The sequence below is a fragment of the Halothiobacillus sp. genome (assembly GCF_028710545.1).
Lineage (GTDB): Bacteria > Pseudomonadota > Gammaproteobacteria > Halothiobacillales > Halothiobacillaceae > Halothiobacillus.
The window spans coordinates 1-57,671 of record NZ_JAQTTX010000003.1; the positions used below are offsets into that span (position 1 = coordinate 1).

Genomic DNA, 57,671 nt, shown 5'->3' on the forward strand with positions numbered 1-57,671 from the left:
GATTCCCTGAATACGCTGCGCCTGTTGTCGGAGCCGTGGTTCTTTTCAGTGGCAGGCAACCACGAACGCATGATCAGCCATCATCGTCAGGCACTCACGCGCAGACAACTCACCGCGGATGAGCGGCGGAAAATGGCGTCGATCGGCGCACAATGGTTGCTGGATGCCTATGATTCTCTCAATGAAGATAAATGGGCCGATCTGATTACCGAAATCATGAATCTGATCAGCCAGATGCCGCTGATGATTCAGGTCGGCAATGGCCCCGATGCAGTTGGCGTTATCCATGCCGAACTGCCCGACTGGGACTGGTACCGCAGCGTCACGCGGCTGGAGCGGATCAAGAAAGTAAAATTCTGGGACCAACCCCGCGATGAGCCGAGCATCGAATCGATTCTTTGGGGGTCTTCGCAGATTGAATCACTCATGAACGGCGAACAGAACGATCGCCGCATCAGTGGTATCGCCTGGGTGATTCAGGGTCATAGTGTCCTAACCACACCCAAGCGCGCCGGCAACCGGCTATGGATTGACACCGGCGCTTACGAAAATCAGCCGTCACGTGGTTTGACGATTGCCGAACTCGGGTCGGTGCTCACGGTAACTACCCATTTCAGGGATTTGCGCATTCGCACGGAGCGATTCAATCTGACGCCACAACCACGTTTCCATTCCGTTTTGATGAGCTAACCGCATTGAAAATGACACTGAACACCGAACTGAATGCCCTGACCACCCAAGAACTCGAACAGCTGATTCAGGCGATTGCTGCCGAATTGACCGAGCGCAGCGCCAAACCAGCCAAACCGCTGGATGAAGAAGAGATCGTGCAAGTGCTCTCTTTTGAACTCAAGCGACACCGCAAACAGAAGGACGAGGTGTTCAATCCTTTTGCGTGATGGCGGCGGGCGCGTCCGGTCCGGTCAATTCCTGATTCGTCAACTCCTGAGCAGTTAACTCTTGGGCCGTGAGTGGCCGGGTTTCCGTCGTCAACGGAGTCAGGCTCGGCAAATCTTCCTTATCGCTACGCACGGCACCGAGTTCTCGGAATTTGCGCGCCGTGGGTAGCACCCGCCCCTCGAGCGACCCCACCGACTGGTTGAACGCGCCCACGGCCTGATCCAGATGTTTCCCCACTTTCTGCCAATGCTGGGCCAGTGTGCCCATGCGCTCGTACAGGTCGCGCCCCAGTTCAGCCATTTCCTGCGCATTTTTCGCCAGCGCTTCCTGCCGCCAACCGTAGGACACGGCCTTCAGGAGCGCGATCAAGGTGGTCGGGCTCGCGGGAATCACCCGTTTCTCCGCGCCGAACTCGATCAGCGTCGGGTCCTGCATCAGGGCGGCGGAGAAAAACACCTCGCCCGGCACAAACAGCACCACAAACTCCGGCGTGGGGCTGAACTGATCGAAGTATTCCTTTTTGCTCAGCTGACTGATGTGGGTGCGCACCTGACGGGCGTGATCCTGCAAAGCTGCGGCACGCGCCTCGTCCGAGGGAGCTTCCATCGCCTGCAAATAGGCATTCAGCGGAGCCTTCGCATCCACCACGACCTGACGTCCGCCCGGCAGATGCACGATCATGTCGGGCCGCAAACGGCCCGCGGTATCGGATTGGCTGACCTGTTCCTCGAAATCACAGTGTTCCAGCATGCCGGCCAGCTCGACCACCCGCTTGAGCTGAACCTCGCCCCAGCGCCCGCGCGTCTGCGGTTGGCGCAAGGCCCGGACGAGATCGGCGGTTTCGCGGTGCAGTTTGGGCAGGTGGATTTGCAGTAAATCGGTGATCTGCTGGTTCATCGCGCCATAGGCATTGGTGCGCGCCTGCTCCAGCGAATTGAGCTTCACATCGAATTGCTCCAGTCGTTCGCGGATGGGCTGGGTCAACTGAACGATCGCTTCCTGGCGTTTGCTCAAATCTTGCGCGGCGCCAGCCTGAAAACGGGAAAGATTCTCCTCGGCCAGCTTCAGGAAGGATTCGTTATTGGCACGCAGTGCATCGGCGGAAAGGGCCTGAAAGGCCTGCTGCAACTGGACTTGGGCCTGATCGATCAGGGCCAGCTTCTCTGCCGCGGCACGGCGCTCCTGAGCCAATCGCTCCTGCAACTCGGCCTGCTCGGCAGCCTGGGTTTGCACTTGTCGTAACAGCTCGCCGATCCGTTGCTCGGATTGCTGGCGTTCGTTTGCCCGCTCGGCCAGCACGCCGGACAATTGTTCGCTCAGCGCGCTCAACGTCGCCTGAGTACGTGCCAGTTCGGTCGAGGCCGCCGCCAGATCACGCTGTGCTTGCCGGGCTGCCAGTTCCTGTTCGGTGGCCTCGTGCCGGGACTCGGCCAAAGCCACGTTCAAGCGATCGATTTCTTCCGCGGCCGATTGGCGATTCTGCCTGGCCCGCTGCGCCAAGACCAGCCAAACAAAAAGCAATGCGACCAAAAGCAATGCCGTCGAAGCCAGCCCCGCCCAGGCCCAAACTGGCGGCAAACTGGGCAATTGCGCGAAGAATGAACTCATGAATGACCCCGGTCCTTTTGGCGACTAAAAGCGATGCGCATCGGACTCATGCGGCGGTCAGTGACGGAAATGACGTATGCCGGTAAACACCATGGCAATACCGTGTTCGTTGGCCGCGTCGATCACTTCCTGATCGCGCATCGATCCGCCCGGCTGAATCACCGCTCGGATGCCCACGGCCGCCGCCGCGTCAATCCCGTCACGGAACGGGAAGAAGGCATCGGAGGCCATCACGGAACCGGCGACCGGCAGGCCGGCATCTTCGGCCTTGATCGCCGCGATACGGGCGGAATACACGCGGCTCATCTGACCGGCACCCACGCCGATCGTCTGCTCGCCACTGGCGTAAATGATGGCATTGGATTTCACGAACTGGGCCACCCGCCAGGCAAAGAGCAGATCGCGCAACTCTTCAGGGGTCGGCTGACGCTTGGAGACAACCGTCAGATCCCGCGCCGTGATCCGCGCCGCGTCGTTGTCCTGCACCAACAGGCCACCATGCACGCGCTTGAAATCCAGCCGGGCCGGGCTGACTGATGGCCATTGGCCGACAGTCAGCACCCGTACATTGGGTTTGGCGGCGAACTCGGTTTGCGCTTCCGGTGAAACTTCCGGTGCGATGACCACTTCGACGAACTGCCGCTCGACGATGGTGCGCGCGGTGTGACCGTCCAAAGGGCGGTTGAAGGCAATGATGCCGCCGAAGGCGGAGGTCGGGTCGGTCGCATAGGCGCGGTCGTAGGCCACGGTCAGGTCTTCCGCCACGGCCACGCCGCAGGGGTTCGCGTGCTTGACGATCACACAGGCCGGTTCGGCAAACTGCTTCACGCATTCAAGCGCCGCGTCGGAGTCGGCAATATTGTTGTACGACAATGCCTTACCCTGAATCATGTGCGCGGCGGCGATGCTGCCGACCGGTGGCGTATGTTCCACGTAAAATGCCGCTTCCTGATGCGGGTTTTCGCCGTAACGCAAATCCTGCGCTTTGTTCAATTGCAGGTTGAAGGTCGGCGCGAAGGCATTGCCGCTGACCATCTTGCCGAAATAGTCGGCGATCATGCCGTCGTAATGCGCGGTGTGTTCAAAGGCGCGCACGGCCAACTCGAAGCGGGTCTGCGCCTCGATTCCGCCCGCCTCGATTTCGCCCAGCACGCGATTGTAATCGGCCGGATCGACGATAATCGCGACATCTTGATGATTTTTCGCCGCCGCACGCACCATGGCCGGGCCACCGATGTCGATGTTTTCCACGGCATCATCGAATGAGCAGTTCGGCTTGGCGACGGTTTCGGCGAACGGGTAGAGATTCACCACCACGATGTCGATCGGCTCGATGCCATGCTCGGCCATCACGGCATCGTCCACACCGCGACGAGCCAGAATGCCGCCATGAATCTTCGGATTCAGTGTCTTGACTCGTCCCGCCATCATTTCGGGGAAACCGGTCACATCGGCCACCTCGGTCACGGGCAGGCCCGCCTCGCGCAACATGCTGGCCGTGCCGCCGGTTGAAATCAGCGCCACGCCATGTTTGTTCAGGCGCTCGGCAAATGCCAGCAGGCCGGTTTTGTCCGAAACGCTCAACAAGGCGCGGCGAGGAGTGGTGCGGTTATTTTTCATGAGGCGGGGTCCTGAATTTCGGCTGATTCGCTGATTGATGAAAATGAAGTGGGCGGCATTTTACACCAGCCCACGCATTCCCCCCATTCAATAAAGAACCTTTGAATAATTCAGAGGTTCTGCGCGGCACAAGGATGTGCCGCCATTTTCAATCACTTATGTGATTGAAAATGAAGCAAAGCAAAAGTCACGGCGTTATATTGGGCACGATCTGGCCAAACAGGGCGCTGTAGTCTTCATCGGCATGGCCTGCGGCCACACCATCTGCCAATATCCGCGCGAGACTATCGAGCATCCGCGCGTCGATCTGCCGGGTTCCGGCCACCTCGGTGAACAGACGGATATCCTTGAGCAGGTGCTTGAGCGGGAAATTCGCGGCGGCAAAATCGCGGGTTCTCATTCGATCCAGTTTTTTATCAAATGTGGGCGCGTATAAGGCGCTTTCCCGCAGTGTGGACATGAACGCATCGACATCAACGCCCTCGCGCTCGACCAACCCAAGGCTCATGGAGAAGGCCGCGGTCAGCGATCCGATGAGCTGGTTCATCGCCAACTTGACGGCTGCCCCCTGGCCTATGCCGCCGAAATGCGTGGGCTTGCCAAGCGCCTGGAGCACCGGATCGGCCACAGCCACATCGGCCGGATCGCCTCCAACCAGAATTTGCAACGTGCCGGTCTCGGCCTGAGGCGTGGAACCCAGAACGGGGGACTCCAGATAATGACCGCCGAGCTGCTTGATGGATTCGGCCAGCGCGCGGGATTGTTCGGGGCCGATGGTCGCGCCATTGATGATGAGCTTGTTCTTGAACAGGTCCCAAGGGTTTTCCGCCAGCAACACCGATTCGCAGGCGGCAAAATCCGATAGCATGACCCACACGATATCGGAGGGTTCCACCGCCGCGGCGACTGATTCGCTCATCGTCACCCCGGTCGGCGGCGAGGAGAGCGGACTGCGGTTGTATCCGCGTACCGTCATGCCTGCCTTGACCAGTCGTTCGGCGATCGCCCGCCCCATCAAACCCAGACCCAACACAGCAATATTCATAGCAACCCCCATTCAAAACCGGGTAACAACCCATACAATACGAACCATGATGATGCCTGAAAGCGTCAAGTCAAAAAAATCAACAGAACAAGACCACCCGGAGGGCGTACATGTGAAGCGCACAGAATCAAACTGGCCCCTGTGGCTCAATTCTGCGCGCCGGCGGCCCAGCCAGACCAGTCCCGCCCTGTTTCACACCGAAACCCGTGCCGAAATCGAACGAGACTATGACCGCGTGCTGTTTTCCACGCCGGTGCGGCGCATGGCGGACAAGACGCAGGTCTTCCCGCTGGATCATTCCGATAGCGTCCGCACCCGGCTGACGCATTCGCACGAGGTCGCCAATCTCGCCCGTTCTGTGGGGCTGGATCTGGTGTTCAACCGCAATCTGGCTGCCGGCTTGCCGCAAGCGCTGCGCGATGTGCCTGCGCTGCTTGCCACGATCGGGCTGGCGCATGATTTGGGGAACCCGCCCTTCGGTCATCAGGGCGAGGAAGCCATTGCTCGCTGGTTCGCCCGACATGAAGCAACAGTGCTTGACCCGCAAACAGGCTTGAGCGAAGCCATGCGGCAGGACTTTTTGCGCTTTGAAGGCAATGCGCAGACCCTGCGGCTGCTCACCAAACTGCAACTGATCAATGACGACTACGGCCTGAACCTGACCATGGCGACCCTTGCCGCCTTGATCAAATACCCCGTGGGCAGCGACGCTGTAGACAAAAACTTCGTCGTGCGCAAAAAGCACGGTTTTTTTCAATCGGAACAGGCGCTGGTGGCTGAGGTGCAGTCACATTGCGGTCTGTCCGACGGGCAGCGCCACCCGCTGACCTGGATTCTCGAAGCCTGCGACGACATTGCCTATTCGGTGCTGGACGCCGAGGACGCGGTGAAAAAGGGCCTGCTCTCGTTTTCCGACATCATCGCCTTTTTGCGCCATGCCGCCGATGGCGACCCGGTGGTGACTCGTGTCTGCGATGCCGCACAGGAGGAGCATCGGCGTTATCGCCAGACCGATCTCTCGCCCGCGGAGCTGAACGACATTTCCATGCAGACCTTCCGCATCCGTGCCATCGGCGCACTCATGCAGGCCGTCGCCGATACGTTTCTGGCCCAGTTGCCCGCCATGAGTGCGGGCACATTCAATCAGGAACTGATCGCCGCTTCACCGGCCCATGCGCTACTGCGTACGCTTAAGGCCTGCAACTGGCAACATGCCTACCGCCACAAGACCGTGTTGAAAGTCGAGCTGACCGGATTTGAAGTCATCCATGGCCTGATGGACGCCTTCTGGTATGCGATTACCGATCGGGTCGATCCGCTCGATCCCGCCAGCGCACGGTGCACGCCGTTGGCGAGTTATCTGTACCAGTTGATTTCGGAAAATTACCGCCGCGTATTCGAATCATCGAACAATCCCATGCCCCTGCGTTACCGCGAAGCCCAGTTACTCACCGATATGGTTTCCGGCATGACCGATAGTTTTGCCGTACGCTCCTGGCAGCAAATTCAGGAAGCAGGGTTCAGACCAAACGTTCCTTAGGGAACCCCTGCACGAATCCATCCATGGCTTCGTGCAGGCACGCACAAGCCGGTACACGCCCGTCTTGTGCTCCGCATTCAATGACTTGCGTCATTGTACGGCAGGGCGTCACTGCCCTGCACGGGAAGCTCTGCATTTGTGCAGAGCTTCCCTTACTGAAATCCACCGTCCACTCATCAGGAGTCTGATGTTGAGCAAATCAACCACACCCGAACAAAGCCATTTCTTTGCCTACCTTGCCCGCATGAAGTACATCACGCGCTGGGGATTGATGCGCAACACGCGTACCGAAAATATTCAGGAACACAGCCTGCAAGTGGCGATGATCGCGCACGCGCTGGCCGTGATTGGCAACGAACTGTACGGCGAGACCAACGACATCGGTCGCATCGTGACCGTGGCGCTCTACCATGATGCTTCCGAAATCATCACCGGCGACCTGCCCACGCCGGTCAAATACTTCCGGCAGGATATTCTCGATTCGTACAAGGCGCTCGAAGCCCACGCCGAGCGCAAGCTCACCGGCCTGTTGCCCGAACGCCTGCGCGCGGCGTTCGCGTCCACCATCGAAAGCGAGCGAATTGAGCCGGAAGTCGCGCGGGTCGTCAAAGCAGCCGATTCGATGTCGGCTTATCTCAAATGTCTGGAAGAAGGCTTTGCGGGGAACCAGGAGTTCAAGAAGGCCGAAAGCTACCTGCTAGCCAAGCTCGAAGAGATGCAGGAAACCATGCCTGCAGTCAGGTACTTTTGCACACATTTCGTCGAAGGATTTGCCCTGACGCTGGATGATTTAAGTCACGATTAATGGTCAGAAAAGCTCAGAAATCGGCACGGCGACGACGTGCCTGATTGAACGCCATGGCGCCGCGCAGATAGTGAATAGCCGCCGCTACAATCAATCCGCCCATCGACAGCAGAAACAGGCTCGCCTGCACATAGCCGAGCATCGCGATTGCCGCGCCGATCAGCCCCGTGTGTTGACCCAGCACGCGCGCCACCCGCGTTTCGGCGACACCCAGCGCCGACAAGGCACCCAATTCCAGAGCCAGTATAGCGACCACGATCATCAGGGCACTCGCATAGGCCGGGAACAGTACCGACAGACCGCTCAGCAGCACAGCGAATGCCAGAACGGCCAGCCCGAACCGCTTTTGATTTCGCCCCGGGCTGGATTGCGGCAGGTAATCGTTCAGCCGAAGCCAGAGCATGAGCCCCGCGGCGAACGTCCAGACCCCGATGAACTCGCTGGACACCGAAACCAGCCGGATATCCCAGGTAAAGGCATCGCGATCCATGTCGAACCAACCCGTCAGCCCCAGCAGGGCGACGGTCAAGCCGGTTCCGATGGTGATCAGCGACAGGCCGCTCAGAATGCCCTCCCGTATCGTGCGTTGCGGCGAAGAACCCCGCGCGGCCCGATAACGAGAAGACAAGGGGGCGGCGACGATGCCCAGCAACACCATCACAATGGCCAGCAATACATTGCTGCCGTCGGACGTCCAGAGCACCGATACCAACATCAGCAACAACGCTGCAAACAACAGCCCGATGGCGGGTTTGTGCCGCGCGGTATTTCCGCTCTGTTCGCCCTTTTCGCTATTGAGTCCGTACAACGCCGCCAGAATCAGCGCCAGCGCGAACCAACCGACCAGATCGATCTGCAGGCCGACGCTCATGCTGATTTATCCTCACGGTGGTCCGAACCCGGCACCGATCCGCTGGCCTGACGTGTCGAGCAGATTTCCCGCCACAGCAGAGAGAACGCGGTGGTGGCGGCTTGCGCGGAGAAAAAGACGGCGAGCGACGTGAGGATCAAGTCGGGTACCGATACGGCATTGACCAGCGCACTGGCCGCAGCCACTACGATGAACCCCGACAAAGTCGCCGCCATCAACAGGCCGCGGCCACGACGCCGTGCATCGCCGCGCAGAAAGCCGCTCAACCCCAATGCTACCGCGAGTAACACCGTATAGGCTGCGATCACCGGGTCCATGTTGTCTCCTGGCAGCGCGGAAAAGCGCCACTGATCAATCGTTATGCCTTGCTTTTATTCCGGGCTTTTATTCCAGGCCTTCGAGGTAGGTTTTTGCATCCAGCGCCGCCATGCAGCCGGTGCCCGCCGAGGTAATCGCCTGACGGTACACGTGATCCATGACATCGCCCGCAGCAAAAACGCCGGGCACCGACGTGGCCGTCGCATTGCCCTGTGTGCCGCTTTTGACCTGAATATAGCCGCCGGCCAGTTCGAGCTGGCCTTCGAAAATCCCGGTATTCGGCGCATGTCCGATGGCAATGAACACGCCGGTGAGCGCAAGATCGCTTGTCTTTTCGGTTTGCACCTGCTTGATGCGCAAACCGGTCACGCCGGTGTTATCGCCCAAGACTTCCTCGACGGCACTGTGCCAGTGGATTTCAACCTTGCCTTCATCGACTTTTTTCATCAAACGGTCGATCAGAATGTTTTCGGCCTTGAATTTGTCGCGGCGATGGATCACGTGCACTTTGGATGCAATGTTAGCCAAATACAGTGCTTCCTCAACCGCCGTGTTGCCGCCACCGACCACGGCCACGGTCTGATTGCGATAGAAAAAACCGTCACAGGTCGCGCAAGCCGAAACGCCCTTGCCTTTGAATTTGGATTCGGACTCCAACCCCAGATACTTCGCACTCGCTCCGGTGGCAATGATCAGCGCATCGCAGGTGTAGGTGCCGGAATCGCCCTTGAGTGTGAACGGCCGTTGCTTGAGATCGGTGCTCTGGATGTGATCGAAGATGATTTCGGTATCGAATTTTTCGGCATGCGCCTTCATTCGATCCATCAGCGCCGGGCCGGTCAAGTCACCCGGATCGCCGGGCCAGTTTTCGATTTCGGTCGTTGTGGTGAGTTGCCCGCCCATTTCCATGCCGGTGATCAACACGGGATTCAAATTGGCACGAGCGGCGTAGACCGCCGCCGCATAGCCGGCCGGGCCCGACCCCAGAATCAGCAAACGGGCATGGCGGGTATTGGTTTCAGACATGATCGACTCCTCATCAACATCACAAAAGGCGCAAATGCGCTTAAAACTTGCCTACAATCATACGTTGCAAAATCAAAGGCCGCCACGCGCGGTCTCAACATTCAACATTCAACATTCAACATTCAAGACTCGATCTAAGGACAGCGGTATGACATATCAAGGTGAACCCCATTACGCCCACGGTAGCGCCGAGCGGATGGGCGTGCTGTTACTCAACCTCGGCACACCGGACGAACCGACCACGCCCGCGCTGCGCCGCTACCTGAAGCAATTCTTATCCGATCCGCGGGTCATCGAGTTGCCCAAACTCCTGTGGTGGCCGATTCTGAACCTGATCATCCTGAATACTCGCCCGAAAAAGTCAGCCGCCGCTTATCGGGAAGTGTGGGATCACTACGAGGACGGGTCGCCTTTACTCACCATTTCCCGACAACAACAACGTGGCTTGCAGGAGCGCTTGTCGCAACAGATGGCAGGCCCCGTCTCGGTTGCTCTGGGCATGCGCTACGGCAATCCTTCGGTCGCCACTGCACTGGCCGAGCTGCGCGATGCCGGTGCGCGTCGGATATTGGTTTTGCCCATGTACCCGCAATACGCCGCCGCCACGACCGCTTCAACCTTCGATGCCGTTTTCGATGAACTGAAAACCTGGCGCTGGGTGCCTGAGCTGCGCTTCGTGAATCATTATCATCGCGAACCGGCCTACCTCGATGCACTGGCCGCCAGCGTTCGTGAACATTTTGCCGAACACGGTCAGCCACAAAAGTTGGTCATGAGCTTTCATGGGGTGCCCAAGCGCTATCTTCTGGCGGGCGACCCCTATCACTGCGAATGCCACGTGACCGGCCGGCTGTTGGCCGATCGTTTGGGTCTGACACCGGATCAATACATGGTGACGTTCCAATCCCGCTTTGGTCGTGAGGAATGGCTCAAACCTTACACTGACGAGACACTAAAAGGATTACCCGCCAAAGGCATCAAGCACATTGCTGTCATCTGCCCCGGATTTTCCGCCGATTGCCTGGAAACCATCGAAGAGATCGGTCAGGAAAACCGCGAATACTTCATGGAAGCGGGTGGCGAAACCTACCACTACATTCCTGCCTTAAACGATCGAGACGATCATCTCGATGCCCTGACGCATTTGATTCGTCGCCACACCCAAGGCTGGATCGAGCATAGCGGCTTCGATGCCGAGGCCGACGCACAGGAACGTGATCGGGTACGCGCCAACGCCCTCGCCATGGGCGCCGAACGATGAGTGTTGCGTCCGGCAAGCCCATTGCGATTGGCGTGCTGATCATTGGCGACGAAATCCTCTCCGGCCGCCGCAAAGACACGCATCTGGCCGCCGTCATCGAGCGGCTGGCACCGTGCGGCCGTCAACCCGATTGGGCGCAGATGATCGGCGACGACGCGGATCGCATCGAAAGCACCCTGCGTGAAAGCCGACAGGCGGGCGGCATCGTCTTCTGTTTCGGCGGTATCGGTGCCACGCCGGACGATCTCACCCGCGCCAGTGCCGCCCGAGCATTCGAGCGGCCACTCACGCGCCATCCCGAAGCCGAGCGCCGCATCATTGCCCAGTTCGGTGAAGCGGCCTTCCCGCATCGCGTGCACATGGCGGATTTCCCGGATCAGGTCGATCTGATCCCGAACCCCGTCAATAACGTGGCCGGTTTTTATCTGGAAAACCATTTTTTCATGCCCGGCTTTCCACAAATGGCTCACCCGATGCTCGACTGGATTCTGGCCCATCCGCTGGCTTCACTCGGCACGCTGGATTATCGCGAACAGTCGCTCTGGACCATCGGCGTATCGGAAAATGATCTCTTACCCACCATGACCGGGCTCTGCGCCGAATTCCCCGATCTCAAATTTTTCAGCCTGCCGATCGGGCAGGGCGAACGACGCCTGATCGAGCTTGGCTTCAAGGGCGAGTCCGCCCGCGTGACACTGGCCATGGAGGCCCTGCAACATCAACTTGAGGCGCGTGGCGTGCCCTACCAGCACAAAAGGCCAGATTGATCTTGCCCGACAGATTTTGATCAGCACCGCTATTTTGAGGAACAGACCCATGCTATTAGTCACGTTCGAAAAAGATCAGGATCACCGCGTTGGTCTACTCGACCGTAACACGGGATGGGTGCTGGATTTAAGCCAGGCTGCGCCCGATCTGCCGCGCAACATGACCGATTTCATCGCAGCGGGTAGCGAGGCGCTCGTGGCGGCGCGTCGGGCAATGGAAGCGAACGATTCGGCGCGTATTGCACCCGATGAGGTTTGTCTGTTGGCCCCCATACCTCGACCGCGACGCAACATTTTCTGCATCGGCAAGAATTATCGGGATCATCTCAATGAGATCAAATCCTTATCAGCAGGCGGATCGGCAGAGCCCGAATACCCCATCGTGTTCACCAAGGCACCATCGACGGTTATCGGCCAGGGGCAGGCGATCCCCTCTTTTCTCGACCCGACCGGCACAACGGATTACGAAGGAGAATTGGCTGTTGTGATCGGCAAGGGTGGGCGGGGTATTTCTCGCACAGAGGCTATGGATCATGTATACGGCTACACCGTGCTCAACGATGTTACCTCGCGGTCCTTGCAGCAACGCCATGCGCAATGGTTTCTCGGCAAGAGCCTCGATGGTTTCTGCCCGATGGGGCCAGCCATCCTCACTGCCGACGCCGTACCCGATGTGGCGCGCCTGCGTGTGCAGACGTGGGTTAATGGCGAACTGCGTCAGGATGGTTGTGTGGGCGATTTGATCTTCGACATCCCAAGTTTGATCGAAACACTGTCCGCAGGCATCACCCTCGAACCGGGCGACATCATCGCCACGGGAACACCAGCCGGTGTGGGCGCTGGTTTTTCACCACCGAAATTCCTGAAACCCGGCGACATCGTGACGACGTGTATCGAGCCGATTGGCAGGCTGGAAAATCCCGTCGGATAATTGCCCAATAAAACAGGTTCTACCAGCAGATTGTCCTCTGCCATGAAGCAAACACCGACAACCTCGTGACTGTGTTCCCAAGGGTGAATAAGCACGGGTTGCACAAGCCATAAATGCGTTGCAGAATCGGGGCAACACTGCCTTTACGTCTTGATTACGGAAGGATAAGCCCATGTCGAAGTCAGCAACGCAAGCGGTTATTTTCGATATCGGCGGCGTACTGCTCGATGGCAATACGCCGATGCCCGGCGCGGTAGCGGCACTCGCCCGCTTACGCGAGGCCGACATTCCTTTCCTGCTTTTGACCAACACCACGCGTCGCAGTCATGCGGATTTGCTTGCCAATCTGCACGAGGCGGGGCTGAACGTGTCGGCGCAGCAATTGCTCACGCCCGCACGTGCCGCCGCCGAATGGCTGCAATCCCACCAGACGCATGGCGTTTTGCTGATTCACCCCGGATTACTACCGGATTTTGCCGGGGTCGATACCACGCTGATCGGGCAGAAAACGGACACCACCGCCCCCCGAGCCGTCATCATCGGCGACGCAGGCGAAGGCTTTAACTACACCACACTCAACGCCGCCTTTCGGGAACTCATGGCCGGAGCCACGCTGATCTCGCTGTCCGACAGTCGCTATTTTCGTGAAGCCGACGGCCTGTCACTCGATGCCGGTCCCTTCGTTCGGCTGCTGGAAAACGCGGCGGGCGTCACCGCCATCACCATGGGCAAACCGGGCGCGTCTTTCTTCCGGCAGGCCATAGCCGCACTCGGCTTTTGCGCAGAAAACATCACCCTGATCGGTGACGATGTGCACAGCGATATTCAGGGCGCCCACGCCGTCGGCATGCAGACGATTCTCGTTCAAACCGGCAAGTACCAGGCCGGTGATGAAGAACAAGCCCCGGAAACCACCGTGCTCGCCAAGGATGTTCTGGCGAGCGTGCATTTACTGCACAGGCGCTGAAAACATTAGTTCGCGCGCGTCACCTTGCCGGTTTGCGGTTCGAAAACAAAACGTTGGTGGCTGAACGACTGCGCCAGTTTAGCGGCATCGCCTGTTAGATTCTGACTGACGGCAGTTTGATCGATCAGCAGATAATCGACCTGGGTTTGTGCCGCATTCACGCGGAAAACCATAATCCCGTGGTGGGATGTATCGGCAAATACAATCGGCTCATCGGCAGGCGCGGACGCCTGAAGGGTTTGATCAAGCCCCAGTACCAAGGCTTGATTGGCCGCCGCTTTTTGCGTTGCATCCAGTCCCGGCAGGCCGGCAATCGCCGATTCCACGAAATTGTTGAACGTACCCGAGCTGATAGCAGGGCCGGTAAAATCTACCACCGGCATCGTACTGGTTTGATGCTGGGTGACGAAACTGGCGTGAATATCGCCGGAAGCCAGAAATGCGCCCGGTCGATTCGCCAAGGTTTCCAAGAAAGCCTGCTTGCCTTGCGGAAACCCATCCCATTGATCCACATTGGGCTTGAACACTGTCTGGTAATCGGCAGGCAGGCTGGTGGCCGAGCGCAAATCCCAGCGCAAGGGCGCGGTTGAAACTGTGCTGATCACGTTGATGAATGTGGCATCCGATGCCAGGGCATTCGCCAAAAACTGGCGTTGTGTTGCTCCCAGCGGGTCTTGTTTGTATTGACCGGTTGCCTGCATATATTGGGCATACAGATCAAAGGTCGGCTGCACGACGGCATAGCGCGCACCGAGCTCCGAGAAGAACGACTGCTTGCCGATATGCAGGTAGGCGATGCCGCGCGGCAAGGCATCGTATGTGGTCGAATCTATGATCGGCAGCGTGCTCGCCCCCGGAATTTGACCCGCGGCAACGGCGGCATTGAATAGGGCAATGAGCTGATTGAACACAAAAGCGGAGACCAGGCCGGTGAGATCGTCGGTTGCCTTTGTTTGCGCATCACCTGCGTAACCCGCCTGAAGGTATCCTTGCGCCAAAACCGGAATCAGGGCCGGAAGATAACCGCTCCAAGGTGCGGTGGTCGTGTCTACATAAGGTCCAAAGTTTGCCTTGACGGCATTGTAACCGGCTTGCCCCAAGATGCTCATAAGCACCGGCTCGCTCATCACCACCTTGCCGGGAAAGCCGTCTTCGGGGATGAGGTGATCGGGGCGATAGCTGCGGTAATCGAGCAGCACGGCTTCTAAATTCTGCCCAAAGCGTAAGCGGCGATACAGCACATTATTCGGCCAAAGCGTGGCCGGATCCTTGTGGAGCGCGCCGCTGACGATAGCAGGGTCATCCACCGGCATGAACTCGTAATACACCTGTTCGGCACGATCACGCCGTGGTGGGTTGTACTCATCTTCCCGGCCATTGAAATACGTGGCGGTCGCGCCCCAGCAATCGTCGGAATATTCGTGGTCATCCCAGATGCCGATCATCGGGTAACGCTCATGCACCTGCTGCAAGATCGGGTCGCTGCGGTACGTTTTGTACAAATCGCGGTAATTCGACACGCTGGACGCAGCATAGTAAGGCGCGGTCGCATCGCCTAATTGAATAGCGCCTGCCGTGTCGGTAAAGGTGATGCTGCGCGGACTGCCCACCGTTTGAAACGAGGGATCGCCCGTGGTCTCGTAGATGTAATCGCCGATTTGCAGGATGAAATCCAAATCCGGCTCGGTTTGCAGCAGGTAGGCCCACACGTTGTAATATCGGCCGATGTAATCCTGGCACGAGGTGACGGCGTAACTGACCGGCACGTTGGCCGCCGGATCCGGCGCGGTTTTGGTTCGCCCGGTACGTGAGCTGGCCCATGTCTGGTTGCCGGTGGCTACCAGAAAACGGTAGTAATACGTCGTTCCGGGCTTCAGACCGGCCACTTTCAAACGCAGGCAGTGATCATGCGCGGCGGCAACGGGCAAGGCGGATTCATCGACGATCAGATTGGAAAAATCATCCCGGCTGCTGACCTGAACGCGCAACTGTCCATCGGTTTGCGGGTCGAGCTTACCCAAACGCGTCCAGAGAATGACTGAGTTTGCGGACGGATCACCTGATGCTACTGATTGCGGGAAATAGCTGGTGTCAGTCGAGATTTTTTCTGCCCCACTATCACTGCCACCACAAGCCGCCAAAGCACCTGCTGAGGCCGTCAGCACAATCAACTTAAGAAACTGGCGGCGGCTACTGGAATGAGTCAGAGCGGGTGATGGCGTGGTTGCGTTCATTTTTGCACTTCCTGATTGATGGCAATGACAAGTCCTTGGCAAAGGGGACCACGCGACATGGATACTTTTTCGGATGTTCCCTTTGCGCGAGCTGCCAAGCGTGAAGAAGCACACTAACCGCTGCGTATGAAGTTTTTATGATCCGGACAAACATACCGAAGTGCTGAACTATTCTTCGGGTTTGGTATCAGAAACATCATGCAACCGGTTGCTGCGCCGTTTTGTCGGTGCGGGCCGAGCTGGTTGCGATTCCAGAATCTATCGTTGTTTTATTCAGCAGAGGTAACGTATGCGAACCCAGATTCTTGTTGATGCTATTCGTGCTGGCTTGCCGCGTCGTGGACGGTTGTTGGTGGCTGCCGCGTTGATTGCCACACCGTTGATGGCGATGACACCGGCCATCAGTTTTGCCGATACCGGCGTCCCCGACTACGTGCAACTGGTCAAGCAGTCCAGCCCGTGGGTGGTCAATATCAGCAGTGTGAGCAAACCCAAGGTGCAAGATGCCTTTGACAACGGCAATATGCCGATCTTCCCACCGGGGCCCGCCGGCGATATGTTCCGGCATTTTTTCCAGGAACAAATGCCGCAAATGAAGCGCGAACCGATTCGCTCTCTGGGTTCGGGCTTCATTATTTCTGCCGATGGCTACATTCTTACGAACGCGCATGTCGTCGATGGCGCGGATAAAATCACGGTTCGCCTGCCCGATCAGCAAACTTACAAGGCCAAAGTCATCGGCAAAGACAAGCGCACCGACATCGCCTTGCTGAAAATCGATGCGAAAAACCTGCCCGTCGCCCCCATCGGCGACTCGGATAACATCCAGGTGGGCGAATGGGTTCTTGCCATTGGTGAGCCTTTCGGACTCGATCACACCGCAACGCACGGTATTGTTTCCGCGATTGGGCGTGATTTGCCCGATGAGAGTTACGTGCCTTTCATTCAAACCGATGCGCCCGTCAATCCGGGCAACTCGGGCGGTCCGCTGATCAATGCAAACGGCAAGGTCATCGGCATCAATTCCCAGATTTACACCAAATCCGGCGGATTTATGGGGATCTCGTTCGCGATTCCGATCAATGTCGCCATGAACGTGGTCGATCAGATCAAGTCTACCGGCCATGTGACCCGAGGCTATTTGGGCGTTTTGATTCAGCCGGTTACCTATGAACTGGCCCAATCGTTCGGTCTGGACAGCACCAAGGGCGCGTTGGTGGCCAAGGTAGAGCCCAATACGCCGGCAGCCAAGGCCGGATTGAAGTCGGGCGATATTATCCTCAAATTCAACGGCAAGGAGATCAAACACTCCGGCGAATTGCCGATCATGGTTGGCATGTCGCCCATCGGGAAGCCTGCCACTTTGACGGTATTGCGAGACGGCAAACAGATGCAGCTTGATGTCACTGTCGAGAAGCTCGACAAGAAGGCGCTCGAAGCCGAATCGGGCACCAGCGAAGCAATCGAAAAAATGGGGCTTCAGGTCAGCGAACTCTCCGCTGATGAATTGCAGCAGATGAATATCAAATATGGCGTAAAAGTGACAGGCGTCAAAAATGACTCACCGTTCGCCTCGATCATTGCACCCGGCGATATTCTGCTGGAAGTCAACCGGATGCCGATGAAGTCCGCAGCTGATCTGAAAAAAGCGCTCGACAGCGCACCAAAAGATCGGCCGATTGCCATCCGGCTGTTGCGAGATGGTCAACCGCTATTCATGGCAGTTCAACTCGGCACCCAGTAAGTCGACAATCCCTGCCTCTGAATGGATTCAGAGGCGATGCGGCACGCTCCTGTGCCGCCATTTTCCCATGCCGAACGCTCTGTTCGCCATCGGAAAATGGCTCGAAAAAACCCAATCCGGGTTTACCCAAACCCAAGAAAAATAAAAGTCCGGGCCCTCGTCAGAACAAGCCTATGCCACTATATGGATTGATTATCAATTTTTTTGAATGACATGGTGAACTTTGAGCCTGGCGCACCATCTTAAGAACTGGCTCCTCAAGGAAGAACCATTGCCCCGAATGATCCGGGGCTTTTTTTTTGCCCGTTTTATCAACGCCACGCTGTTAAACTCCACCACAATTCATACAGGAATCGGGGCTTTCATGCGGGTCATTACATTCAACGCCAATGGCATTCGCTCTGCGGCACGCAAGGGATTTTTCGACTGGTTGAGCAAACAGGATGCCGATTTTGTCTGCATCCAGGAAACCAAGGCTCAAGCCGACCAACTCACCGCAGCCGAATTCTGCCCCGCGGGCTACACCTGCCAGTACGTTTGCGCCGAGAAGAAGGGGTACAGCGGTGTTGCCATTTACGCGCGTCGTCCGCCCGAGGTCATCATCACTCAACTGGGCCTGCCCGAATTCGATGCGGAGGGCCGTTACTGCGCCTTCGAATATTCGGATCTGATGGTGGCCTCGCTCTATCTGCCCTCCGGGTCGGCGGGCGATCATCGCCAGGAATCGAAAGACCGTTTCCTCGCCGCCTATCTGCCGATGCTGGAAAGCTATATTCAAAACCCGCACAAACCGCTGATTCTCTGCGGCGACTGGAACATCGCCCACAAAGAAATTGATTTGAAAAACTGGAAAAGCAACCAGAAGAATTCCGGTTTTTTGCCGCATGAACGGGCGTGGCTGGATGAATTATTCGACCGGTTGGGCTATGTGGACGCGCATCGCCTCGTCGCCCCCGGCGAGGCCGTGTACACCTGGTGGTCGAACCGGGCCAATGCCTGGGAAAATAACGTGGGCTGGCGCATTGACTATCAGATCATCACGCCCGATCTCGCCGACCGGGTCGAACGAGCATGGGTGTATCGGGATGAAAAGTTCTCGGATCACGCCCCGCTGATCATCGATTATCGGGATTGAACCCGGCACCTATTCCAGTACTTTGGAAGTCAGCTGCTCACGCTTTTTGCGCATGCGGATATTGAGCGACTCGACCACCAGGGAAAACGCCATCGCCGAATAGATGTAGCCCTTGGGCACATGCTGGCCGAACGATTCGGCGATCAGGAACACACCCACCAGAATCAGGAACGACAGCGCCAGCATCTTGATGGTGGGGTGGCGCTCGACAAACTCACTGATGGGTTTAGCCGCGATCATCATCACCAACACGGCCACGACAATCGCCGCCACCATGATCTCGATGTGTTTAACAAGGCCGATGGCCGTGATGACCGAATCGAGCGAAAATACGATGTCGATCAAAGCAATCTGGATAACCACCGTCCAAAGGCTGACTTTTTTAAGCGTGGAACCCGCCGAATGCGTTTCAACATGCCCACCCGTTTCCATCGTGTCGTGCATTTCTGTCACGGCCTTGTAGACAAGGAACAGACCGCCGACGAGCAGGATCAGATCCCGCCCGGAGAACGCCAAGCTGCCAATGTGAACAAACGGCTTGGTCAAGCCCATCAACCACACCAACGAGAACAGCAGGCCAATCCGCGTCACCATCGCCAGCGCCAGACCGAAAAAACGGCCCGCCCCTCGCTGTTTTTCCGGGAGCTTGGAAACCAGGATGGCGATCACGATGATGTTATCGATGCCGAGCACGATCTCGAGCGCGGTCAGGGTAGCGAAGGCAATCCAGGTTTCTGGGGCAAGCAGCAGTTCGATCATTGCTTAAAACTCGTAGTAAGGCTGGGTAATTTTAAGGAACCTCTGATTGAATCCTTCGTGGCCGAGACGGGCTTTTGAGGGATGAGTCGCAAGGCGCGGCGCGAAACGGGCTCACGCCAGCTCCGCGTTAATGGTTATTCCATTCGTGAGCGGCGCAACACAGCGGGCTTACGCCAGCTACGCGTAAAATCGCCCTCAAAAGCCCGTCCCATGCGGGTTGCTGCCCAAAAGCAGCAACACTTCGTTATCGGCCTTGGCATCGTAGCGTAAACTACGAACTGCGGCCTCTGCCTCGTTTTGCGGCTTTTGGATCAGCAACTCGGCGGGCTTCGCCAGCTTAATGCGGAGCAGGCGCCAGCCCGCGTAGCACGAAGGATTCAATCAGAGGTTCCTTAACGAAGACGCTGCAATTTATCACCTCCGCGCCATTTACAGAAACTATGGATCAATCAAAATCCCATCAGCAGTCGCTTCGATGGGTTTTTCGCACAACCCACATCAAGATAAACTCAGGTTTTAGGCAAACATTCGGCTAGAATTCCGGTCAAACACGGCGTAATGCACACCACAATCAAATCAGAGGAGAACGCCATGCGCGCACAATCCAGCATCAAATGGGCGGTTCCAATCATCATGTTGGCCGCCCTGACCGGTTGCGTCACCCCCATGTCTGGCGACGTATACAGCCGGAACAACGCCATGCAAATGCAAACGGTTCAGTACGGCACGATTGAAAGCCTGCGCGGCGTGCGCATTGCCGGCACGAAAACACCCATCGGTGCCATCGGCGGTGCCGTGGTTGGGGGCCTGCTTGGCAGTGGCGTGGGCGGCGGTCTGGGGCGCGATCTTGCCACGGTAGGGGGCGCCATCGGCGGCGGCGTTGCCGGTTCCGCCATCGAAGAAGGCGTCACACAACAAAATGGGGTCGAGATCGTTGTGCGCCTGGATAATGGCCGCACGGTATCGATCGTCCAGGCCGTAGGCGGGCAGATCTTCTCCCTCGGGCAACGGGTTCAGGTTATTACGGCACCCGATGGCACGAGCCGCGTGACGGCTGGCTGAACCCGTGCGCCTGACGAGCCAGCACACACCCGGCGAAATGGGTGAACTTTCTTTATCCCGTGATTCATCACCCATTGAGTACACATTTTGTTCGGAATAGATATCGCCGCCCTGCTGGCACAATACGGTCTGTTGGTGCTGGCCATCGGTTGTTTGCTCGAAGGCGAAACCGTGCTGGTTCTGGCCGGACTGGCTACCCACCAAGGCATGCTGCACCTGCCGCAGGTATTCATCGTCGCGGTCGTGTTCGGCTGGCTGGGCGACCAGATTTTCTTCTGGTTGGGGCGCTGGAAAGGCGATGCCATTCTGCTGCGTTTCCCGAGCTGGGCGAAGCAAAAACCAAGGCTGGATCGGTGGATTCACAAATACCATGCTCCGGTCGTCATCATGGTGCGGTTCATGTACGGTCTGCGGGCAGCGGGGCCCGTATTGATCGGCCATAGTGGCCTTTGCCCCTGGAAATTCGCCTTCTACAATGCCATCGGTGCGCTGATCTGGGCGACGATTTTCATCACGTTGGGCTGGGTATTTGGTCAGGCGGCGGAACATATCCTCACGCAAATCAACCACTGGGGCCACTACGTATTCTATGTGGGCGCCGTTGTCATTCTGGTGGTCGGATTTGTCATCTGGCTCGTGAACCGTCGGCGGGCAATGCGCGTGGCCGAGCAAGCCGCATTAAGCGAACAAGAGAGAGATTAGAAAGCGATGTCGCAAGGTCAGTTGTATGTCATTTCCGCCCCGTCCGGCGCGGGAAAAACCAGCCTTATCAAGGCCCTGCGCGAGCAGATGCCCGATCTCGGCCTGTCGGTTTCCCACACCACGCGCCCCATGCGGCCCGGTGAAGTGGACGGCCAGCATTACCACTTCGTCAGCAAGTCGACATTCGAATCCATGATTGCCGAAGGCGCTTTTGTCGAACATGCCCTGGTTTTCGGCAACTACTACGGAACATCGAAGGCAGCTGTCAGCACCGTGCTCGACAAGGGGCAGGATCTGATCCTGGAAATCGACTGGCAAGGCGCCGAACAGGTTCGCCCGCTTTTCCCGAACGCGCAGAGCATCTTCATTCTCCCTCCGAGCCGGGAAGCGCTTCGGGAACGCCTCTTCGCACGCGGGCAGGATGATGCCGATGTCATCGCCCGGCGGCTGGCCGAGGCCGAGCGGGAAATGCAGGCTTACCCGAACTACGACTTCCTCATCATCAACGATGATTTTTCACAGGCGCTCAATCAGTTACGCTGCCTGTTCGAGAGTGCCCGCCTGCGTACACCGCGTCAGGCCGAAAAGGAACGTATTCGCTTGGAAAATTTGCTGAATACCCCTAAAAAAACGTAAACTACCCAGCTCAATTCAATTCACCGATCTATTTCCTGGGGAAAATCATCATGGCGCGTGTCACCGTAGAAGATTGTCTTGTAAAGATTCCGAACCGCTTCGAGCTGGTTCTGATGGCAGCCCGCCGTGCGCGACAGATCGAACAAGGTGCCGAGCCACTGGTGCCGATGGGTAAAGAAAAGCCGGTCGTGATCGCCCTGCGCGAAATCGGCGAAGGCAAGATCGACCAGGCGCGCATCGACGAAATCCAGGAGCACATGGTTGTGCTGCGTTCACAAATTTCAGAAGCCGAAATTCGCGCGGAACTCGCGCAGTTTGCCGACGAAGACGAAGGAAGCGCCCGGCGCCCGGCCACCACCAGCGACGAAGGTTAACTTGCCCGAGGCTTCCGTACCTACACCAAAACCGGAAAAACTGGTTCTGGTTCCTGAAGCGGCCGAGGCGGAAATTTATTTCGCGCCGCTGGCTATGATCTTGGCAACGTATATCGATCCGGAGGGCATCGCGCATGTGCGGGATGCCTTTATTTTTGGTGCGAACTCGCATGTCGGACAAGCCCGCCAAAGCGGGGAACCCTACATCAGTCATCCGGTAGCGGTTGCCGAGATCCTCGCCGGGCTGCACATGGACGAAGCCACCCTGACGGCCGCCATCCTCCACGACGTGATCGAAGACACCGCCGTCGCCCGCGAGGAGATCGTCGCCCGGTTTGGCGAGGAGGTCGCACGTTTGGTGGATGGCGTCTCCAAACTGACCCAGATCCGCTTCAAGTCCAAGGCTGAAGCCCAGGCCGCCAACTTCCGCAAGATGATGATGGCGATGGTTGAGGATGTGCGCGTCATTCTCATTAAACTGGCCGACCGCCTGCACAACATGCGCACACTGGGTGTGATGCGCCCGGACAAGCGACGTCGTATCGCCCGGGAAACGCTGGACATTTACACGCCCATCGCCAGCCGTCTGGGCCTGAACTCGCTGCGACACGAACTGGAAGACATGGGGTTTGCCGCTCTCTATCCCACCCGCTATCGCGTCATCAGTGAGGCCGTGCGCAAGGCGCGCGGCAACCGCAAGGAAATCGTTGCGGGTATCGAGGAGCGCTTCATCCACCGCTTCGGCGAAGAAGGCCTGCGGGTGCAGATCGACGCGCGCGAAAAGCGTCCGTACTCCATCTACCGCAAGATGCTGCAAAAGCATCTCAGCTTCAAGGAAGTGTTCGATGTATTCGCGGTGCGCATCGTTGCGCGAACGGTTGATGATTGCTACCGCGCACTCGGCATCGTCCACAACCTCTACAAGCCCCTGCCGGGCCGCTTCAAGGACTACATCGCCATTCCCAAGGCCAATGGCTACCAGTCGCTGCACACCATCCTGTTCGGCCCACACGGCATCCCGCTGGAAGTCCAGATTCGCACCAACGAAATGCACCAGTTCGCCGAAAGCGGTATCGCCGCGCACTGGCTCTACAAATCCAGTCACGATCATGGAACGGTTACGCAAGCGCGCGCACGCGAATGGTTGCGCGATCTGCTGGAAATCCAGCAGAAGGCGGGCAATCCGCAGGAGTTTCTGGAATCGGTCAAGGTCGATCTGTTTCCGGACGAAGTTTATGTCTTCACGCCAATGGGCGAGATCATCGAGTTGCCGCGACGCGCCACCGTCGTGGATTTTGCCTATGCCATCCACACCGATGTCGGCAATCACTGCGTCGCCTGCAAGATCGATCGCCGGTTCGCCCCGCTCTCCACGCCACTGGAAAACGGCCAGACCATCGAGATCATCACCGCCGAAGGTGCCGAACCCAATCCGAACTGGCTGTCCTTTGTCGTCACGGCTCGGGCTCGCGCCAATATCCGCAACTACCTGAAGAATCTGCAGGATTCGGAAGCCATCAAACTGGGGCACCGTTTGCTGGCCAAATCCCTGAACGCCGAATCGGTCGATTTCAATGACATCAAGACCGATCGACTCAATCGCCTGTTGGCGGAGTATCACTACGATGGGTTGTCGGATCTTTTGCGTGAAATCGGGCTTGGCAACCGCATGGCGCCACTGGTCGCGCGCCTGCTCGTAGCGGACGAAAACACAAGTGAAGCAGCCCAATCACTTGGCGCGCCAACTGGCATCAGCGCGACTCAGACGCCCATCATCATCAGCGGCACCGAAGGGCTCGTGGTCGATTTTGCCAAGTGCTGCCACCCGATTCCGGGCGATGCCGTCGTTGGTTTTTTGAGCACGGGGCGCGGCATCGTCGTCCACCGTCATGATTGTAGCAATGCAGCCGATGTCGGCGTGCACCCGGAACGCTGGTTGGCGGTCAACTGGGCAGACCCGGCCCTGGGCGAGTATCAGGCCCTGATCGTCATCCACGCCAAGAATGTCCGGGGTGGTCTGGCACGCATCGCCAGCGCCGCAGCCGAAACCGGCGCTGATATCGATGACGTTCGATTCGATGACCGCGACGTCAATCTGACCATCATCACCGTCACCCTGCGGGTGGCCGATCGGGTGCATCTGGCACGCGTGATGCGCCGAATCAAACAGGTGCCCGATGTGGTGAAGGTGATTCGCCCCTGACGGGCAGGAATGGTCGGTTCTAATTCGCGCTACGCCCGATTGGCTAATCGGCACTGACGTGAGCCGTGACGCACAAGTCGTACCATCCCCTTGCGTAATCCGGCAATTGCCGACACAGGTGCAGGAATTGAGCCTGATCCAGCTCACCTCGCCGATTCAATGCACAGGCTACTGAGAAATAACGCGCTTGCGCACGAAGCTGTTCCAGTTCTGCGGGCGCGGAATGAATAAGCCGGATGGTGTTTTCGGATAATTCCCAAGCCTCCGCTATCCGCGCCGAATAGGCGGGCACCAACGCCCGGAAACGCGCCAGATAGGTGGCGCTGGTATCCGGCCCGGTCAATGGTTTCTGCCGCAACAGCGCGATCAAGCCCGTGTGCTCGATCAGGACCGACAGATACAGGTCGAACGCTTCGTTGGACGATAATGCGGGTCTTGGATGATCGGATCGCGTTTTCAGCCCCAAACGGAGTGCATTGGCCGCGCGCAGGCTGATTGGCCAGATGTCGTGCACCAGCAAGGGATTGGCGCCCTCGATGCGACCCAGTTGTCCAATCGGGCTGAACATGGCTGCCGAAACGACTTCGCGCATGCCAGAAAAACCGAGCAGCATCACCGCCTGATCCAGAGACTCGATATTTTCCCGACGCACGCGCATGGCCGGACTGTTGATGAGCCGCAGGACCATGGACGAGATCACAGGATCGGACTCGATCAACCCCGTCAGGGTACGAATGGGTGTATCCGGGTTGTTCAACGCCGACATGAGCTTGGGCAATACGCTGGGCAGGCGTGGCACCAGCTGCGTCAGTTGTGTGGGTGTCCGTTTGAGATCCTCAATTCGGGCGCCAAGCCATCGGGTTTCTTCAGGACGCAACTCATCCTTATATCCGGGCGGATGCTCCGGTGCATTCAAAAGTTTTTGGAAAAAAAGCAGCGATGCCTGTTCCGCATCAGGAATGACAATGTCCGAAATCGGCTCCGGCTTGCCTGCGGCCACGCCGTACTCGCGCTGACGCGGTATGTGAGCGGGCGGTGTCGTGGGTTTGGCTGCCCAGAGTTGGCGAATCCAATGCCACATGGCCAAGTCCTTTGATTGACCGGCGCGGCTAGTGGTTCTGTCCCGCGCAAGCAGGGGACGGGGCCGCTGACGCGCCTTTGGCCTGCCATTCGGATGGCGTGAACGTATGCAGGGACAAGGCGTGCATCCCGCCTTCACGCTCGGCTTGCAATAACGCCTGAACGCGTCGATGCCTGGCCAGCAGGCCTTCCCCCTCGAACAAGGAACCGACGATCACCAGGCGGAAATGCGTTTCTTCCCGATTGCCTGCGTGCTGGTGCGACTCGTTCTCTATTTCAAGATGAACGGGGGCCAGTTGATCTTCGATCAGTTTTTTTATGCGTTCGGCACGAGACATGATGAAACCATCCTATTAATCAAATTGATGAATCATAACAATCCAACGCCCAGCATGGGGGATATTTCTTCCGGCTTGCCGGGCCGGCCGACCAAGTACCCCTGAAAGGAGTCACACCCCAGGGAATCGAGCAGGTCGCGCTCTGCCATCGTTTCCACACCCTCTGCGACCACTTCGAGCCCCAAGGCATGGCCCATGGCCACGATCGCCTTGACGATCACCAGATCCTTCGGGTCAACGAGAATATCGCGCACAAAGCTTTGATCGATCTTGAGCCGGTTGAATTCGAACTGCGTCAGGTAACTCAAGGAAGAGTAGCCGGTGCCGAAGTCATCCAACGCCAGCTGAACGCCAAGCTTTTTCAGTTCGATGAGTGTGCTTGCTGCCTTGGCGGGGTCGTTGACGAGCGCGGTCTCCGTCAACTCAAGCTCCAGCAGGGATGGATTGATTCCGGATTTTTTGAGCGCTGCACGTACCCGCCCGGTAAAGCAGGGCGAATGCAGCTGGATGCTGGATACGTTCACCGCCACGGTAATCCGTTCGCCGATATATTCCCGCCAGCGGGCGATTTGTTGGCAGGCTTCATCGAGCACCCAGCCGCCCACGTCGATAATCAACCCTGATTTTTCAAGCAAAGGGATGAATTGATCCGGGCCGGCAGCCAGTTCCGGCGAGGGCGCCTGCCAACGCAGCAAGGCTTCAACCCCGGTGATGGCCAGGCTGCTCGCATTTTGCTGTACCTGATAAACGAGGGAGAATTGCCCCTGGGCCTGACTCTGGCGCAATGCAGTCAGCAGCGCCGATTGCCGATTCTGATGCTCCATGATTTGTGGCGAAAAAATGGCGTGGCCGTTGCGCCCCTGTTCCTTGGCGGCATACATGGCCGAATCGGCTTGATGCAGCAATTCCCCAATGGATCGACCGTGCTCCGGCCAGATCACGATCCCTGTGCTCGCCGAGGTGAAGAGGGTCAGGTGCCCGATCTGGAAGGGACGAGCTGTCAGTGACTTTACCTGCTCACCCAGCGCGCTCAGTGATTCTGGCTTGTTGTCTGTTTCCACCAGAATGGCGAACTCATCGCCACCCATTCTGGCAATAAGCAACGGACTGGCGACACATTCGTTTTGCAATCGGCGCGCCATTTCCTGCAGCAGTTGATCACCACACTCATGGCCGTAGCTGTCGTTGATCGAACGGAAGTAATCCAGGTCGAACACCAGCAAAGCCAGGTGTTTGGCGCCATCGTCGCTCAGCATGTCGATCCAGCGCTGTGCCTCGACCTGAAAGAATCGGCGGTTGAGCAGGCCGGTCAACTCATCCTGACTGGCCAGTATCTGGAACTGCTCCTGCGTGGTGTGCAGCTCCGTCACGTCGCGGCCAACCACGATGATGGCGCGGGGTTTGCCCTTATCATCGAAGACGGGTTGCTTGATCACATCCACGATCAAGCTGTGCCCGTCCTCGCAGGGAATAGTCTCCAGGTGCCTGATTTGCTGGCCTTGGTTCCAGGCAGCCATGTCTGTTTCATGGCAAAACTGCAGGGCGCCCCTGACGGGGGGAGGGGCCAGACCGACCAGCTCCCGATCAGTTTTGCCGAGCCATACGACATGCTCCAGCCCTAGACTGTGGACAATGGATGAATTGGCGAACAACCAGCGCCCTTCGGGGTCTTTGATCACGATCAGATCGTGGGTCGCCTCAACCAGCAACTCCATCAACTGGCCGTAATCACCCTCCGCGTTGCTCAGGGCCTTGGGCGTGGTCAACTCATAGAGCACCAGAAAGTCTTTGACTTCCGAAGCAGGAGACGGCGCAGCAATCAGCAGCCGCTGGAAGTGTCGCAGGCGGCCATGATCATTGACCGACACTTGGTCTTCTATCACGCCTTCGGCACACTGGGCGGGCACACCCTGACTGAGTTGATCGAGCAATGAAGGGTTGTTAAACGTCTGTGCCGCCCTGTTGCGGTACACGACCGCCTGATTCGCATCGCGGCCGATCACACAATCCGGGAGGCTGTCGATCCACCCGATGGCATCGTCGGGTAGGCGCGGGTAAAGCGAAACATGCAGCAGACGCCGCCCACCGATGTTCGGAAGGTTTGCATCATCAAGGGGAGAGTGGGAACCATCGAGCCGGTCGGCGCTTAACCAGTGTGCTTGCCAAATCCAGTCACGGATATTTTCCATGGGGCCGATTTGGCCTATGGGCTGGTTCCATGCATCGCTCTGCGGCAAGGTCTCCAGAATTTGATCGATAGGCGCAATGGCGTCCAGCGACGTAATCGCCTGCGTCGCCGTGAGCGCGCTCTGCCCGTTTACATCCACCCACAACCATGCCTCGGCATAATCGCATGGACGTTGCGGCAAAGAGGTGAGGCCAACTCGATCTTCGTTCATGGTCGCTCGACGTCGCAGTGCAGCGGGAGGGGAAACAACATGCTCAAAATCCTTTTACCGAATCACTCGGGTCTCATACTTCATCAGCACGACAGCATATCTAAATCCTGACCGATAATCTCACGGATTCAATGCCTCATTTGCCGGTCGGGTGAGCATTTTCATCCAGATCATCCAAATAAATCATCTCACCAACCTGCCGAATAGCCACAGGGGTCAGATGCGTACCGGGGCAGGGGCCGCCCGTACACGCCCCTGTCAGCGGTTCGAAATACGCATTATGGAGTGTACAACGCAAGGACATACCATCCGATGGCCCAGTTGACTTGTCGGCCAGAAACCCGCGAACGCCCTTGGACAAAGCGGAGCCATTGTGCGGGCACAGATTGCGGTACGCGCGGATCGCGCGATGGTCTCGAACCACGATGACGGTGGGCACACCATTGACCGGTTGCACGCCCATGGCGTCTTCCGGGCCTAAGTCATCCAGATGGCAGAGCGGTTGGTTCTTTGCATTTGGATCTACGGCCAAACCATCAAAGCCGAGTTGCTGGATTTTCCGCTCCACCAACCGCACACCAAATGTGACGGCTGCATGCCAATCGGCGCTCGCCTGACTCGCTCGGGCATGAATGACACCGGCAATCAACGTATCGCCAGCGCCGATGCTGTCGACCACGCTCGGCACAGGCTGTGCGGGCACCAGCTGAACGGAATCGTTATGGCGTTCCTTCAGATAGGCGCCGGTCGCCCCCCAACCCAACACCAGCACCGCCTGTGGCGCCCATTGATGCGCCGCATTCAAGAAGGTTTCCGGGTCAGCAAATCCCCGTTGCTCCGCAAAGGCGCGCGAAAAGAAGACCACATCGGGAAAAGGAAACAGCTGATCGAGGTAGGGACGCTCTTTTTCCACCTCAAGGGAAAGTATCTTCGTGCCCGCCGCTCTGCGCGCCATCGCCAGCATGGCGGCCGTATCCATACAATGACGACCTTCGAAATGCAGCCAGTCGAACGGCGCAAGGTCGATCTTGAGGAAGGCGTTGAGATCGAATTCGGGCAAATCGCGATAATGGATGATGGTGCGGCTGCCATTCTGGCGATTCAGAGTGATGTACGAGGTGGGCGCATGCCCGAACCCCAGGATTTGAGCGTAACTCAGGTCGATGCCCCGTTGCGCCAGTTTTTCCTGAATCTGACGACCATCGGCATCCGGGGTCAGTACGGCGGCCAGCGCGCAGTCATGGTCGAACTGCCGCAGTACCGTCAATGTGTTGGTGACATTTCCGCCGGTGCGCTGCCGTTGCGCCAGAGCGCGTTGCTCGCTGTCCTCAACAGGATAACCAGCGACCTCGTTGATGATATCCAGGGTCGCAATGCCAATACCCAGAATCTTCGCCATTTCGTTGATCACTCCTCAAGCGGCGCGATCATGACGAGGCTGACGCCGCAGTGTGGTTCAGGGGTTGGAGATTATGCCGAACCGGCGCGCAGATTGGGCAGTGTTTTTTCTTCGACCCACCAGCGCTCAGCCGTGGCATGCAGCAGCAGACAACCGGAGCCACCATAGGCGCGTACCTTGCCGGCCGCGCCCGGGTTGAGCACCCAGATCGGCTCGCTGGTATCGATGATGCGATGATGCGTATGACCGTAGATCACGGCCCGGGCCTCGGGATGGCGCACTCGCAGCTTATGATGCCGTTGATGGGCCGGATTGACCCGATGGCCATGCTCGACGGCCAGCACGCCTCCGGGCAATCGCAGGGTGGCTACTTCCGGCAGGGATTCGAGCAGATCGGCCGTGCCGATCGGCCATTGTTCGACCGTATCGTTGTTGCCGCGAACGGCAATCACATGGCCTGTTTTCGGCGTCACACGGCGCAAAATATCGGGATTCAAGATATCCCCGGCATGCACGATGACATCGCACTGCTGCATGAGTGCGAGGATCGAATTTTCGATGGCACCATGCGTATCGGAAATAATTCCGACACAAACCGATGCATGTGATTCAAGGTCCACAAAGACTCCCTGGTGTTGATTTGCTTTGCCCGAGCGGATTTTATGACCCTGCACGGCAGCGCGCGTTCCATCAAGTGCTCCGGCAAGCATGTCACTTCATCCCGGGTGACAGACATCCAGTGACATCCAGAGCGTTTTACTCAGGATCACACACAGTATGGTGTGATCGGGTAAATCTGTCATCTATCTTGCCCCTTTTATCGACTCCTTAAATCCCCCTCATTCCCCCTTTTACAAAGGGGGAGACGCATTGATTCAACCAAAAGACTGATTCACCCCCTTTTTTCAAAGAGGGATGCGCACTTGTTCAAAAAAGTGCTGCCCCCCTTTTTTCAAAAAAATGGAACAAAATGGCGCCACATCGTGAAATCACGCACAACACGTATGATGCGTATCGTTGAACATTTGAACCCCTGCCCGGTAGAGACCATGAATTACCAACATCACTTCCACGCCGGTAATCATGCCGATGTCCTAAAGCACCTCGTACTTTTACAGCTCATCGAGCTGATGCAGCAAAAGCCGACCGGTTTCCTCTTGCTCGAAACCCATGCCGGTGCGGGTCTGTACGACCTGCAAGCGTCCGAAGCCCGTCGCAGTGATGAAGCAACAGGCGGTATCGGGCGACTCGTGCAGGCAACGCAAGCCGCCAACACGGTGCCGGATCTGATTCGGTTTTATCTCGAACAGATCGAACGGTTCGGGTCCATCCTTCATTTGAGCCACTACCCCGGTTCCCCACTGCTTGCTGTCTGTGTTCTGCGCCCGCAGGATCGTTATATTGGCGTTGAGCTGGTGCCCAAGGTCGCCCGGGAATTGAGTCGCAATCTCGCTCAGCGCCCCATGCAAGAGCCTTGCATTCCCGACCGCAGGGTCATCGCACGGGATGGCGAGGGGCTGGCTGCGCTTAAAGCCGATTTGCCGCCACTGGAGCGGCGCGGTCTGATTCTGATCGACCCGCCCTATGAACAGCCCCAGGAGCGCGACGATATTGCCGCCGCCTTGCAGGCCGGATTGCAACGGTTTGAAACCGGCGTCTATGCCCTGTGGTACCCGATCAAGCAACGCCCCTATCTCGATCGATGGCTCAACCGGATTGCCAAGAGCACGCCGCGTCCGGTACTGACCATCGAAAACAGTGTTTTCCCCGATGAACCGGGCAATCGACTCACCGGCTCCGGCCTGCTGATCATCAACCCGCCGTGGCAGTTCGATACGCTGATGCAGCCCGTGCTCGAGTTCATCAACGACGCGCTCAAGCAGGATACGGCCGCGCCCTGTGCGATTCGCTGGCTCAATCCCCCCAAGTAACCCGAACCGATGAATAATTTCTGTCGCAACCAACCGACCTGCCCGTAAAACCCCATGGAACACATCTTCACTGCCGATTTATCCCTTCAAGAACACGCCGACGCCACGGTTTGGCTATTGAACGAATACGCCAAGGACGACATGGGCGGAGGTAGTGAACTGACTGCATTTGCAAAACATAACTTGATTGCCGAGCTCAAGAAACGCCCGAACATCCACGTCATCCTTGCTTTCGTGGATGGAAACCCTGCCGGACTTGCGCTATGCATCGAAGGGTTCTCCAGCTTCGATTGCAAACCGTTATTGAATATCCATGACTTCATGGTCGCCTCGGCGTATCGAGGGCGGGGGCTTTCTAAGCGGTTGCTGGGAAAAGTCGAAGAAACAGCCATTGAGCTTGGCTGCAGCAAGCTGACACTGGAGGTTCTGGAAGGCAACCATGTAGCCCAATCCGCTTATCGGGCATTTGGATTCAATCGCTACGAGCTTCGCCCGGAAATGGGCAAAGCCATGTTCTGGCAGAAGAAGATCTGACCATATTAAGCCGAGGATTGCTTAAGAATTAGGCGCGAACCATTGCAACACTTTTACATCAGGTAAAGGTCAGAACGGTTCCAAACACCTTACACCAAACTCCACATCAAGATAAGCATTTGATTTAAATAAACTAAAAATAAAATCAAACACCAATCTGTAAATTAAATCGTAAAATTTAAACCACATCCGGCGCAAATTCTTGCGCTATGGGGTCATAAAGGTGTCGGTGACACACTCGGGAAGTGGCGGGTCAAAGCTTATCATAACCTCACTCTATTGGTCTCTAAGCTCAGCTGAAGTCACATCATATCCGCCCAGCAGACTTGCGAAAAACCATCGCACCACGCTCACCGGATAGTTCTCATTTTTGATGCAAGTGCTAATATCAATGGTTAGGCAGATTTCCACGCCCTTCTCGGACAGGTATTTCTTCGTAAAGTGATCCGATGGCTGGAGTCGTAGGCTGATGGAGCGTCACTCCGTGCTATGAGGGGATGACCATCCGATAAGCAAGGATCTTAAATCCCTCCGGCACAGGCTTGAACGGATCATCTGGATCAGGCCAGCGCTTAGACCGACTTTGGAATTCCCGAAGTTTTTCGGCATCTAGTTTGACTACTACAACATGCTCGTTCTCGCCTCCGCGAAGCCGACAGACATCGCGCTTGTGATTGGTTTTTTCGGGGACACGCACACGACTGTCACCAAAGCGCCTGTTGTTGACCAAGGCCACATACGCGTGAACATCCAAGCTGGATGACTCCACCAGCGCCGAGAATGTCTCAAGGTCTTGGTTCCAGGACAGAACCATCATGCAGTCCACCGCCCCTTGGAAATTCAGTCGGTGCTGAACATTCTGAAGCTCTGAGCAGATCAATACGCCAAAGGCAAAACCTTTGTGGAGGTAAACGGGCTTTGTGTCACGAGCGGAAAGAAATGTGGTCCAGTGCTTGCCGAAATCCCGCTGTAACAGGAAATCTTCCCTTGGGGCAGGCTGTGTCTTGGGCTGGTGCAGCCGAACAAATGCGGGGAAGCCTAGACGGTCATCAGCAAGGACGAGAACGGCCTCGCTGTGAATAGTGTCTTTCGCAACGTGATAGTCCAGGCCGGCAATCAAGCTGATTCCTGAGTCCCGAAGTAGACTACTGACGGTGCCAAGCCAACGTTCGGGTAGTGACAGCTCTGGCAACAGCAAATGCGTGGGTCTCGGGCTTGCCTGAAGGGTCTGATTCACCACATCCTCAATTCGCTTATACCGTGACCTAGACAAATCGGAACGGCCACTGGCCGCATCCTTCCAGGTCTCATCTGAGGTCAACAGGCTGCTGATGCCAAGGAAAACTTGCTTGTGACGTCTGCCATCCAGAATGGCCAGTTTGATGTCATCCGGGTTGGTATCACTTGCCTCTTCCGCTGTAGGCTCGACAAGAAGCGATTCCCAAACCCACGCACCTCTCAGCGCTCGGACATAGCGCGCCCAATTCCTGGCTGGGGTCTTCTTGTCTCCGCCCTTACCGACAAAAACACAATCATCCGGCAGAAACAGTGAAACCTCTTCTGTCGTATAGGGACGTGTGGGAAACAGATAAGGTAAGAGGGATGCGGACTCGACCTCCCCAATCGGTTTAGCTGCTCGGGGGTGCACTCGAAAAGTGCTCAGGTCATTGTTAACTGCTGATTTTCGTAGGAAGTCAGAGAGGTCTTCAACGCGCTCATAGCAACTGACCAAAGACGCCTCATCGCTGACGGATGGACGCTGCCGAATAGTATCCCTGCGCAGATGATCCTTATAGGATGTCTTCGCCCAGTCAGCCTCGCGAATTGCAAGCGAGACAACCTCCAAGTCTTCTTCCGTACCTACCAGGCCAACATCAGCACAAAGCTTCTGCGCAACTTCGGGCAGGGGTTGCATCCCCCCTTCCGCTTTTCCCCAGCGCAGTGATCTGGAGATAGCGTCCGCAGCAGATCTCCTCACACCGCCCCGGATGGACTCCCATTCGGTCCAGAGGATTTTGTCCGGGGCTGTGTCATGTCCGTTGACACGGACACATTTCTTTTCCGTTGCCTTCTCAACCTCTGTCAGAGAGGTTATCGCCGCATCGAATAGGCGCTTTGCGTCCGGCCAGTCCTTCAAAGCCACGGCAATCGATAACAAGCGCGGCAGATAGTCCAAGTGGTCGAAAATCTTGTCTGGCCGGAGGATGTGACTCAGGGCAAATTTATAGAACTTGCTGCGTTCGTCCTTCCAGTCATTTCGACGCAAGTCCCGCGACAGGATCTCCACTGCACGCAACAAGACAGACCATCCCAGCCGCCTGACGGACAATCCGTCAGCCCTGCGCAATGTATCCGCTTCCTCGGATGCCTGCCCGGCGGCAGCCAATACCTTGGCAGCGGCCATGGACTCCAGCTTGTCAGGGTTTGGCATCAAGCGGCGTTCGCTCGATACGCTCCGAATCTGGGACTCGATGCTGTCCAGCAAATCCACACCGCCTTGTCCCTCAAGGAAAAAGACCTTCTGCTTCGACTGTTGCAGCAACAGCGAGGTCTTTCCCTGGTACCCCCCCGGCAATTGCAGATAGATTTCTTCCTGACCCTTTTTCGGTCGTGGGAAGCACGTCGTCCGCTTGGCGATGAACGTCTGCAATTGCGGGAAATTGACCACATCCCCAGGGTCATGCAGAACGATGAAAATGTCGTCCACATACCTGCCGTAGTAGACAGGGCTTAGCTGTTGCTCGATTTCACGGTCAAGGCCAATCAGCAGGGCATTCGACACCACGCGGGAAATGGAGAGACCGATAGGCAGGCCGCCAACGAGCGGCCCTTCGCCTTTCTTGGGCTTGCACCCCAGTTCGTCCAGTATTACTAAAGTCCTGTCGGACCAAATCGCAAGGGCATCTGCAAACGCTGTGGTGAACTCCAGCTCCCACGGCTCCAATTCGATGCGCGCATATTTCAGGAAGCGCTCATCCTTCATGAACACCGGATCAATCCGATGGTAGTAACTGGTCAAATCCATCGTGATGGCAATGACAGACCGCTCGGCTTCCAGCTCTTCGCGGATTGCCTTGAGTCCCCGTTCCCGCCATTGCCGATAGGGTGCGAAATACGGTTGGAATGATCCGATGCCCTCGGTGTGATAAGAACCGAGCGTGCCTTCGGGCGAGCCTGGCTCTGGCCGATACCTGCGTAAGCGGGAGCCATAAGCCGACCTGGTAAGTGCCGCATCGAACTTGTGTCCGACCAGATTTATCCAGAGCGCGGACAGGACATGCATCTCTACCGGGAAATCGCCAACCAAGCGGAATTCAGGAGTCAGGTCATGCGTGTCGCAGAGGTGTTGGAAAGCGCGATCAGGCTTGGAGAAGAAACCATGCCCATTCGGTATTTTCTTGTCCGCTTTGGGTTTAGATGACAGCTTCTTGGCGACTAGGCGCGGCTCGCCCAGGTTTTCCGTGAGCACATCGACAATCTGGCCGGTCTGGAGGCGCTCTAATAAGCTTGCCAGCCGTGCCGGCAAGGTTGACTCGTAATCAACGAAGTCGCGGGCAACAAAGAGCGAGCGTTCAAAATAGCAGTCTGTCTTGGCCTTCCTGAAGGCATAAAACAGTTCGGTCAAGGATAAGTCGGACCAGGACTCGATCTTGGGTTGCGCCATGCCATTTCCTCTTATGAGTCCGTCTCGGCTGAGTAGTTCGCCACCAGGCTGTTATGGAACGCCTTGATTGCAAGATAGCTTGGATGGTCCGCCAGGGTGCCGGTGTCGAAACCAAGGCAAATTTCCACATCCTTCTGTGACAGATAGTTCGCGTGAATCAGCACCTCGCGGATTTGATCGGCGTCGTCGGCATATTCGCGCTCTTCGGGGTCGTGGTTCTGGAGCAGGAATTCCCGGAAGCTGTCTTCGATGATGGGTTTCGAGTGAGCCTGGATTTCCGCTACCACGCGCAGCTCTTCAGCGATCTTGGTATCGAGTGCGGCTTGGGTGCTGTAAAGAATCTGGCCATTCGGGTGGGCAGTTTCATTGCGGTCATCTACCAACTTGGCATAAGTACCGATCTTGCCGTTGTCGCAAGCAATGAGCTTGAGCAAGCGCAGGATGCTGCGCTCGTTCACGGTGCTGAACACGAAGGGCGAGGACGCGCCCATCAGAGTTTTTTCAATGTCCTTGCTGAAGCCAATCAGCCCTTTCTCGAAGTCATCCGGTCGGTTCTGTCTGATCTGCCAGATGTTGAAGTACATGAAGCTCATGGTGAGCATGTGGTAGGCCAGGAAGGCGAACTGGTATTTGCCGTGCTTGTAGTTCGTCTCAAAGGCGTCCCACAGAAAATCGATGTACTCCTGTTCCTTCGGGGCCTTGAAGTAAAGTGGCAAGTAGTCGGCGAGTTCGGTGGCTTCGTCCATGGCTTAAGCCTCCGGGGCGGCTGAGGCATCTTCTTCACCCCAGACGCGGGCGAGCGCTTCTTGGATTTTTGTCTCTTCATCCACGATGGCATTCTTGAGCCGCGCGATTTCGCTCTGGTAGCTCTCGATCTCCGCCACGATTTCCTTCTGCACCTCCAGCGGTGGCAGGGGGATTTGGAGCTCGCAGAACTTGGATTTGGAAATTTCAGCGAACGTTCCGCCGGTCGCCCATGCTTCCATCGTAGGCACGAGCTTGGTAAGCGCGAGTGCGACAAACTCTGGCAAGGCTCGCGCCGAATCTTGGATTACAACATTCTTGAAGCCTTGATTCGTAGCGATGGGAACGCGGTTGATGGCGATGCGGCCAATCGTAGCGCGGGTCGAAACAATGACCGAGTTCGCAGGGATAATCTTTGCCGAAGATTCGCGCAGGCCTTTTTCGGAGATCGTCCGCTTCGTCGTGGTGATTTGGGAAATGAAGTTGGTTGCGGGGAGATCAACGAGCGTTGCCCAAGGAATGCCACCGCCCCAATACTCCTCCACATCGGACTTGGGCGTGCCGCCACTTTCCACGCGGAAGAAGCTCTCTTCGCCGAGAGAGACGAGCGGGAAGGAATGATTGGAAGCTGCCCCCTCCCGATAGCGCTCCCCGCTTAGGTTGTAGTCGCCATTCGCGGCGATCTTGTCCTTCGCCACGATCAGTCCGCAGGTGGGCTGGCATTCATCAACTGCCCGCCCACTGCGCAGCGCCTGAAGATATTCGGCAAGCTCAGCCTTGACCTGCGGCAGGTCATTCTTGTCGAAGGCGCGGCGTTGCGCGCCTAGGCCGTAGCCGTCGTTTTCGACCTTGAAGAAGGCGATGCTATCGGCCTTTTTCGCCAGCGCGCGGTCGAGGATCAGGATCGAGGTTTTCACGCCGGAATAGGGGTTGAAGCAGCCGGCGGGCAGGGAGATGACGGCGATCAGGCTGTTTTCCACCAGCATCTTGCGCAGGGCTTTGTAGGCGGTTTGGCTCTGAAAAATAATGCCTTCCGGCACGATGATGGCGGCACGGCCATTGGTGCGCAGGTGTTCGGCCATGTAATCGACGAACAGCACTTCGCTGCGCTTGGCCTGGATGGAGAAACGTTTGTGCGGCTTGATGCCGCCCTTCGGCGACATGAACGGCGGGTTGGCGAGGATGACGTCGGCGGTTTCGTTCCACTTGTCTTCGCTGGTCAGCGTGTCGTATTCGACGATGTGCGGGTTGCTGAAGCCGTGCAGATACAGGTTGACCAGGGACAGCCGCACCATGTCCGGCGAGATGTCATAGCCGAGGATGTTGGCGGCGAGGGTCTGGCGTTCGTCGGGGGTGAGAAGGTCACCGGCGCGTTCCCGTGTGTTCTGCGCGAGGATGTGTTTCCACGCCGAAATCAGGAAGCCCGCCGTGCCGCAGGCGGGGTCGAGGATGACTTCGTTTTTCTTCGGGTCGATGACTTCGACCATGAAGTCGATGATGTGGCGCGGGGTACGGAACTGGCCGGCGTCGCCCTGGCTGCCGAGGACGGAGAGCAGGTATTCGAAGGCGTCGCCGAGTCGTTCGGAGTGGTCATAGGTGAAGCCGTCGATTTCCTTGAGGAAGCTGCGCAGGGTTTCCGGGTCGCGGTAGGGCAAATAGGCATTCTTGAAAATGTCGCGAAACAGCGCCGGGATGCCGGGATTCTCGTTCATCTTGCCGATGGCTTCGGAGTACAGCGCCAGCACGTCGAAACCGCCCATGCTGGGTGACATGAGCCCAGCCCAGCCATATTTGGCGTAGTTGCCGGCAAAGAAGCTGCGCTTGCCGCCCAGTTCTTCCGCTTCGGCATCCATGTCGTCCATGAATTTGTAAATGAGTGCGATGGTGATTTGTTCAACCTGCGATTTGGGGTCGGGCACTTTGCCGACGAGGATGTCGCGGCAGGTGTCGATTCGGCGTTTGGTATCGGTGTCGAGCATGGTGGGGGCTGTTTTCTACTGCATGAATTGGTTGAGAGAGACGTAATCCTTGACGTATTCCGGGAGGCGCTCGCGCCATTCCTTGGGCACGGCTTTGAAGTCGGCCATGCTGAAGGCGGGGTTGACGTTGAGTTCGGTCAGCTGGCGCTTTTCGATGATGTCGCGCAGACGGCCGTCGGTGGCATACGCTTTGAAGAAATATTTAAGCGCAACGATGGCGTCCGCATGTTTCGCCAACCCTTCCGCTGGCTGGTCGAGCAGAAACTTCTGGAATTCGTCTTCGAGCAGTTCGTCCTTGCTTTTGAATTTGGGGATCAGGCCGAAAATCTTCTCCAGAATCTCGCGCAGGGTCAGGCGACGATCTACGCCAGCAGCGCGGCGCAGTTTGTCGAGCGTGAAGAATTCTGAAGGCTTGTTGAGGACTTGCGAGGTGACGTAATCGACCGCGTGCCCCCACTGCGCGTTATCAACGTAGGTTTGCAGGGCGGTATCGGCCTTGACGGTGTTCTCGAAAGCTTCGAAGAACCTGCGGTCGATTTTCATGCCCAGCGGGCCGACGGCTTCTTCTTTGACATGGTGAATGTTGTCAATGCCACCGTGGATGTATTCGCCGCCTGAACCAATAGTTGTGCCGCCACCTTCGCCGTCACCTGTGTCGCTGCCCGGCCTGGGCAGTTTCAACACCTCGTCGTAGTTGAACTTTTCTTCAAAGTATTCGCAGTTGGCAAAGAAGTCGAAGAATTTGAATTGGGTCTTTTCCTGCTTGCCAATCTGCTCCTTGAGATGAATGTCGAAAAGCTGTTCGAGGAAGCTGTGCTTGCGCGTGCCTCGCCCCTTGATCTGCACGAAGTCGGAGGGCGAGAACACCGGACGCATGAGTGCTAGATTGAGGATGTCCGGGCAGTCGTAGCCGGTAGTCATCATGCCGACCGTGACGCATACCCGCGCCTTGCTGGTCTTGTAGGCATCGAGAAAATTGGCCGAGCCCAGCAGGTTGTTGTTGGTGAAGTTGATGGTGTATTGCTGCGCATCGGGAATCTGGGAAGTCACCTGTACCGCGAAATCCGACTGGTAACGTCCCGGCCAAAGGGTGTTGGCCTGCTCGTTGAAAATCTGCGTCAGCTTGGCGGCGTGGTTCTGGCTGACCGCGAACACGATGGCTTTGCCAAATTCGTGGCTGATCGGGTCACGCAGGCCGTTGGCGAGGAAGGTCTGGCAAAAGAGGCGATTGGTGGCTTCTGAAAAAAACGTCTTCTCGAAATCTTTCTGGAAGAAGTTTTCTTCCTCCGCGCCGCCATTTTCATTGGTATTAGCAACGGCATAACCCTCGTCGGAAAGCAGTTGCGTGGTGATATCAGTGCGGGCATCGACGACCACGGGATTTATGAGGAAGCCATCACGCACGCCATCACGCAGTGAGTAGCGGAAAGTTGGCTGGCCGGATTCGCAGCCGAAGGTGCGGTAGGTATCGAGCAGCAGGCGGCGCTCGGTTTCGCGCGGGTCGCGTGTGCTGGGTTTGCTGGCGTCGTACTTCTTCAGGTAGTCGCGCGGCGTGGCCGTCAGTCCTAGCTTGTAGCCCACGAAATACTCGAATACGGCACGGGCATTGCCGCCGATGGAGCGGTGGGCTTCGTCGGAAATGACCAGATCGAAGTCGGTCGGTGAAAACAGGCGCTTGTACTTGTCGTTGAAAAGCAGCGACTGCACGGTGGTGACGACGATCCCGGCCTTGCGCCATTCGTCGCGGCGTTCTTTGTAGATCACCGAGGTGTAATCGTTTTTAAGCTGCGCGATGAATGCCTTGTTGGCCTGATCTTCCAGTTCCAGCCGATCCACCAAAAACAGCACTCGGCGCGCGTTGCCGGTGCGCAGGAACAATTTGATGATGGCTGCTGCCGTCAGTGTCTTGCCTGTGCCGGTCGCCATTTCAAGCAGGAAACGGCTGCTGCCCTCGGCCACGGCATCCTGGATCGCCTGGACGGCACGCTTTTGGTAGTCGCGCAGGAATCGCAAACGGTTTTTCTGGATGAAAGCATCACGTTCTGCCGGATTGTTCCAGCCGGCTTCGGCGGCATAGTTCGGCATTTGGGTCAGGGCGATGTAGTTCTTGCCCACCAGTTCGGTGATGAGTCGCTGCGGATTGGGCTGAAAGCGGTGATAGCCCTTGATGGATTCCTGTGTAGGGAAGCGGGTGATGATGTGCGGATTGCCCTGCTCCAGATCCCAGAAGTAGTGCAGGTTGCCGTTCGAGAGAATGACGAAGCGGCACTTTTGGGATTTGGCGTACTTGCGAGCCTGTTCTTTGCCGATCAGAGGATTCTTGTCTTCGGACTTGGCTTCCAGCACGACAAGGGGAAAGCTCTGTTCGTCCAGGAGCAGGAAGTCGATGAATCCGTTGCTGGTGGTCTCGAAGTTGTCACCCAATGCATCAATTTTGGCTTTGGTTAGTTTGACGTTTGGCTCAAGCATCACATTGGCTTTGCCATGGACATCACCGAAGAAGCGCCAGCCGGCCTCTTCGAGGAGTTTGTTGATCTTGATGCGAGCTTGGGCTTCTTTGGTTGCCATGTCGTCCGGTGCCTTCCTTGTAAAATTCAAACCGTCCGACCATCGGATCGCTCGCGATCAATCTTGGGTAGCGGTTCCATCAGTTGATGATCTTTCAGGCCGTATTTGTAGGCATTGTATTGCCAAAGGACAAATTGCTGCTTGTAAGCACGATTCTCTTCCTTTAACTGCTCAATTTCACGCTCCAGCTTGGCGATGCGCTCAGAAGCACTCTTGAGACTTACAGGGCGTGGATTTCTCGGGCCTCTTTCCTTCACCCCTTTCTTAACGACCATGTAGGCTGTCGCGATCGCGTTATGAGCCGTCAGGGATTGCCTGGTGGGCTTTTTACCTACCAGCGGTTCGGCTGCATCGCAAATTGCATCCCAGGTCAGCTTCGACCCTTCCCATCCATGGATGAGATCAACGATTGCAACAACGTCGTGCTGTGTCAGATGCTTAGCCAAAGCCGCCTCCCAGTATTTTCGTCAGATCTTTCAGCATCTCCTGAGCATCGTCATGGGCCTCGCTATGCCCCTCAATGGCGCCCACCGATTTCTTCGCGACCACGCGACGAAGTTGGCTGAAATCGTTGCCTCTCAGCTTGATTTGCGCCCCATCCTCGATATCCGGGCGTTCCATGATGGAGACCAGCTCACGAAGTCTCGTAACGCTTTTCTCGTGGTACTGGAACCAGCGATCGGCCCACATGTCGCCTTGTTCAATGGCAGTCTGGGCCTTTAGATAAAGGATTTCCGTTCTCTCAAGACGACCCTTGATGCGCGCAAGGTTGTCCGAGTTGCCTTTGATGCACACATGCTCGGTGCAGTTGAGGCAGTCCCGGTACTTCTCGCAGGGACTCATCACATAATCGTGGACGCAGTAGCCAAACTCTGTGACGTGAACCGCTGCGGTCTCCAAGGTGTTGAACTCTAGCGAGGAGACCGGCAGATGCTTGCAGACATCACCAGCGGACCCGAAAATCGCCTTGGACGGATCGATACGCTCGGCCAGGCTCACCAACTCATGCTCAGTCATGTGGTTGTAGACGCGGTTCTGCTTGGAGTCTGCGCGCCCAGACCATTTGGCAAGCTCCAGATTTGATAGCCCGCCCCTCTGCGCGAGGGTGTTCAGCAAGTGCCGGGCTTGATGAGAGGTCATCTTCAGGCGCCCACCGATTTCAGACCTGTAGCCGTGGCGGTCAAAAATTGTTTTGCTGAACTCATCGTGTGGCGACAAGTCTCCGGTAAAAAAGTTGTTGGTCGGTTTGTGCAGTTCCACTGGCAAGCCAACCGGCCCAAGCATTTCGGTCAGTTGAAATGTATTTAGAACGCACAGCGCATTGCTGTACTTGATGCCCTTGTCTTCATCAAACCAAGGAAAGTTGCTAGGAAGACGGCTCAGCACGTATTGCCACAGGCTGTTGAGGGTGTGGACAGCATCCTGCGTAGCCAATCCCCTGCCACGAAGAGCAGCATAACTCTGCTGCTTGGTCCCATGTACGAGACCAATCGCCTGACTAGCCTGCTCCACGGTCAGCGGTGCGTCATCCAGCACTTGGGGACAGTCTCGGTGGCGATAGAACTTGGTAGGATTGCCCTCAATCCATTTCGCGAGTTGACGCGCATTCTCAGACAGAGCCCTGAGACGCCTGACAGCCTCCTTGGCAACAGGAACCATGGTCGACGGCACCCACTTGATGTCGCCCTCGAACCCCTTTCCTGAAAAGAAGCGCCAACCATAGCGCTCAACACCATCACGATCAGTTTCCGTCACTTCACAGTCCACAGGCAGTGCCAGGACCTCGGAAATGCGCGAGGGGGCAGACATCAACATGGCAAAGACAGAGGTCGTAAAAATGTCCCGACCATGGGTTGGATTGTTGGCAAAAATTTCCGCGAGAGCGTTTAGCGCTGTTTCATCCGGCAGCTTGCTATCTCGCTCTATCCCACCAGCTCTGCCTGTTTTATTTTTGTCGCCTGCACGCTTGATGGGGTTTCGCCACCCATGGACGCTGCCGGGTACCAACTTGTTCTCACTGACAAACACGCTTAGGCGCTCGATCTCACGCCCGCAGTGGTAGGCAGCGCCCGCCGAGTAGTATTGCCGGGCCAATAGCGCCGCCTCATCGAGCACGGCCATGGAAAGCTTGCTGATGTCGGCAGCACCCGTGACCTGAATCAACGCTGCCTCAATAGCCCTCATGGCCTTGGATTCGTTTTTTGCCCCGGTTGGGCGATGGCCTTGTTGGTATCGAAAGTAGGCTTTTGCGAAGTCAATAAACTCAGGAGCCATCCATTGACTTGAACTGGGCCTGCGGGTCTTAACGCCCAGCTTGGCGAAGACCGTGACATCAGGCCACATCGGCTCAAACCAGGGAAGATCAGCACCAAAGACCGTCAATTCATCTCGACATTTAGCAATAAATGCCTTTAGGTTTTCTTCAGCCGCCAACTGGTGCTTCGGTTTGAACAGGAACAGCTCAGCCATTTATGAGCACTCCCTGCTCACTCATTTCGACCCTGCGACGATTGCATCTCTGGATCACATCCGCAACAGCAAGGATACTTCGATCAAGAACGGTAGTCACCTGGACATCGCCTGTCAGATCAATCAAGCGATCTCGCTCATCAATGAGATGGGCGTAGACCTCCTCGTGCGGGCCATCCAACCAAGGCTGAAAATGCATACAGGTGTAGCAAGGAATGGGGACATTCGCTCCGCAAAATCCAAACTCACCACAGGTGCCAATTCCGCGCCCACCCTCGGTGCGGATGCGACTTGTCGGGTCTCCACCGCGCCTGGCTTGCTTCTCGGCATCGACAAGAACTCCCGCGAACGCTTGGGCATAGGGCGCCAACTGGAACCCCACGGCCTCATCCAGGCGCTTGACGTGTTCAGGGATATTCTTGATGTAGACCCCCGCATTCTGGGTATCCGTGTGATCCAAGAGTTCAGCAATCACAAGCTCGCCAAACCCTTCTCGTGCGGCCCGCGTGCCGGTGGTGTAGCGAAAGCGCCGGGCATTCAAGCGCAACACATCCCCAGTACGCTCGGAATGAATACCTGCCGCATCAGCGACGAATTGCAGTACGTCGGAGACCACGGCTGACGCGATGTGTAGCTTGTCGGTCTTCAAGAGATCACGGAGCTCACGAGGCGATGCAATGGATTTCACCACATCGACATCAGGGAACAGCGGAATCTGCTGACGATCAGCCTGCTGAAGTCTGAAGCCAAGTAACTCCTCAACCTGCTTGATTGAGTGCTTGGCCTGAGCATCCAGAATCCTCAATAGATCCTCCGTGATGGCGAACGGCTTGAAGCTGGCGCGGAAGTCATGTTGCTGCTTCCCGCGTGGGACATTCAGCAGATAGAGAGGCTCGTTCTTCATGTTTTTTCCGCTCAGGATGTCTCCTACCCGCAGATGGGATATCTGGATAGGACGACGGCCGGTGCTGCTTGTAACCAAGCACATGGCCATCTCTGAGAGCGATATGACATCCCGCTCGAAGGCTTGGACGGCTCCTTCATTGAACGCTTGCAGTTCATTATCCGTCAGCGGGCCAGCTTCGGGGTCTTTGCGCTTGACCGCATCACCCTTGCGGTTCCCCTTGATGGTCCAACCATCAAGCAAGCGGATCACATCCATGGAAACGCCCGGATAGCCAAGACGGTGCCAGCGCCTCAGAAATCCGCTAATGACGCCCAGGTACCACTCCGTGCGAGGATTCAGGGTTGCCCGGTAGTTGATCAGCATCACTTCGTTTATTTCATCTGCTCCGGTTGAGATGAGCATATGTCTGAGTCGATCGTGAACATTATTTACATGATGCGAAGACAACTCTGAAGCGTAAAAGGCCAGCGCTTGCAGGAACCCTGTCCGCGTCGGCTCGGACAGCAGGCTTCCGACATGTCCAACGTTAATGCGGACATTCTTGTCGAGGGTCCAATACTCATCCGAAAGTAAAAACGAGTAGCCCGGAGCCCTAGCGTGATAACTCCGCTCAGCGACGACAGGTAATACGAAGGGATCAGGCATCATTTTTCAGCCCCTCTGGCATGCGAATACCCATGGAGTTCTGCATCTTCAATGCCGCTTCATGACCTTTCTTTTCCACAAATCGGCGATTGTAGATAGCCGCGGTGCCGGAACCGTCCTTCCATCCCATGAGATAGGATCGGATCTGCTCCTGACGTGCCTCACTTGGAGATTCATCCATCGCATCCATTCTCTCGGAGAACTTGCGGTTCCATGTGTGGCGCAATATGTGTCCCGACATCGCATAAAGGTCGGGGGATACAGTACGAACGACCGCCATGACCTTGAAATAGGCGGACTTTGAAATCGGCTTACCTTTCGTGGGTCCCTGCTTATGAGTGAGAAACAGGAAGTCGTTATGTCTGTCGGTAGGCACGCGCACCTTCCGTCGATCCTGACTGATGTAGTCATGCAACTCCTTCACAAGCACTCCTCCCAACGGAAGAAGCCTCTCCAGCGTCTTCACATTGGGCTCATTCGTGCGCGGGTCATGCTCGTCGTCGGCACGTCGCTCGATCTTGAGCTGATTCTTGTCGAACCTGATGTCCCGGATTCTGATATTCAGCAATTCACTGCCACGAATGCCAAGGTGGAACAGCATGAGGATAATCAAACGGTTCCTGCGTTGAACCGAAGGGGAGAATGGATTGAGATCAGTCCCCGGACGGGTCACTTCAAAGAGCACGTCCAACTGCTCGTCGCTCAAGGATCTGTCTCGCCGGTTATCAGCCCTGTTTTTATTCTTGGGGCGACGAGCCTTGATTTGCCGACAAAGCCTGTCGATTTGATCCAAAACATCCTTCCCGGCCCGATTAAGAAGGTGCTTGGCATACCAACCAAAGAAGTGCGCGATTGCCGTCAAGCGAGAGTACTGTGTGCCCTTGCTGACGAACTCAAAGGACTCCTTCATCTCACCCAAGGGAAACATCAGGACCGGAGAGTTGAATGAGGCGTTCCTATAGGGCTTTCTTTGAGTGAAATCGCGCAAGGCGTCGATCTCGTGCCCCTGGAAGAATCGCCCCTTGAACAAGCGCTCATCGAGATCAATCTGACGCCAGTCAAGAAAACGAAGGAACACGATCAGATGGCTGGCCTCAGCCTCCACGGTGGCAAATGCAACGCTCCTGTTGCGGAGCTGAGTCGTGAGGTAGAGGTTCGGGTAGTAGAGCGGCAGCCCCGTTGATCGATCCACCACTAGGCAGTAACGCTCCCCACTATCCATGATAAAGCGACTAACACCATAAACCTTGCTCATGCCCGCACCCGCAAGAACTTTACACTTCCTGCAAGGTACACAAAAACACATATAAATGCAATGATTCTTTACACAAAAAAATCAGAACAAAAATCAATAAAAACAACCCAAAACAATACGTTGCATAAAATCTCTTTACAGATCTAGATTAAGGTGCATTTTAGAACGGGATATCATCATCCACAAAATTCGGCTCGGATTTGGCCGGGGCGCGTGGAGGCGGTGGCGGGGCGCCGTAGTTGTCGCGGTTGCCGCTTGACGGGCGCGCAGGTGCCGCGGCGGCACGACCGGCGCCACGTGCAGGCGGTGTGTTGCTATAGCCATCGTCTTCATAGTCGCCCGATTCTTGCTGGCCGCCGCCGGAGCCACCCGAACCTCCACGTCCGCCCAGCATTTGCATCTCGTTAGCGACGATTTCGGTGGTGTAACGATCTTGTCCATCCTGACCTTGCCATTTGCGGGTTTGCAGACGGCCTTCCACGTAGACCTGCCCACCTTTTTTCAAGTATTGGCCTGCAATCTCTGCCAACTTGCCAAAGAATACAATGCGGTGCCACTCGGTGTTTTCCTTCTGTTCACCGCTGTCTTTATCTTTCCAGGTCTCGGAAGTGGCGACGGTAATGTTCGTTACCTGCCCGCCGCTCGGCATGTAGCGAACTTCCGGGTCTTTCCCGAGATTGCCCAGGACAATGACTTTGTTGATTCCACGACTGGCCATCCGTATGTTCCTCTTGCGATTACAATGGCGGTGCCCGACAGTTTCGGCAACGCGCTAAAGTCCGTACTATAAATCACTTGCCCTTTTCATTCACTTTTGACTTTTCTGGATTCCCATGGCCGATCCGTTTATCCGCATTCGCGGCGCTCGCACGCACAACCTGAAGAATATCGATGTCGATCTGCCGCGCGATGCGCTGATCGTGATCACGGGGTTATCCGGTTCGGGCAAGTCATCGTTGGCCTTCGACACGCTGTTTGCCGAAGGTCAGCGCCGTTATGTCGAATCGCTCTCGGCCTACGCGCGGCAGTTCCTTTCGATGATGGACAAGCCGGATGTGGATCACATCGAAGGGCTTTCGCCCGCCATTTCGATCGAACAGAAAACCACGTCGCACAATCCGCGCTCGACCGTGGGCACCGTGACGGAAATCTATGATTATCTGCGTCTGCTCTACGCCCGCGCGGGCATTCCCCGCTGCCCGGAACATGGCGTCGATCTCACTGCGCAAACCGTCTCGCAGATGGTCGATCATGTGCTGGCGCTGCCAGAAGATTCACGCTGGCTGCTGCTCGCGCCGGTCATCGAGAACCGCAAGGGCGAGCATAACAAGCTCTTCGATGAATGGCGTTCGCAGGGCTTTTTGCGGGTGCGCATCAATGGCACCGTGTATGAAATCGATGAGATTCCAGCACTCGATCCGAAAGGCAAAAACACGATTGAAGTCGTGGTTGATCGCGTCAAAATCCGCCCGGATATCGGTCTGCGCCTGGCCGAATCCTTCGAAACCGCGCTGCGCCTCGCCGATGGGCGCGCCTTTGTCGTCAATATGGATGATGGCACTATCCACACGTTCTCCGCCAAGCACGCCTGCCCGATCTGCGGCTATGCCCTGGCTGAACTCGAACCGCGCCTGTTCTCGTTCAACAACCCCGTCGGTGCCTGCCCGACCTGTGACGGCCTGGGCGTGAAGCAGTTTTTCGATCCGCAAAAAGTGATCGTGAATGCCGAACTCTCACTGGCCGCAGGTGCCATTCGCGGCTGGGACCGGCGCAATGTCTACTATTACCAGCTCCTGCTCGGGCTATCGAAACATTATGGTTTTGATTTAGACACGGCCTGGCAGGATCTGCCGATCGAGATTCAAAACTCCATCATGCAGGGCAGTGGCCGCGAAAAAATCACCTTCACTTACCTCGATCCCAAAGGCAAGGCCAGCACCAAGGATCACCCCTGGGAAGGCGTGCTGCCCAATATGGATCGTCGTTACCGGGAAACCGATTCGCAGGCGGTGCGCGAAGAACTGGCAAAATATATTTCCGAGAGCGCCTGCCCGAGTTGCGGCGGCACCCGCCTGAACCTGGCGGCGCGGAATGTCTTTATCGAAAACGAAAACCTGCCCGCCATTACCCATCGCTCGATCAGCGAGGCGCTCGCGTTTTTTCAAACCCTCGATCTGCCGGGCGCGCGCGGTGAGATCGCCGGGCGCATCGTGCGGGAAATTAGCGCGCGGCTGGGATTTTTGAACGATGTGGGCCTGACTTATCTCTCGCTGGATCGCTCGGCCGAAACGCTCTCCGGCGGCGAAGCCCAGCGCATCCGCCTCGCAAGCCAGATCGGCTCGGGCTTGGTGGGCGTCACCTACATTCTCGATGAACCCTCCATCGGCCTGCACCAGCGCGATAACGACCGCTTGCTCGGCACCCTCAATCATCTGCGCGAACTCGGCAACACCGTGATCGTGGTCGAACATGACGAAGACGCCATCCGTGCCGCGGATTTCGTACTCGACATCGGCCCCGGCGCGGGCGTGCATGGCGGTCGGATCGTGGCACAGGGCACGCCCGAACAAATCGCCGCCAACCCCGATTCGCTCACCGGCGCGTATCTTTCCGGCAAGAAAAAAATCACCGTGCCCAAACGCGTGGCGCCCGAAGCCGAACGTTGGCTCAAACTCCATGGCGCGCGCGGCAACAACCTTGTCGGCGACACGCTGGAAATCCCGCTGGGGCTTTTGACCTGCATTACCGGCGTTTCCGGCTCGGGCAAATCGACGCTGATCAACGACACGCTGTATCTGATTGCCGCGCGTGATTTGAACGGTGCCAGCACCCGCCCCGCCCCCTTCGAGCACATCGAACATCTCAATCAGCTCGACAAGGTCATCGATATCGACCAATCCCCCATCGGCCGCACGCCGCGCAGCAATCCGGCCACCTATACCGGTCTGTTCACGCCGATTCGTGAATTGTTCGCCGGCACGCAAGAGGCCCGCTCACGCGGTTACACACCGGGGCGTTTCTCGTTCAATGTGAAAGGTGGTCGCTGCGAAGCCTGCCAGGGCGATGGCGTTATCAAGGTAGAAATGCATTTTTTGCCCGATGTGTATGTTGCCTGCGATGTCTGCCACGGCAAACGCTACAACCGCGAAACGCTGGATATCCGCTACAAAGGCAAAACCATCAGCGACGTGCTCGCCATGACCGTCGAAGACGCCGCGCCCTTCTTCGATGCCGTGCCCGCCCTGCACCGCAAACTCACCACCCTGCTCGACGTAGGCCTGGGCTACCTCACGCTCGGCCAGAACGCCACCACCCTCTCCGGCGGCGAAGCCCAGCGCGTCAAACTCGCCAAGGAACTTTCCAAACGCGATACCGGCAACACGCTCTATATTCTCGATGAACCAACCACCGGCCTGCACTTCGCCGACGTCGAACAACTGCTCGCCGTGCTCTACCGCCTGCGCGATCAGGGCAACACCGTCGTTGTCATCGAACACAATCTCGATGTCATCAAAACCGCCGACTGGATCGTGGATCTGGGCCCCGAAGGCGGCAGCGGCGGTGGAAAAATCATCGCCAGCGGCACACCGGAAACCGTGGCAAAAGTGACTGGATCTCACACCGGACGGTATCTCGCCCGGTTACTCGACCACTGAACCCTCAAATCCACCCTTCTGTAAGGAGGGCAGGGGCAATGCCATTGGGTTAAGCTCCAACCGGTTGATAAATAATGCTTAATATGCAGGCCCAGCAACATGAGTAGTTGCCGCAATGACCGCAGCCGGTATGATTAGGCCGTGCCGTCCTGCACTGATTGTTGTGCATTGAAGCAAACAAAACCCCCGGCATGACCGGGGGGCTTTCGTAGGCTTTGGTGTGCTTCAGATCAGAAGCACGTCGCAGGTCACTGTGGCGTGCCTTTGGATTTTTCCTCTTGCGTGTCGAAGAGAAAACCCGCGGCGGCAGAGGTCAAAATCAACAACCCGGTGCCGATGATCCAGGCGAAGTACCAGGGGGCGGCTTCGCCCATCACGATCACAAGGAAGATCACGATCATGGCCAGCACAAAAAACAGCAGGAAATAACCAATCGTCTTCATATTCTTTCTCCGTAAATTTCAGCCCGGGATCAATAAGCGTGCGGATCTTTCTCGATCTTGCCCGCATCCACCTTGCCGCGCATCACGTAGAAGGCCCAGCTGGTGTACCAGAGGATCAAGGGTACGAACACGGCCGAGAAGCCAGTCATCCACAAAAGGGTGGTTTCACTGGAAATCGAGTTCCAGATGGTCAGGCTCTGACTTGGATTGGTGCTTGATGGCATGAGGAACGGGAACAGGCTGATCGCGGTTGCACCGAGTACACCTACCCACGCCAGAACGCCAAACCACCATGCGATGGCGGGGCGATGCGCGCGCAGCAGCAGGCCACCGATGATCATGCCTGCAAAGCCGATAACCGGGATGACCCACAGAATGGGCATGGCCTTGTAGTTGGCCAGCAGGCCGCCTTTGACGAGTTCAACGGTTTGGGTGAGGGGCGTCTGCGCCAATGCCGGGTCGACCGAATGGGTCAGAACGAAGCCGGGCATCATGCTGATCCACACCCCGCCGATCGCGAACAACACAATTGCGACCAGAATGGCAAATGAACCCGCCGCCCGCGCCCGTTCGGCAAGCACGCCCTCGGTTTTGATAACCATCATGGTTGCGCCCATGTACATGGCAAGCGCGAGAGAAAGCAGGCCTGCAAGGATCGCAAACGGGTTGAACAGGCTGATGAAGCTGCCGGTGTAGTACGAGCGCAGATCCCAGTCGAAGTGGAAGGGTACGCCTTGCAGCATGTTGCCCATGGCCGCGCCATAGATGATCATCGGCAGCGCGCCGGAGATCAGGAATACCCAGTCGGCAATGTTTCGCCAGCCTTCGGTCGGAATTTTCGAACGGTATTCGAAGGCGAGCGGCCGCATGATCATGCTCCACAGCAGGAGCAGCATGACGACATACAAACCGGAAAACGCCGTGGCATAGATGAGCGGGAAGGCCGCAAAAATCGCCCCGCCGCCCAGGATGAACCACACCTGATTACCGTCCCAGTGCGGGCCGATGGCGTTGAGCATGCTCCGGCGTTCGAGATCGGTCTTGCCGATGATGCGCAGCAGTGCGCCCACGCCCATATCCATACCGACCATAACGGCCAGCCCCAGTAGCAGCACGCCCAAGAGCAGCCACCACAAAACTTTCAAGCCTAGATATAAATCCATCTCACACCTCTTTGGATTGTTCGTTCACGAGCGTCTTGGCATGAACGGGGGCATAGTTGCCACCCAATACCGAGCCACCTGACGACGTGTTCTTATCTTGCTTTTGCACCGCGTGATGATCGTCGGGCCCTTGCTTGATCGCGCGTACCATCAGGTACATTTCGATAATGATGAAGATCGAATACAGGCTGACAAACCCGATCAACGAGAACACCATGTAACTCACGCTGTGGCTCGAGGCCGACATCCAGGTCGGCAGCAGGTTGTAGACCGTCCACGGTTGGCGACCCAGCTCGGCCGTAAGCCAGCCCATCTCGCAGGCGAGGAACGGGACCGGGATCAGCCAGAGCGAAAAGCGCAGGAAAAGAGGATGGTTCTCGACGTCGTTACGCAGTGAGTAGATCACGCCGAAAATGAAGAAGGCGAGCATCAGGAAGGCAAAGCCCACCATAATGCGGAACGTCCAGTAGATGGCGAAGACATCCGGGATGGTGTCTTTCGCGGCGAGGGCGATGTCCGCATCGGTCGCTTTGCTTACATCCTGCTCAGGCGCGTAGCGCTTGACCAAAAAGCCGTAACCGAGGTCTTGCTCATGCGCCTTGAACTGAGCCATGGCCGCCGCATCGCTTGGATTGCTGGAGAGAATCTTCAGCGCTTCTACCGCCTGGATGCCGCTCTTGATGCGGAGGGCATTACTGGCCTCGATCTCTGCGATACCCGGAATTTTCGTATCCATGGTATGCGTCAAAAGTGGCGTGAGCAGATAGGGAATCTGGATGGCCCAACTGTTCTCCTGCTTCTCCTGATTCGGCCACGCCATGAGATTAAACGGCGCTGGCGCTTCTTCCGTTTTCCACATGGCTTCCATTGCGGCAATTTTGGCCGGTTGTGCATGCGCGCCGACAAAACCGAGTGCATCACCCAAGGTGATTACCCCGATGGTGGACAGAACGCCAAAGATCGTTGCCATCCGGAACGAACGCTTGGCCAGTTCCATGTGCCGTTTGCGCAGCAGGTAGAAGGCACTCACGCCGGCAACGAAGATCGCGGCGGTCACATAACCGGCAATACTGGTATGCACGAATTTGGCTTGTGCGTCGTGGCTGAAAATCAGCGCAGTGAAACTTTCCAGTTCCATTCGCATGGTGACGGGGTTGAACACGGCTCCTTGCGGGTCCTGCATGAAGCCGTTGGCGACGAGAATCCACAGTGCCGACAGGTTCGAGCCCAGTGCGACAAGGTAGGTCACGATCAGATGTTGCCCGCGGGAGAGTCGGTCCCAGCCGAAGATCATCAGGCCGATCATGGTCGATTCCATGAAGAAGGCCATCAGGCCTTCAACGGCCAGGGGCGCACCGAAAATATCGCCAACGAAGCCGGAATAGAATGACCAGTTGGTGCCGAATTCGAACTCCATCGTGAGGCCGGTGGCGACACCGAGGGCAAAGTTGATGAGCAGCAATTTGGCCCAGAATTGCGTCATTTCCTTGTAAATCGGCTTGCCGGTGACCACATACACTGTTTCCAACGCCGCGAGGAACACAGTAAGCCCCAGTGTGAGTGGCACAAACAAGAAGTGGTAGAGCGCCGTGGCGGCAAATTGCCAGCGCGACAGCTCGACGACGGTATCGTTGATCATATTGAGCTCCTGGTATAACAAAGAAACATAGATAAACACGGCCTCTGTGGGAAGAAGCCCCGCTCGACCGATCCGTGAAGGGTACGCCCGTCGTGTTGCCGCCGGTTAAATTTATGGCTGATTAACTGCGTAGTATGGCTAATTTGTGTTGTTGAATAACAACGCGGCATTGCTGCTCAATGGGATAGTTCTGGCCGCTTATTTGCAAGGGTAAACCTGAGTAAATTGATTTGTTGTTTTTTTATGATATAACATAAAAAAATATTATTAATCACGAGGTGCGCTCATGTCTTTTATTCCTTCCAAGGCCGGGAAATCTCCCGTTTCGCGCTTGTTGCGCCATTTGAGCCTGATGACCCTGGTGGAAGGTGCTTCCCTGATCGCCTTGGTGCTCATTGCCGTGCCGATCAAATACGGTTTGAACTTTCCTTTGGCCGTCCAGGTAGTCGGACCCATCCACGGGGCGTTGTTTCTTTGGACAATGGGGGTATTGCTGACCAGCGTATTCGCCGGACGTTTGGCTGCGGCCAAGGGGGCGGTGGTCTTTTTCGCGGCATTGATCCCCTTCGGTGGCTTGTGGTCGCACCGGCTGCTGGATCGGGAAATTGCTCGCCAGGGTCAGGGTGTAACTTAACCGTCCGGTCGAGCGGGCGGGCTGACGCCAGCTTGGCGTTAGCACGGTTCGATGTGGTGATACCTGTTATAGTGCGCCGGGTTTCCGCGAAGGACTTTTGCAGGTTTTGTTTGATGACTCATCCCCCCATTCCCGCTGCCGAGATCGAGTTCACGGCCATCCGGGCGCAGGGTTCGGGAGGGCAAAATGTCAACAAGGTCTCAACGGCGATCCATCTGCGCTTCGATATTCATGCTTCATCTTTACCCGATGAAATCAAAGAAAAACTCTTGGCACTCTCCGATTCGCGCATCAGTCGCGAGGGCGTGATCGTGATCAAGGCGCAACGATTCAACAGTCAGGACAAGAACCGCGCCGATGCACTGGCGCGCTTGCAAGCCCTTGTGACGCAGGCGACCCGCCCCGTCAAACCGCGTAAACCGACCAAACCCACCCGCAGTGCGCAATTAAAACGCTTGGCGAAAAAGGTGCAACGCGGTCAGACCAAGCAGCTGCGCGGACGCGTCGTCGAATAAACACAGGATTCTTCCGTCATGGCGCAAAAAGCGACCGTCTACAAAGTCGATCTCGATATTTCTGATATGGATCGGTCGTATTATCTAAGGGGTCTCTGCAGGAATCGATAGTGTCTCTGCGGGACCGCCAAGGGCCCAGATGCAAGGCGCGGTGCGCAGGGAATGGCCGTCGCCATTCACAAGCGCCGCAACGCTGCAGACGGGCCCTTGGCGGCCCGCCCGGACGGGGCTTGCGGGTTTGCCCGCACTCTGTGTTGCCGCCTCTCGATGGGCAATGAGCCCATCTTCGAGTCGGCGCCTTGATTGCGAACAAACCCGTAAGCCAGAGGCACCATCGATTCGTGCAGAGGCCCCTTAGCCATCACCTGACGCTGGCCTTGCATCCCTCGGAAACCGAATCGCGCATGATGCTCCGCGTGCTGGCCTTTGCGCTGAATGCACAGGAATTGCTGCAATTCACGCGCGGGCTATCGGCAGATGATGAGCCGGATCTCTGGCTGAAAGATCTCACGGGGGGTATCAAGTTGTGGATCGAAGTGGGCTTGCCGGACGAGCGCCGTCTACGCAAGGCCTGCGGGCGGGCGAAGCAGGTGTTGGTTTACGCTTACGGTGGCCGGGGCGTGACGGTGTGGTGGGAAAAATCCGTGCGCGAGTTTGCACGGCTGGACAACCTACGTGTCTTTTCCATTGATGACGAGTCGCTTGCCGCGCTGACTGCACTGGCAGGCCGAGGGATGCATCTGTCCGTCAGTATTCAGGATGGCGATATCTGGGTGTCTGACGGCGAGGCCAATGTGCCGGTGATTATCCGGGCGTTGACGCCTTAACTTTCGGAGCATCCTTTGCTTCGTTTCCATGTCGTGGTTTTATGACCACCGTACAGGTCATGCCCGCTGCAATGTGGACGCTCGCGGGAATCTTTTCCAGCTTGATGCGTACGGGAATCCGGCTTGCGAGGCGTACCCAGTTGAATACCGGGTTGACGTCTGCCGTCAGGTCCGGCGCGACCGGATTGTCCCGATCTGCAATCGCGTAGGCAATGCTGGCGACCCGCCCGCTGATGGCCTTGGTGTGCCCCAACAAGGTCACCCGTGCCGGATCGCCCACTTGAACGTGCCGCAAACGCGTTTCCTCGAAATAACCGTATACCCAGAACGAGTCGGCATCGACGATGGCCATTTTGGGTGCGCCGACGGCGGCGTAATCACCGGGGCGCAACAACAGGTTGGTGACATAGCCGTTGACCGGCGCGCGAACGGTGGCGCGCTCAAGATTGAGTTTGGCGAGATCCAGTTCGGCTTTGGCTTGGTCGTAGGCTGCCTCAGCTTCCCGTGCGGCGATCTGCGTGTCGGTATTCTGCTCGGCGGACACCACTTCAGGATCGAGGGCGACCCGTCGTTTGGCCTGCTGCCGCTTCATTTCAAGGGTTGCACGCGTCGCCGTGAGGTGTGCTTTTGCGTTGGCGAGTGCCAGCTGGTAGCGCGCCGGGTCCACTTCAAACAGAACATCGCCCCGGTGGACGAATTCGTTGTCGCGTACCGGAACCGCAACCACGCGGCCGCCGACATCCGCCGTGATCTGCACGATATTCGCCCGCACCCGACCATCCCGTGTCCACGGAGAATCCATGTAGCGCAGCCATAATTGGTACCCCAGATAGACGGCGATTCCGACAATCAAGCTGGTTAAAACAAAGCGGCCGACCGCAGCGTGTTTCATGAGTACCACCATAGCCCAAGGCCACTGAACAAAATCACAAACAGGGCAAACCGGAACAGGGCCGGGTGCCAGACAAAACGATCCCAATCGACATCACGCAGAAGTTGATCGATCAGCACGTAGATCAGGGCGCTGCCGATCAGGATGAGCAGCAACGTCGGTATCAGCGCATCGAACAACGGAATTTCACGCGGCATAACCGGCCACCTCCTTGCTCACTTCCGGCTCGGGGGCGGCAGGACGGTCGATATCCGGGATGGCTTGAACCTGAAGTTGAATCAGGTGCAGGTAAATCTGGATTTTCCGGTCATTGGATGTCGGCTCTTTTCCCTTGTTGTCGAATACTTGGTCGAATACCTGTGGGATGACGTTGTTGAATGCCTGCCGAAGCGCGCGCAAATTGCGCTGATTTCGATGGCGGTAAAACCGGGCCAAGGCGGAAATGGCCGTTTGAACGGACGACAGTCGGGCGGCATCGAGCGAATGGGGCTGTCCGAGCAGCGTGCGCAATTCAAGGACGGCGCTGCCCAGTTCCTGGATGGTCAGCGCATCGGTCAATGTGGCGCGATCTTTGGCTGTGTTGAAACCACGCATGCCGGCGATCTGCCGCAGCAATTCGCGGGAATCGCGTTCGAACTGCGGGCGCAGACCGGTCAGCGGGTTCAGGCAGGCGACGATCAGCTGTCGATTCAGTGCCCGCATCATGCGATAGCGCGACAACTGGTTGCCCATGGGCATGACGGTCAAGAAGGCGAGTGCCGCGATCGTGGCCGAGACCAGCAGGGCGATCCCGCTGTTCAATAGCCCGGCGTAGTTGAATTGGGTGACATTGTCCGGAATGGCCAAGGTACTGAAAAACATCCCGAAGCCTACTCCGATTGCACCCCATTTCGGGCGGGTCATCAAATAGGCGGCGAAGGCCAGAAACGGTATCAGCCCGAACGTCAATTGCGTGAATCCATGCAGATTGGGCAACACCATGAACTGGAAGGCAAAGGCGGCGACGAACGAGAGGGCAATCCCCTGCCACAACTGGAAAACCATCTTGGCTGGGTTCGGAGCGGTGGAAAACAGGGCGCTGACGACAACGGCGATGGTGAGCGCCAGAACGCCGGTGGGCCATGCCGAGTTGATCCAGAACACCGACATCGCACCCAGCATCAACACGGTGCGCAATCCCGCGATCAGGGGTTGTGAGAAATCCGTGGCGTGGCGACCATGCTGAATCAGAGGTGGCGCCTGGTCATCATCCTCAATGATTCGTGCGTCCTGCAGGGCCGAGTGACTGCGCCCATAGTGCCGGAATTCATCGATAAACTGTTCGAGCAGCATCAGTGCCGTATCGAAGGCGAGTTGTTGTTCGGGCGAGAACGTGTTTTCTGCCAGGATTCTGGATTTGTGTTTCTGTATCTCGGCCTGCCACTCGCCGATATACGACATGAGTTGCTGTGCTTCAAAGGCCGATGTCGGAACATGGGTTTG

Annotated in this window: 51 protein-coding genes (1 of these 51 running past the window's edge); 22 read left to right on the forward strand and 29 right to left on the reverse strand. The window is 56.9% G+C overall.

Features of this window, described 5'->3' with window-relative positions; genetic code table 11:
* Together PHD44_RS00775 and PHD44_RS00780 are read left to right on the forward strand one after the other, a co-directional pair.
* The coding region (locus tag PHD44_RS00775; protein WP_300186889.1) for a hypothetical protein at positions 1–690 on the forward strand (690 nt) is incomplete at its 5' end.
* Positions 691–701: 11 nt separating this feature from the next.
* Positions 702–899: a hypothetical protein gene (locus tag PHD44_RS00780; RefSeq protein WP_300186892.1), complete on the forward strand. Its 198-nt coding sequence runs from the start codon at positions 702–704 to the stop codon at positions 897–899.
* On the opposite strand, the gene rmuC is transcribed toward PHD44_RS00780, so the two are convergent.
* The 3 genes from rmuC to PHD44_RS00795 all read right to left on the reverse strand — a co-directional run bounded on the left by rmuC (position 883) and on the right by PHD44_RS00795 (position 5,173).
* A complete protein-coding gene (rmuC, locus tag PHD44_RS00785) occupies positions 883–2,508 on the reverse strand; it encodes a DNA recombination protein RmuC (RefSeq protein WP_300186895.1) in 1,626 nt (541 codons plus the stop codon). The two genes, PHD44_RS00780 and rmuC, sit on opposite strands and share 17 nt — an antisense overlap.
* Before the next feature lie 57 nt (positions 2,509–2,565).
* Positions 2,566–4,128 (reverse strand): bifunctional phosphoribosylaminoimidazolecarboxamide formyltransferase/IMP cyclohydrolase, encoded by a 1,563-nt coding sequence (gene purH / locus PHD44_RS00790; protein WP_300186898.1) that lies wholly within the window; start codon positions 4,126–4,128, stop codon positions 2,566–2,568.
* Between the two features lie 187 nt (positions 4,129–4,315).
* Positions 4,316–5,173 (reverse strand): NAD(P)-dependent oxidoreductase, encoded by an 858-nt coding sequence (locus tag PHD44_RS00795; protein WP_300186901.1) that lies wholly within the window; start codon positions 5,171–5,173, stop codon positions 4,316–4,318.
* A 112-nt stretch (positions 5,174–5,285) separates the two neighbouring features.
* Between PHD44_RS00795 and dgt the strand changes: the two genes are divergently transcribed.
* Complete coding sequence (gene dgt, locus PHD44_RS00800; RefSeq protein ID WP_300186904.1) at positions 5,286–6,713, forward strand: dGTP triphosphohydrolase; 1,428 nt, start codon at positions 5,286–5,288, stop codon at positions 6,711–6,713.
* A gap of 187 nt (positions 6,714–6,900) precedes the next feature.
* Positions 6,901–7,518 carry a 5'-deoxynucleotidase gene (yfbR, locus tag PHD44_RS00805; RefSeq protein WP_300186907.1) on the forward strand — a complete coding sequence of 206 codons (618 nt, stop codon included), beginning with the start codon at positions 6,901–6,903 and terminating at the stop codon, positions 7,516–7,518.
* Positions 7,519–7,531: 13 nt separating this feature from the next.
* Here the strand turns inward: yfbR and PHD44_RS00810 are convergent, their stop codons facing one another.
* The 3 genes from PHD44_RS00810 to trxB all read right to left on the reverse strand — a co-directional run bounded on the left by PHD44_RS00810 (position 7,532) and on the right by trxB (position 9,733).
* Complete coding sequence (locus PHD44_RS00810; protein ID WP_300186910.1) at positions 7,532–8,389, reverse strand: hypothetical protein; 858 nt, start codon at positions 8,387–8,389, stop codon at positions 7,532–7,534.
* Positions 8,386–8,706 (reverse strand): hypothetical protein, encoded by a 321-nt coding sequence (locus PHD44_RS00815; RefSeq protein ID WP_300186912.1) that lies wholly within the window; start codon positions 8,704–8,706, stop codon positions 8,386–8,388. Before PHD44_RS00815 ends, PHD44_RS00810 begins: the two co-directional genes overlap by 4 nt.
* 67 nt (positions 8,707–8,773) lie before the next feature.
* A complete protein-coding gene (gene trxB / locus PHD44_RS00820) occupies positions 8,774–9,733 on the reverse strand; it encodes a thioredoxin-disulfide reductase (protein ID WP_300186915.1) in 960 nt (319 codons plus the stop codon).
* Between the two features lie 148 nt (positions 9,734–9,881).
* Between trxB and hemH the strand changes: the two genes are divergently transcribed.
* From hemH to PHD44_RS00840, 4 genes are all read left to right on the forward strand, one after another.
* Positions 9,882–10,994: a ferrochelatase gene (gene hemH / locus PHD44_RS00825; RefSeq protein ID WP_300186918.1), complete on the forward strand. Its 1,113-nt coding sequence runs from the start codon at positions 9,882–9,884 to the stop codon at positions 10,992–10,994.
* Positions 10,991–11,761, forward strand: coding sequence for a competence/damage-inducible protein A (locus PHD44_RS00830; RefSeq protein ID WP_300186921.1), 771 nt, complete (start codon positions 10,991–10,993; stop codon positions 11,759–11,761). Before hemH ends, PHD44_RS00830 begins: the two co-directional genes overlap by 4 nt.
* A 49-nt stretch (positions 11,762–11,810) precedes the next feature.
* Positions 11,811–12,692: a fumarylacetoacetate hydrolase family protein gene (locus tag PHD44_RS00835; protein ID WP_300186924.1), complete on the forward strand. Its 882-nt coding sequence runs from the start codon at positions 11,811–11,813 to the stop codon at positions 12,690–12,692.
* Positions 12,693–12,864: 172 nt separating this feature from the next.
* Positions 12,865–13,659 carry a TIGR01458 family HAD-type hydrolase gene (locus PHD44_RS00840; protein ID WP_300186927.1) on the forward strand — a complete coding sequence of 265 codons (795 nt, stop codon included), beginning with the start codon at positions 12,865–12,867 and terminating at the stop codon, positions 13,657–13,659.
* Positions 13,660–13,664: 5 nt separating this feature from the next.
* Here PHD44_RS00840 and PHD44_RS00845 read toward each other — a convergent pair whose 3' ends face one another.
* Positions 13,665–15,893, reverse strand: a complete 2,229-nt coding sequence (locus PHD44_RS00845) for an alkaline phosphatase D family protein (RefSeq protein ID WP_300186930.1) — start codon at positions 15,891–15,893, stop codon at positions 13,665–13,667.
* Between the two features lie 289 nt (positions 15,894–16,182).
* Here PHD44_RS00845 and PHD44_RS00850 point away from each other — a divergent pair, with 289 nt between their 5' ends.
* Both PHD44_RS00850 and PHD44_RS00855 read left to right on the forward strand, forming a co-directional pair.
* Positions 16,183–17,637 (forward strand): DegQ family serine endoprotease, encoded by a 1,455-nt coding sequence (locus PHD44_RS00850; protein WP_300186932.1) that lies wholly within the window; start codon positions 16,183–16,185, stop codon positions 17,635–17,637.
* Between the two features lie 364 nt (positions 17,638–18,001).
* Entirely contained in the window at positions 18,002–18,772 is a 771-nt protein-coding gene (locus PHD44_RS00855) for an exodeoxyribonuclease III (protein WP_300186935.1), read from the forward strand.
* A gap of 9 nt (positions 18,773–18,781) precedes the next feature.
* On the opposite strand, the gene PHD44_RS00860 is transcribed toward PHD44_RS00855, so the two are convergent.
* Together PHD44_RS00860 and PHD44_RS00865 are read right to left on the reverse strand one after the other, a co-directional pair.
* Entirely contained in the window at positions 18,782–19,531 is a 750-nt protein-coding gene (locus PHD44_RS00860; protein WP_300186938.1) for a TerC family protein, read from the reverse strand.
* 195 nt (positions 19,532–19,726) lie between these two features.
* On the reverse strand, positions 19,727–19,912 hold the full coding sequence (locus tag PHD44_RS00865) for a hypothetical protein (RefSeq protein WP_300186941.1): 186 nt from the start codon (positions 19,910–19,912) through the stop codon (positions 19,727–19,729).
* A gap of 210 nt (positions 19,913–20,122) precedes the next feature.
* Here PHD44_RS00865 and PHD44_RS00870 point away from each other — a divergent pair, with 210 nt between their 5' ends.
* From PHD44_RS00870 to PHD44_RS00890, 5 genes are all read left to right on the forward strand, one after another.
* Positions 20,123–20,593, forward strand: a complete 471-nt coding sequence (locus PHD44_RS00870; RefSeq protein ID WP_300186944.1) for a glycine zipper 2TM domain-containing protein — start codon at positions 20,123–20,125, stop codon at positions 20,591–20,593.
* Between the two features lie 87 nt (positions 20,594–20,680).
* A complete protein-coding gene (locus tag PHD44_RS00875) occupies positions 20,681–21,295 on the forward strand; it encodes a DedA family protein (protein WP_300186947.1) in 615 nt (204 codons plus the stop codon).
* A 6-nt stretch (positions 21,296–21,301) separates the two neighbouring features.
* Positions 21,302–21,931, forward strand: coding sequence for a guanylate kinase (gene gmk, locus PHD44_RS00880; protein ID WP_300186950.1), 630 nt, complete (start codon positions 21,302–21,304; stop codon positions 21,929–21,931).
* Between the two features lie 50 nt (positions 21,932–21,981).
* Entirely contained in the window at positions 21,982–22,305 is a 324-nt protein-coding gene (gene rpoZ, locus PHD44_RS12700; protein WP_363102326.1) for a DNA-directed RNA polymerase subunit omega, read from the forward strand.
* Position 22,306: 1 nt separating this feature from the next.
* On the forward strand, positions 22,307–24,508 hold the full coding sequence (locus PHD44_RS00890) for a bifunctional (p)ppGpp synthetase/guanosine-3',5'-bis(diphosphate) 3'-pyrophosphohydrolase (protein ID WP_300186953.1): 2,202 nt from the start codon (positions 22,307–22,309) through the stop codon (positions 24,506–24,508).
* 43 nt (positions 24,509–24,551) lie between these two features.
* Here PHD44_RS00890 and PHD44_RS00895 read toward each other — a convergent pair whose 3' ends face one another.
* The 5 genes from PHD44_RS00895 to PHD44_RS00915 form a co-directional block, all read right to left on the reverse strand.
* Positions 24,552–25,589, reverse strand: a complete 1,038-nt coding sequence (locus PHD44_RS00895; protein ID WP_300186956.1) for an HDOD domain-containing protein — start codon at positions 25,587–25,589, stop codon at positions 24,552–24,554.
* Between the two features lie 28 nt (positions 25,590–25,617).
* Positions 25,618–25,926 (reverse strand): BolA family transcriptional regulator, encoded by a 309-nt coding sequence (locus PHD44_RS00900; protein ID WP_300186959.1) that lies wholly within the window; start codon positions 25,924–25,926, stop codon positions 25,618–25,620.
* Between the two features lie 32 nt (positions 25,927–25,958).
* Positions 25,959–28,325, reverse strand: a complete 2,367-nt coding sequence (locus tag PHD44_RS00905; protein WP_300186962.1) for a bifunctional diguanylate cyclase/phosphodiesterase — start codon at positions 28,323–28,325, stop codon at positions 25,959–25,961.
* A gap of 136 nt (positions 28,326–28,461) precedes the next feature.
* Positions 28,462–29,724, reverse strand: a complete 1,263-nt coding sequence (locus PHD44_RS00910) for a PfkB family carbohydrate kinase (RefSeq protein ID WP_300186965.1) — start codon at positions 29,722–29,724, stop codon at positions 28,462–28,464.
* Positions 29,725–29,795: 71 nt separating this feature from the next.
* On the reverse strand, positions 29,796–30,344 hold the full coding sequence (locus PHD44_RS00915; RefSeq protein WP_300186967.1) for a metallophosphoesterase family protein: 549 nt from the start codon (positions 30,342–30,344) through the stop codon (positions 29,796–29,798).
* Positions 30,345–30,773: 429 nt separating this feature from the next.
* Here PHD44_RS00915 and PHD44_RS00920 point away from each other — a divergent pair, with 429 nt between their 5' ends.
* Together PHD44_RS00920 and PHD44_RS00925 are read left to right on the forward strand one after the other, a co-directional pair.
* Positions 30,774–31,655 (forward strand): 23S rRNA (adenine(2030)-N(6))-methyltransferase RlmJ, encoded by an 882-nt coding sequence (locus PHD44_RS00920; protein WP_300186970.1) that lies wholly within the window; start codon positions 30,774–30,776, stop codon positions 31,653–31,655.
* A gap of 54 nt (positions 31,656–31,709) precedes the next feature.
* On the forward strand, positions 31,710–32,189 hold the full coding sequence (locus PHD44_RS00925) for an N-acetyltransferase (RefSeq protein ID WP_300186974.1): 480 nt from the start codon (positions 31,710–31,712) through the stop codon (positions 32,187–32,189).
* A 487-nt stretch (positions 32,190–32,676) separates the two neighbouring features.
* Here PHD44_RS00925 and PHD44_RS00930 read toward each other — a convergent pair whose 3' ends face one another.
* From PHD44_RS00930 to ssb, 9 genes are all read right to left on the reverse strand, one after another.
* Positions 32,677–35,853 (reverse strand): hypothetical protein, encoded by a 3,177-nt coding sequence (locus PHD44_RS00930; protein WP_300186976.1) that lies wholly within the window; start codon positions 35,851–35,853, stop codon positions 32,677–32,679.
* Between the two features lie 11 nt (positions 35,854–35,864).
* Entirely contained in the window at positions 35,865–36,599 is a 735-nt protein-coding gene (locus PHD44_RS00935) for a hypothetical protein (protein ID WP_300186979.1), read from the reverse strand.
* Positions 36,600–36,602: 3 nt separating this feature from the next.
* Positions 36,603–38,576, reverse strand: coding sequence for an N-6 DNA methylase (locus PHD44_RS00940; RefSeq protein WP_300186981.1), 1,974 nt, complete (start codon positions 38,574–38,576; stop codon positions 36,603–36,605).
* Between the two features lie 15 nt (positions 38,577–38,591).
* Positions 38,592–41,144: a DEAD/DEAH box helicase family protein gene (locus PHD44_RS00945; protein WP_300186984.1), complete on the reverse strand. Its 2,553-nt coding sequence runs from the start codon at positions 41,142–41,144 to the stop codon at positions 38,592–38,594.
* A 26-nt stretch (positions 41,145–41,170) separates the two neighbouring features.
* Entirely contained in the window at positions 41,171–41,590 is a 420-nt protein-coding gene (locus PHD44_RS00950) for a hypothetical protein (protein ID WP_300186987.1), read from the reverse strand.
* A complete protein-coding gene (locus PHD44_RS00955) occupies positions 41,583–43,613 on the reverse strand; it encodes a hypothetical protein (RefSeq protein ID WP_300186990.1) in 2,031 nt (676 codons plus the stop codon). Before PHD44_RS00955 ends, PHD44_RS00950 begins: the two co-directional genes overlap by 8 nt.
* Entirely contained in the window at positions 43,606–45,168 is a 1,563-nt protein-coding gene (locus PHD44_RS00960) for a site-specific integrase (RefSeq protein WP_300186993.1), read from the reverse strand. The genes PHD44_RS00955 and PHD44_RS00960 overlap by 8 nt, the downstream gene beginning before the upstream one ends.
* The gene (locus PHD44_RS00965; RefSeq protein ID WP_300186996.1) at positions 45,158–46,420 is read right to left on the reverse strand and encodes a site-specific integrase; all 1,263 of its coding nucleotides are present in this window, start codon (positions 46,418–46,420) and stop codon (positions 45,158–45,160) included. Before PHD44_RS00965 ends, PHD44_RS00960 begins: the two co-directional genes overlap by 11 nt.
* A gap of 160 nt (positions 46,421–46,580) precedes the next feature.
* Complete coding sequence (gene ssb / locus PHD44_RS00970) at positions 46,581–47,138, reverse strand: single-stranded DNA-binding protein (RefSeq protein ID WP_300186999.1); 558 nt, start codon at positions 47,136–47,138, stop codon at positions 46,581–46,583.
* A 115-nt stretch (positions 47,139–47,253) separates the two neighbouring features.
* On the opposite strand from ssb, the gene uvrA reads away from it, so the two are divergent.
* The gene (uvrA, locus tag PHD44_RS00975; RefSeq protein ID WP_300187002.1) at positions 47,254–50,076 is read left to right on the forward strand and encodes an excinuclease ABC subunit UvrA; all 2,823 of its coding nucleotides are present in this window, start codon (positions 47,254–47,256) and stop codon (positions 50,074–50,076) included.
* 248 nt (positions 50,077–50,324) lie between these two features.
* On the opposite strand, the gene PHD44_RS00980 is transcribed toward uvrA, so the two are convergent.
* From PHD44_RS00980 to PHD44_RS00990, 3 genes are read right to left on the reverse strand one after another with little or no spacing between them, the layout of a single operon-like run.
* Positions 50,325–50,519 (reverse strand): hypothetical protein, encoded by a 195-nt coding sequence (locus PHD44_RS00980; protein WP_298219370.1) that lies wholly within the window; start codon positions 50,517–50,519, stop codon positions 50,325–50,327.
* 29 nt (positions 50,520–50,548) lie between these two features.
* Entirely contained in the window at positions 50,549–51,682 is a 1,134-nt protein-coding gene (cydB, locus tag PHD44_RS00985; protein WP_300187005.1) for a cytochrome d ubiquinol oxidase subunit II, read from the reverse strand.
* Between the two features lies 1 nt (position 51,683).
* On the reverse strand, positions 51,684–53,321 hold the full coding sequence (locus PHD44_RS00990; protein ID WP_300187008.1) for a cytochrome ubiquinol oxidase subunit I: 1,638 nt from the start codon (positions 53,319–53,321) through the stop codon (positions 51,684–51,686).
* 286 nt (positions 53,322–53,607) lie between these two features.
* Between PHD44_RS00990 and PHD44_RS00995 the strand changes: the two genes are divergently transcribed.
* The 4 genes from PHD44_RS00995 (at position 53,608) to PHD44_RS01010 (ending at position 55,297) form a co-directional block, all read left to right on the forward strand.
* Positions 53,608–53,955, forward strand: coding sequence for a DUF3817 domain-containing protein (locus PHD44_RS00995; RefSeq protein WP_300187011.1), 348 nt, complete (start codon positions 53,608–53,610; stop codon positions 53,953–53,955).
* A gap of 113 nt (positions 53,956–54,068) precedes the next feature.
* A complete protein-coding gene (gene arfB, locus PHD44_RS01000) occupies positions 54,069–54,470 on the forward strand; it encodes an alternative ribosome rescue aminoacyl-tRNA hydrolase ArfB (protein ID WP_300187014.1) in 402 nt (133 codons plus the stop codon).
* 18 nt (positions 54,471–54,488) lie between these two features.
* Positions 54,489–54,581 carry a YaeQ family protein gene (locus PHD44_RS01005; RefSeq protein ID WP_300187017.1) on the forward strand — a complete coding sequence of 31 codons (93 nt, stop codon included), beginning with the start codon at positions 54,489–54,491 and terminating at the stop codon, positions 54,579–54,581.
* Between the two features lie 230 nt (positions 54,582–54,811).
* Positions 54,812–55,297 carry a YaeQ family protein gene (locus PHD44_RS01010; RefSeq protein WP_300187021.1) on the forward strand — a complete coding sequence of 162 codons (486 nt, stop codon included), beginning with the start codon at positions 54,812–54,814 and terminating at the stop codon, positions 55,295–55,297.
* Here PHD44_RS01010 and PHD44_RS01015 read toward each other — a convergent pair.
* The 3 genes in view from PHD44_RS01015 to PHD44_RS01025 are tightly spaced (each overlapping or abutting the next) and all read right to left on the reverse strand, a layout consistent with a single transcriptional unit that may run on beyond the window.
* Positions 55,275–56,189 carry an HlyD family secretion protein gene (locus tag PHD44_RS01015; RefSeq protein ID WP_300187023.1) on the reverse strand — a complete coding sequence of 305 codons (915 nt, stop codon included), beginning with the start codon at positions 56,187–56,189 and terminating at the stop codon, positions 55,275–55,277. The genes PHD44_RS01010 and PHD44_RS01015 overlap by 23 nt on opposite strands.
* Entirely contained in the window at positions 56,186–56,386 is a 201-nt protein-coding gene (locus tag PHD44_RS01020) for a DUF1656 domain-containing protein (protein ID WP_300187026.1), read from the reverse strand. Before PHD44_RS01020 ends, PHD44_RS01015 begins: the two co-directional genes overlap by 4 nt.
* Positions 56,376–57,671: the 3' portion of an FUSC family protein gene (locus PHD44_RS01025; RefSeq protein WP_300187029.1), read on the reverse strand. The gene runs 888 nt beyond the window's last position; 1,296 of the gene's 2,184 nt are visible here — the last part of the coding sequence; its start codon lies off the right edge, out of view — the gene reads right to left on this strand; it ends in the stop codon at positions 56,376–56,378. Before PHD44_RS01025 ends, PHD44_RS01020 begins: the two co-directional genes overlap by 11 nt.

What these genes read in the sequence shown, in the direction of transcription:
- PHD44_RS00780 (WP_300186892.1), top strand. Translation starts at nt 702, where the DNA reads ATGACACTGAACACCGAACTGAATGCCCTGACCACCCAAGAACTCGAA.
- rmuC (WP_300186895.1), bottom strand. Translation starts at nt 2,508, where the DNA reads ATGAGTTCATTCTTCGCGCAATTGCCCAGTTTGCCGCCAGTTTGGGCC.
- purH (WP_300186898.1), bottom strand. Translation starts at nt 4,128, where the DNA reads ATGAAAAATAACCGCACCACTCCTCGCCGCGCCTTGTTGAGCGTTTCG.
- PHD44_RS00795 (WP_300186901.1), bottom strand. Translation starts at nt 5,173, where the DNA reads ATGAATATTGCTGTGTTGGGTCTGGGTTTGATGGGGCGGGCGATCGCC.
- yfbR (WP_300186907.1), top strand. Translation starts at nt 6,901, where the DNA reads ATGTTGAGCAAATCAACCACACCCGAACAAAGCCATTTCTTTGCCTAC.
- PHD44_RS00810 (WP_300186910.1), bottom strand. Translation starts at nt 8,389, where the DNA reads ATGAGCGTCGGCCTGCAGATCGATCTGGTCGGTTGGTTCGCGCTGGCG.
- PHD44_RS00815 (WP_300186912.1), bottom strand. Translation starts at nt 8,706, where the DNA reads ATGGACCCGGTGATCGCAGCCTATACGGTGTTACTCGCGGTAGCATTG.
- trxB (WP_300186915.1), bottom strand. Translation starts at nt 9,733, where the DNA reads ATGTCTGAAACCAATACCCGCCATGCCCGTTTGCTGATTCTGGGGTCG.
- hemH (WP_300186918.1), top strand. Translation starts at nt 9,882, where the DNA reads ATGACATATCAAGGTGAACCCCATTACGCCCACGGTAGCGCCGAGCGG.
- PHD44_RS00830 (WP_300186921.1), top strand. Translation starts at nt 10,991, where the DNA reads ATGAGTGTTGCGTCCGGCAAGCCCATTGCGATTGGCGTGCTGATCATT.
- PHD44_RS00835 (WP_300186924.1), top strand. Translation starts at nt 11,811, where the DNA reads ATGCTATTAGTCACGTTCGAAAAAGATCAGGATCACCGCGTTGGTCTA.
- PHD44_RS00840 (WP_300186927.1), top strand. Translation starts at nt 12,865, where the DNA reads ATGTCGAAGTCAGCAACGCAAGCGGTTATTTTCGATATCGGCGGCGTA.
- PHD44_RS00845 (WP_300186930.1), bottom strand. Translation starts at nt 15,893, where the DNA reads ATGAACGCAACCACGCCATCACCCGCTCTGACTCATTCCAGTAGCCGC.
- PHD44_RS00850 (WP_300186932.1), top strand. Translation starts at nt 16,183, where the DNA reads ATGCGAACCCAGATTCTTGTTGATGCTATTCGTGCTGGCTTGCCGCGT.
- PHD44_RS00855 (WP_300186935.1), top strand. Translation starts at nt 18,002, where the DNA reads ATGCGGGTCATTACATTCAACGCCAATGGCATTCGCTCTGCGGCACGC.
- PHD44_RS00860 (WP_300186938.1), bottom strand. Translation starts at nt 19,531, where the DNA reads ATGATCGAACTGCTGCTTGCCCCAGAAACCTGGATTGCCTTCGCTACC.
- PHD44_RS00870 (WP_300186944.1), top strand. Translation starts at nt 20,123, where the DNA reads ATGCGCGCACAATCCAGCATCAAATGGGCGGTTCCAATCATCATGTTG.
- gmk (WP_300186950.1), top strand. Translation starts at nt 21,302, where the DNA reads ATGTCGCAAGGTCAGTTGTATGTCATTTCCGCCCCGTCCGGCGCGGGA.
- rpoZ (WP_363102326.1), top strand. Translation starts at nt 21,982, where the DNA reads ATGGCGCGTGTCACCGTAGAAGATTGTCTTGTAAAGATTCCGAACCGC.
- PHD44_RS00895 (WP_300186956.1), bottom strand. Translation starts at nt 25,589, where the DNA reads ATGTGGCATTGGATTCGCCAACTCTGGGCAGCCAAACCCACGACACCG.
- PHD44_RS00900 (WP_300186959.1), bottom strand. Translation starts at nt 25,926, where the DNA reads ATGTCTCGTGCCGAACGCATAAAAAAACTGATCGAAGATCAACTGGCC.
- PHD44_RS00905 (WP_300186962.1), bottom strand. Translation starts at nt 28,325, where the DNA reads ATGAACGAAGATCGAGTTGGCCTCACCTCTTTGCCGCAACGTCCATGC.
- PHD44_RS00910 (WP_300186965.1), bottom strand. Translation starts at nt 29,724, where the DNA reads ATGGCGAAGATTCTGGGTATTGGCATTGCGACCCTGGATATCATCAAC.
- PHD44_RS00920 (WP_300186970.1), top strand. Translation starts at nt 30,774, where the DNA reads ATGAATTACCAACATCACTTCCACGCCGGTAATCATGCCGATGTCCTA.
- PHD44_RS00925 (WP_300186974.1), top strand. Translation starts at nt 31,710, where the DNA reads ATGGAACACATCTTCACTGCCGATTTATCCCTTCAAGAACACGCCGAC.
- PHD44_RS00930 (WP_300186976.1), bottom strand. Translation starts at nt 35,853, where the DNA reads ATGGCGCAACCCAAGATCGAGTCCTGGTCCGACTTATCCTTGACCGAA.
- PHD44_RS00935 (WP_300186979.1), bottom strand. Translation starts at nt 36,599, where the DNA reads ATGGACGAAGCCACCGAACTCGCCGACTACTTGCCACTTTACTTCAAG.
- PHD44_RS00940 (WP_300186981.1), bottom strand. Translation starts at nt 38,576, where the DNA reads ATGCTCGACACCGATACCAAACGCCGAATCGACACCTGCCGCGACATC.
- PHD44_RS00945 (WP_300186984.1), bottom strand. Translation starts at nt 41,144, where the DNA reads ATGGCAACCAAAGAAGCCCAAGCTCGCATCAAGATCAACAAACTCCTC.
- PHD44_RS00955 (WP_300186990.1), bottom strand. Translation starts at nt 43,613, where the DNA reads ATGGCTGAGCTGTTCCTGTTCAAACCGAAGCACCAGTTGGCGGCTGAA.
- PHD44_RS00960 (WP_300186993.1), bottom strand. Translation starts at nt 45,168, where the DNA reads ATGATGCCTGATCCCTTCGTATTACCTGTCGTCGCTGAGCGGAGTTAT.
- PHD44_RS00965 (WP_300186996.1), bottom strand. Translation starts at nt 46,420, where the DNA reads ATGAGCAAGGTTTATGGTGTTAGTCGCTTTATCATGGATAGTGGGGAG.
- ssb (WP_300186999.1), bottom strand. Translation starts at nt 47,138, where the DNA reads ATGGCCAGTCGTGGAATCAACAAAGTCATTGTCCTGGGCAATCTCGGG.
- uvrA (WP_300187002.1), top strand. Translation starts at nt 47,254, where the DNA reads ATGGCCGATCCGTTTATCCGCATTCGCGGCGCTCGCACGCACAACCTG.
- PHD44_RS00980 (WP_298219370.1), bottom strand. Translation starts at nt 50,519, where the DNA reads ATGAAGACGATTGGTTATTTCCTGCTGTTTTTTGTGCTGGCCATGATC.
- cydB (WP_300187005.1), bottom strand. Translation starts at nt 51,682, where the DNA reads ATGGATTTATATCTAGGCTTGAAAGTTTTGTGGTGGCTGCTCTTGGGC.
- PHD44_RS00990 (WP_300187008.1), bottom strand. Translation starts at nt 53,321, where the DNA reads ATGATCAACGATACCGTCGTCGAGCTGTCGCGCTGGCAATTTGCCGCC.
- PHD44_RS00995 (WP_300187011.1), top strand. Translation starts at nt 53,608, where the DNA reads ATGTCTTTTATTCCTTCCAAGGCCGGGAAATCTCCCGTTTCGCGCTTG.
- arfB (WP_300187014.1), top strand. Translation starts at nt 54,069, where the DNA reads ATGACTCATCCCCCCATTCCCGCTGCCGAGATCGAGTTCACGGCCATC.
- PHD44_RS01005 (WP_300187017.1), top strand. Translation starts at nt 54,489, where the DNA reads ATGGCGCAAAAAGCGACCGTCTACAAAGTCGATCTCGATATTTCTGAT.
- PHD44_RS01015 (WP_300187023.1), bottom strand. Translation starts at nt 56,189, where the DNA reads ATGAAACACGCTGCGGTCGGCCGCTTTGTTTTAACCAGCTTGATTGTC.
- PHD44_RS01020 (WP_300187026.1), bottom strand. Translation starts at nt 56,386, where the DNA reads ATGCCGCGTGAAATTCCGTTGTTCGATGCGCTGATACCGACGTTGCTG.